Source organism: Solwaraspora sp. WMMD1047 (genome assembly GCF_029626155.1).
Lineage (GTDB): Bacteria > Actinomycetota > Actinomycetes > Mycobacteriales > Micromonosporaceae > WMMD1047.
In genome coordinates this window covers 8,075,758-8,131,555 of sequence record NZ_JARUBL010000001.1, presented here as the reverse complement: position 1 = coordinate 8,131,555, position 55,798 = coordinate 8,075,758, and the positions used below count along the sequence as shown (strand labels likewise).

Sequence of the window (55,798 nt, the reverse complement as noted above, 5' to 3'; positions counted from 1 at the left end):
CGAGGGCTGCGGTGTCGTTGAGGTCGGGCGCGTCCTCCCCACGGCCGTGGGGGTGGTCCTGGCGTCGGGCGCCAGCCCGACCGGGGTGTTGTGTCCTCCCCACGGCCGTGGGGGTGGTCCGGATCGCAAGACCAGCCGGGAGGCGATCCGTCGGTCCTCCCCACGGCCGTGGGGGTGGTCCATGCCACCGCCACCGCGGCCAGCTCGCCCACAAGTCCTCCCCACGGGCGTGGGGGTGCTCCGTCCGCGAGGGACTCCAAGTGCGCGGGCAACCGGTCCTCCCCCCACGGGCGTGGGGGTGGTCCGGAGGGGATTCCCTGGGCGCACTCACCTGTTGCGTCCTCCCCACGGGCGTGGGGGTGGTCCGAAGGGGGTCGAATACGCTCGGGGACTTTGAGCGGTCCTCCCCACGGGCGTGGGGGTGGTCCGGCCCGCAACGCCGCCAGTAGCCGGCTGCCGGCGTCCTCCCCACAGGCGTGGGGGTGGTCCGCTGGCGATCAAGGACGGTCCGACGTGGCCGGATGGGAAGCCTTCCACTACCTCGTCCTCCAACGGGCGAGCGTTCCCAGGATGAGAGGAGGCTTGGCGTGACGCCGGTCCCGCCGCCGGGCGCGTCGATCCTGGCGAAGCTCAGATGGTTGCGATCAGGGATGTAAAGCGCGCGGCGCAGCCTTGGGTCGGCGAGGCTCGGGTAGGTAGCGTCCGCCGCGAGCGTGGATCCCGGTTTGGATGGTACGCCGATGACGTACATACCGGCTGCGCGCGCGGCGGCAACCCCGGTCGGAGAGTCCTCGATCGCTACAGCGTCTTCGGGCGCGACAGCGAGGCGGGCGCAGACGGCTAGGTAGATGTGCGGTGCGGGCTTGGGCGCGTCTACTTCGTCGCAGCCGATGATGGTGTCGAAGGCTCGGGGGAGGCCGATTTTGGTGAGGTAGCGTTTGACGATCGCTGCCGGGGAGTTGGATGCGACCGCGAGGGGGCGTCTGGTGGCGTTGAGTGCTAGGACGAGGTCGACCGCGCCGGGTAGGGGCACGATGGGGTCTCCGAGGTTATTGGCGACCAGGTCGTAAACTTCTTCGCCAAGTTCGGTACCGTTTTCGGGGCGGCCGAGTATCTGGCCGAGTGCGTGTCCGAGGGCTTCCTTGCCGAGGCCGACGAGGCTGTCGCGTTCTGCAGAGGAGAGGGTGCGCCCGTAGCGATTAGCAATCGTGGAGTAGGCCCTGCGCCATGTTTTGTCGGTACGGATGAGGGTGTTGTCGCAGTCGAGAATTACGGCAGCCTGTCGGGGTGGCCGTGGGTGCATGGCGGTTCTCCTGCCGTTAGAGGCATGGCGATGCCATTCAGGGGCGCCGTGGGTTCAACTTGACCCCGGCGCATGGCTGTGATCACGTACTTGCGCTGCGGTGACCTAACCGCATCTCTGCTGGATAGCCCAACTTCATGATGCAGGGTCGTGCATTCAGGAACCAGAGGGGTCGTTGGCAGGTTGGTGCTACGAAGAGGGTGGCAATCTGCTACATGTAGTCGTCGTCTTGTGTGAGCAGACGTTGGACCGCGAGATGGTACGAGGCCTGCGCTGCCGGGATCGAGGCAACCACGACCCGCTCGTCCGCGCCGTGCAGACCTTCATAGTCTGGCCCGAAGCCAGCGGTCGCGGGGATACCCAGTCCTGATAGGTAGTTCCCGATATTGGAAGGGCCCGCGACCTTCGTCACGGGTCGCGCGCCGACCGCGTGGGCGGCTTGGAGTAGAGCAGCGGCTGGCTGCTGGGTACCGGTCAGTCGGTACGGCGGCCACATCGTGACCTCCTCGATGGCGGTCGGCTCCGGTGAAGGGTGCCTGGCGTCGATGGACATGACTGTGTCCTGGATGAGTCGCGCCGCGCCCGCCGCGTCCAGCGTCGGCGTGAGCCGAACATCTACGGCGATCTCGCATGTGTCAGGTACGACGGTGAATCCGGAACCGCCGTTGACGGACGTCACGGTGAGCTTCGGCGCGGCTCGGAACCCTTGACCCGGGTCCGATGGGAGCGGAGCGGCGTCGAGCGCGGCTATCAGTGCTGCGGCCTTGACGAGGGCGTTGCAGGCTGTCGGGCGGCTAGCGCCGGAGTGTGCCGCTACGCCCCGGACTTTGAGTTTGACCCGGAAAACCCCACGTCCGCCGACGACGACATGGTCTGAGCCGGGATAGCCGATCATCACGCCTGCTGCCTGCCGTCCCGGCCCGGCGAAGAAGGCTCGCGCGCCACCGAAGCCGCCGCTGTGTTCGTCCACGTCGAATAGGAGCGCGAGGCTGCCGACCAGGTGATGAGGTCCCGTGGTGATTGGGCGTGCGAGTCGTTGGGCGATGTGACAGAAGATGGCGGCGCCGGTCTTGGAGTCGGCCGCGCCACGGCCCCTGAGCCAGCCATCGACGATGTCCCCTGCCAGTGGTGGAAAGGACCAGGTGGTCTCGTCTCCAATGGGCGCGGTGTCCGCGCAGGCGTCCAGTACCCACATTGGTCCTGCCCTGCCAGTGTCCAGGATGCAGGTCATCCCCACTAGTGCGCCGTGGGCGTCGTGTAGTCGTCGGCTGTCCAGACCTCGTTCGGTTAGCCACTCTTCCAAGATCTTCAACACCGGCTCGTAGGCGTCGTGATCAGAACAGCTTGGAGTGCGTATCAGCGTCTGGGCTAGGTCCAGCACTGAGGACAGGTCTTCGTAGGCGGCCGTTTTGGCCTCTGCGACAGCCTCGGCGTGCACCCGCGCCTCCCTAGCCACCCGCGTTCAGTATCGGCAGCGCTCGCACGGCGTCGATGGTTTCCACGCGTCGGGCGCCGGCGTATGCCTCTCGGACATGGTGCACCAGTCCGACCGCTGCGTCTGCACCGAGGAGGAGCCCCGTGTCGAAGGCCTCTGCTGTGGTTAACGACGGTACTGGGAGCACGGCGGCGTTATCCGAGCTGACGATGAATCGTTCGGGGGCGGCGACCGGGTCGACCAGGCCGATGTGCAGGGTCTTGACCCCGTTGGTCCGCTCCGCGGGATCCCGTAGCTCTAGGAGTCGCAGAAGGTGGTCATGCGTGGCCCGGTGGTGGGGCGGGCCGTAGAGGACACGGTAGTGGACCAGGTCGGGGTGTTCGGCGAGCGCCGCCTCTACCGCCTGCAGGTAGGGGCCGCCGCGGGAGCGTGAGCCGGTGATCGCGAGGCAGTGTCGTGCGCCGCGCACGACGTGGATCATCGCGCCGAGAAGTTCGCCATGCGTGCGGAGCACCCGGGGAGCGGGGATCCCCACTCCTGTCGGATTCGGACTCGGCTGATCTTGATGGGCGAACAGCACCTCTGGCGGCAGTTCGTAGAGGTCGCAGAGCAACTGCCGGTACCGCAGGGACGTCTTGATCTTTCCGCGTTCCCAGGACGAGAGGAGGCTTGGCGTGACGCCGGTCCCGCCGCCTGGAGCACGCGCGTCGATCCTGGCGACGACGTCCTCAAGGGTCCAGTTGTGATGCCTGCGGGCGCTGCGCAGCGGCGACTCTTGCTGGAGATTCCGCGATGTGACCACAAGCAGATCCTCACTATCCGCATGCCTGGCGTTACTCTTTGTATTAGGATGTCTGGATGGGTTCGGCATCGCAAGAGTGGTTCGAGTTTCTGCCGCTGGCTGGTGCCTGGTCTGCTCTCAATGCGCAGGTCGCTGCGAGTCTTGGTCGCGTCCGGTGGAACTTCGGCTTCCCAGTCTGCGGTACGCGAAATCGGTTGACGGTCACGACCCGGTCGCGGGAGCGGCGGTGCGCGTGTCGATCTTTGCGCCCCGCTATCCTGCGGCGATGCCTGAGACCGTCGCCCCTGGCACGCCCGCACATCCTGATCTGAACGGCGATTTGTCACATCTCGCTGCCGCGTTCGGTATTGGCGACATCCATGGCCAGGAATATCTTCCTGCGGGGCTGATGAACCGCAACTGGCGCGTCACCGCCAGCGGCGGAGATTACGCCCTGAAACAGATCATCGACGTACCGTTGGCGACCGCCCGCCGCAACCTCCGAGTCGTGACGGCTCTCGTCGGCGAGGGCGTGCCGACGTGTCCACCGGTCCTCGGCGCAGCCGGGGATCCGGTGGTCGAGGTGGGCAATCGCGGCTACTGCCTGTTGCCCTGGTTGGAGGGCGACCACCTAGCGGGCCCCGACCTGACGCTCGACCAAGCGCGCCAGTTCGGGCAGGTGCTCGGGCAGGTCCACGACCGGCTCGACCGGATAGGTCGGCGTGTAGGGCTTCCCGCGGCACCGGCGAAGCTGAGTGGTCGGACCATCGAGCCGGCTGCTGCCCTGCTCGAGCTGGATCGCTTCCAGGCCGCTGCCCGGAGCGGGGGCACGTCGTTCGACGAGGCGGTTGTCGAACTGCTCGACCGGCGCAGGGTCCTCATTGACAAGTACGCGGAGCTGCGGCCGGCGAGCGCGCTCGTCCAGGGTCGGATCGGGTGGACCCATGGGGATATGCAACATCGCAACGTGATCTGGCTGAACGGCATTATCCGCGCGGTGATCGACTGGGACCGGATCCGGGTCCGCCCGCTGGCTGAGGAGGTAGCGCGCACAGTGACGATTGTGTTCGGCGCCGAACAGGGTCGACTGGACCTGGCGCGCGCCTCCGCATTTGTGAGCGGCTACCGCGCTGTCGTCCCACTCCCGGTGGATGACCTCGCGGACGGTGTACGACGGTTGTGGTGGAAGAGGATGTCCGACTTCTGGCACCTGGACTTCCACTACGACCGTGGCGATCACAGTTGCGACCCGCTGTTCCTGACCAGCGAAGCGTTCTTGGGCTGGTGGACTGAGCACCGCGCCGAGGTTGAGGACGCGTTCTCGGCACAGCCGTAGCCGCCGGAGTCCCAGACGTCAAGGTGCCGCTCCGGTGGGACATGCGTCGCCGCGGGCAGGGAACGTCCGTTTGTCGTCTATCGACCCCGGCCCAACCTTTGTAGGTGAGCTAGAAGGCAAGTACTGCCCGGACGCCGTGGTGGGAGCGGGCGTCCGCGAGAGCGGCGTTCACCTCTGGCAGTGGTCGGCGGGAGGTGACGAGGTCGTCGGTGCGTAGCGTGCCCCGCACGGCGAGGTCGGCGTAGCGGGGGATGTCGGCGGGGGTGCGTACCGATCCCATGATGGTGCCACCGATGGATCGGCCTTGCCGGAGCAATCGGCCGGGTAGGGCGATGTCCGTTCCTGGTGGCATCATGCCGAGCACCGTGGCGTGCCCGCCGGGGAGCAGTACGGAGAATGCTTGGGCGGCGGTGGTGGGCAGACCGACGGCTTCGACGGCGCGGTCGACCCCGCCGCCGCTCGCCTCGATCACGGCGGTGATCGTGTCGTCCTGGTCGGGGTCGATGGTATCGGTGGCGCCGAGCCTGGTCGCGAGGTCGCGGCGGTGTTGCTGCGGGTCGATGGCGATGATCTGCGCCGCGCCTGCGATCCGGGCGGCTTGAACGGCGCCGAGGCCGACTCCGCCACACCCGATTATCGCGATGCGGCTGCCGGGGGCAGGGCGGGCGACGTTGAACACGGCGGCGAGGCCCGTGGTGAGGCAGCATGAGAGCAGCGCCGCGGCGTCGAAGGACAGGGCGTCGGGCATGGGGAGGAGGTTGTGCGCGTCGACGAGCATCAGCTCGGCGAACGAGGAGACGCCCAGGTATTGGCGCATCGGTTGGTCGTCGAGGGCCAGTCGTCTACGCTGCCGTTGCTTGGCCCCGCGGTCGGCGCAGTAGACCATCTGGCCGCTGAGGCAGGACGGGCAGTGGCCGCAGAAGGTCTGGTCGCAGACGATGACTCGTGTGCCGACGGTGATGCCATGGTCTCCGTCTCCGACCGCTTCGACGGTTCCGGCGGCTTCATGGCCAAGGACCGTGGGCAGTGGGTACGGGAGCATGCCGTCGGCGAAGTGCACGTCGGTGCCGCAGATGCCGGTGCTGACCGTGCGGACCAGGACCTCCCCGGGGCCCGGGTCGGTGAGGGTGATGTCTCGTATCCGTAGCGGCTGACCTGCGGTTTCGAGGACGGCCGCGCGGGTGGTGAAGGGCATCCGACGTTTCCTTCCGGCGAGGGGATCGGTCAGTGGCTGGTGGTGACCCTGGCCAGTCCGTTGCCGACCTGTTCCATGTATTCGGGTGCGGAGACGGTGGGGACTTTGATCAGCAGGGTTTGCCGCCGGGCAAGGTGGTAGTTCGGGAACGCGTCCGGGTCCGGCGGGTTGTAGGGGCTGTGACGTAGATGCGGCCAGAAGTCCAGCAAGAGCGCGCGGTCGTGCAGGAGTGGGCTGCGTAGCCAGTCGGGGTAGTGTGGGCGGACCGGGATCCGCTCGGTTCGGCACGCGGCGAACAGCGCGGCCGGGTCGGCGACCGGATGGGCCACGGTCAGCGGCACCCGGTACCAGCCACGCGTCGAGCCGGATCCCAGGCCGGATACCGCGACCGGGGCGCCCAGGCGTGCCAGGACCTGACGAAGGACGGCCAGGTTCGTTTCGGCGGCTGCCGTACGCGCGGGGAGGGTGGATAGCTGTTCGTGGGCGATCACGGCGGACAGGGCCGGCATGCGAAGTTTGTAGGCCGCGCCCGTTGCTGCCAGCGGCAGCAGTTCGGGAAGGGTGAGTTCCGCGTCCAGCCGGTGGGGGTGGTGGCCGAGGGTCAGGGCACGTTCGTAGACGGCCCGGTCGTTGGTTGTGAGGATGCCGCCTTCGCCGCCGGAGACGTCCTTGTCGCCCTGCAAGCTGAAGCATCCAGCGGCGGACCAAGAGCCGACCGGGCGGCCGGCGTACCGGGCGCCGTGGGCGTGGGAGGCGTCCTCGACGATCGGTCTGGTGGTGGCCGCGCCGAGGGCGTCCATCCGGGCCGGTATCCCGAACGCGTGCGTGACCAGGACCGCCGAGTAGTTCGTGGCGGTGGTGACGGCGGCTGGATCCAGGTTGGGCGAGGTGGACTCGATGTCGCCGAAGATGGGGTAGCTGCCGGCGTGGAACGCCGCGAGGATCGCGGAGATCCAGTTCATCGGGGACATCAGCACGCCCGTGTCGGGAGTCACCCTGACGCCGTGGAGCGCGGCCATCAGTGATCCGGTGCCGGACCCGAAGGACAACACGTGCGTGGTGCGGGTGAACTTGGCGAAGGCGTCTTCCAGTTCGCCGATCGCGGCGCCTCGGCCGGTATCCGATAGCCGTCCGCTGCGTAGCAGCGCGAGAACCGCCCGTTCCGTGGCTGGCCCGTACCTCGGGCCCTTGGGGAACGGGATCGTCACCGTGGGCGTGCTGGCCGCGCGTCGGGTGCTACTCACCTGCGGCCCGCCGGGATGCCACGGGTACGAGGTGCTTGACGGCGAGGTCCGGGGTGCGGTGCAGGTGCGCTCCGGTAGATCCTGGCGGCAGCCCGACGGACACCCAGAAGACCCGCAGCTCATCGGCAACGTCGAGGATGTCGTGCTCCAGGCCGGGGGCGGTCCGGATGATGTCCCCGGCCGCTACCCGGTGGGTCGTGTCCCCGACCAGGACGGTGGCGCTGCCCGAGGCGATGAGCCAGAACTCCTCGAATTCGTGGTAGTGCCGGTCGAAGCGTCCGGTGCCGTCGGCGTGGATGAGGAACTGTCCGGCGGAGAAGACAGCGCAGCCATCGGGCCGGTTGGCGGCGGTCAAACGTTCGCGTTGGGACGTACGGATGAGGGTCATCGGTCACCCTTCACTGGTGATGCTGGCGGCATCAGTGTTGGAGCGTGGGCCGTCGCACGCGGTGTGGTCCGAGGGCGCCCAGCGGTCAGGTCGTGGAGGTCGGCGCGTAGTTGCCGCACCCGGAGTTGGGCGTTAGCGGTGTCCTGGTGGTCGAGGTGGTAGCGCAGGAGCGCAGCGGCGATGCGCAGCCGCAGCAGCGTCAGCGTGACTGCGGTGGCGGTGTCCCAATCTGGGCTGGCGTATCCGTGGATCAGGGCATCGGTCAGGGCAGGATGCTCGCGCAACGACCACCCGGCCACGTCGGCGAGAGGATGCCCGCCGCGAGCGCTTTCGAGGTCCACGACTCCAGTGATCTCGCCGTCAGCGGCGATGATGTGGGCTGCCTTCCAGTCCCCGTGCAGGAGTCGCGTCGGGGCGCCGCTGAGGCTGGCGGCGTGGTGCCGGATGACCTGGTGGACCCTGGTCAGCAACACCGTGAGGTCGTTGTCTGTTGCGTGGCCAATGCGGTGCGCGACGAGCCAGTCGTGCGGGGTTCCGCCATGCCCGTGCCCGGTCAGGTCGAGTTTGCCGAACCCGATCACCGGCACCGTGTGGATGCGACGCAGGAGACGGCCGGCTTCAACGGCCACCTCCACGTCCTTGCCTGCCGGGCGTGCGGTCGTGCTTCGTGCCGAAGCCAGCGGCCCACCTGGACAGCGGGTTTCGACAGCTACTCCCTCGGTGACGCCGAGGACGCGGGCGACCGGTACACGCGCGTTGCTGAGCGTCCGGCTGGCCCAGGCCGCGACCGCGTACCGGTCGGTGAGGCCACGACGGACCCTGACGACAAGGTCTTGATCGGCCACGGTGGTCACGTAAAGGGTGTTGTCCTCCCCTTGGTCCAGCTTCGACAGCAGCGGGTGGGGTTCGTTGATGCCCGCTGCCGCTAGAAGCCGGGCGACGGTCGGGCCGAGATCGGAAATCGCGGTAGGGGTGGTCATGGCTGGTCCGGGATCGCCGCAACGGGTACAACGTGACCAGCTACGGCCGAGGCGAGAGCGGCGTCGAGCATCGCGATCGAGCGCAGCGTGGTCGTCGGCCAGGCGGTCGGCTCGACCTGGTGCAAGGCGTCAACCAGGTGCGTTACGCCACGCCGGTGTGCGCTCGCACCCGAGATGGCCCGGCCCTGTGGCGGCTGTGGTTCCTCCCACCGGGCGGCGTAGGACGCCCCGTCGATCCGCCAGACGCCGTTGGCGGGGGTTCGTAGACCGGGGCCGAGGTAACCGCCTCGGTAACTGACCAGGGATCCATCGCCGAAGCCGATGGTGATGTTGGTGATCGCGGCGTGCGCGCCAAGCACCGGGATGGGCGTCTCGACGCAGTGCGCCCACGTCGCAGGAGCGGTGATGATCTCCTGTGTCTGATCGAACGCGTGGACGGCGAGATCAGTGGTGACGGGAAGCCGTTGAGTGGCGCGGAATCCGGGATTGCGCAGCTCCACGCAGACGTCCACGGCTATCACGAACGGCGGTCGACCTTCTGCCCGCACCAACTCGCAGAACCGGGCGAACCGTGGATCGTTCCCCCGGTTGCGCATCACCAGCAGTCGTCGGCCGGTCCGGTCGGCGAGTCGAACTAGGTCCCCGGCGTCGGTGAGACTGGTCGCCAGAGGTTTCTCGGTTAGAACGTGCAGCCCGGCTGTCAGCGCCGCGCGGGACACCGTGGCGTGCAGGTCGGGTGGGGTGAGGTTCACCGCCACCTCCACGCCTTCGACCAGGGCCTGATCGAGGGTAGGTACGACGGCCGCGTCGAGATCGTGCTGCTCGGCCAGGGCGCGGGCCCTGCCCGCGCCGGGGTCGACGAGCGCCGCGACGGTCAGGCGGGAGTCAGCGACGATGGCTCGCATCCAGCGGGGTGCGATGGCACCGCAGCCGACGACCACGACTCTCATCACGGCCTACCGGAGCCGCTGTGGCCGTTGAGGGTGGACGCTGCCGGTCTCGCTCCGCCGATGGCGGCCATCGCCTGCTCCGCGAGGTCGTCAAGTGGTGCTGTGGCATCGAGCGGCATGCACAGTGGTGCCATCGGGCTGTGGAAGTAGCCGTTGAAGTGTTCGGTGAACTCGGGGTGGTACAAGATCTGGGGCATGCCCCGGCGGCGGGCGGCGCGCTCGGCGAGCACGCCGGGACTCGCGCGCAGCAGGAGCGTCACATCGGGCACGACGATCGGGTGTTGGAGCACGAGCGCCCTGGCTGCGGTGTCACAGTCGAAGCCGCGGAGGCGGCCGATGGCGTGGGCGTGAGCGAGGAGGGTGTCAACGGTGCGGTCGAGGATCACGAGGTGCCCCTGACGCTGTGCGTTCAGGGCCCTGTCCCGCCGCACAGTTTCGAGTTGCAGGAGCATCAGGAGGTTGGACATCTGCTCGTAGGCGGTCGGGCTGTCCGGCCGTGGAAGGCGTCCCGGGTCCGGCGCGGTGTGGTAGTAGCAATCGACGACCGCCGTACCGGGACACCTGGCCGCAAGCGCTGTGGCCAGGGACGTCTTGCCGACGCAGCTGACCCCTTCCAATCCGACGATCATGATGTTGTCTCCTTCGGCGCGCTCCGGTGATGAGTCTTCGGGGCGAAGTCCGTGGGCAGACCGTGGGTCGCGGCGCGGACGAGGGCGGTGACCGGCCCAATGCTGGTGAGCAGATAGGCGGCCAGCAGGCCGGCGCTGTCGCGGGTCTGCTCGGCGATGCCCGGCGTGCGGCCCTCGGCGGCGGCCAGCATCCGCACCGGTGTCACGCAGCCCAGCCACAGCCCGGCGCCGGCCACGGCACGCACCACCGCCGGAGATCTGCCTGCCACGAGCACGGCACACGTCGCCGTGACCGGGCTGGCCATCAGCCACGCCGCACCCCGGTAAATACCCACTCCGAGGGCGGCGATCCGGTCGGCCGCGCCGCCGTGGCCGCCGTCCCGCGCCGCCCGCATGCAGGCCAGGTAGTCGAGGTAGCTGCCGAACCAGCGGGCCTGCGTGGCGACCAGATCGGTGATTCGATCCGGTGCGGCGGCCGTGGTGGTGAACGGCAAGACGTCGACAGGTACGCCCTCGACGGTGAGGCGGTAACCGAACGGCAGGTCGTCCAGCACGCTGAACTCCGGCAGCCCGCCGACCTCTCGATAAACATCCAGCCGGACCAGTAGCCCGTGACCGACGGTCTGCGCCAGCCCTCGGGCCAGCGCGTCCAGTGGCGCAAGCCCGGTCCGGTGGCGGGTGGCCCACCCGTAGCGGCGCAACGAGGGGATCTCCCGCCGTAAGGTCCACAGGGTCTGGAGCCGAGCGGCGCCTCGGCAGATCGAGCGCTGCCAACCGGCGCCTGGGTCTTCGCTGATCCAGAAGCGGGCCGACTGCTGCACCACAGCGGGTGGAGATCCGCCGGCTCGCGATCTCCGGTCGATCCATTCCACGGTCTGCCGCAGCAGCGTCACGGTCGGCCGGGAATCGACATCGTAAACAGCGACGTAGTCGCCGGCCGCGCCGTCGAGCTGGGCGACGGCATAGTTGACCTGAGCCGCTTTACGACCCTGCCCGGGATAGTGCACATGCCGAATCCTCAGGCCCTCGTACTGAGGTGCGGCCATCTGCGCGGCAACGACATCACAGGTCAGCCGTACCCGGCCGAGGATGCTCTCCACCTCTGGCCGGCGAAGCACCCCACCGGGTGCGCGTCTTCGGGCCGCGTTGAGTTCCCGCAGCGAGGTAGGCGACAGCTGAGGGAACTGTCGCGCGGAGATGGCGCCGGCATGTCGCCCCAGGAGCCGTTGGACGAGCAGGTCACGCTCACGCGCCTCCCGCTCGGTCGTCACGATCGTCAGCGTGGTTCCGGGTAGTTCCAGCAGCGAGGTGAACCACCGCACCGCCGAGGCGACATGCGCTTGCTCACGCAGCAACGGCACGACGATGTGAATCGTCGTTGCGGCCACAGCGTCAACCGCCGGAGCCGATCGTACGGCTGCGGTAGACGCGGGGAGGTCGACGAAACGCAACGACCGCCGAAGGTTCCACGCCCCGACAGCGTGGCGGGCAAGCAGGCCGGTGGCGATCCAGAACGCCGGACTCCTCGCGATCCTGCCACCCGGGCTCACCGCAGGACCCGTTCGCGAGCAGGGTCAAGGAACCTGCGGTACAGGTCACGCATCGGCCCCGCTGGATAGCCGCTCGACCACGGCTTGAGCGGACCGCCAAAATGCAGTACCGCAGCGTCGCGCTCGTCTCCGAGGAGCGTGGCGAGCGGCATCACCGGCTCGGCGTTGGCGTGCGTGAACCCAGGCAAACCGACCAGCGGCGAGATCACGAAGGTGTTCCAGCGTCGCTCCAACCGAGTCCATCGGTCGTCCGCGGCGACATTCAACGCGTCCTGATCCCACAGCCGAGCCTCACCGGGGTACGTGCGGAGGAATCGGGTCGCCGCCGGGAACAGACACTGACGTCGGCACAACTCCAGGTCGAGCAACAACACGCCGGAGTTGAAGTACTCGCGACCGCGAGGAACCCCAATCCGTTCCCATCCCGGCAGCGCGATTCCCACCCCGACGATCGGGTTCTGCGGGTCTCGAACAGCCCCCATTCCCAATCCTCCTAGTGGCTGCGACAGAAGAGGACGGATGTCGCGTAGGACCAGAACGTCTGCATCCAAGTAGAGGACTCTAGGCTCGTCGAGGATCGTGTCCGCGATGGCGAGGCGCAAGTACACGGCGTCGCTGATCCAGCCGGACACAGGGTATGCGGCATCGGCACCTGTGACCCGTCGGAACTCCAACGTCAACCCGACCTCGTCCGCCGTATAACCGATCATCTTCTGAGACGCCGAATCCAGACCACCATGCAGCACGATGATCCGCAAAGCTTCGGTAGTCTCGCTCTCGACTGCGGCCAGCGACCTCATCAACGCGGTTAATGGGAGTGCGTACCGATGGTCGACACCACAGACGATGGGTGGCAGGCTCCGGCTGGGACCAGGCACCCCCGAGGTGCCGGCTGTGGTACGCAAACTCGCGACTCGTCCGTCAGCGCGGGGTAACATGGCGAATTCACCTCCTGGCATCAATCCTGCTTACATTGCGAAGAGTTGCGCCCCTACGACTCCGGTAATGCAAGGGCGGAACCTTTAGCCGGATTTCGCAGAATCAATCCCCCGCCTTCCGCTCGCGCCTTGCCTGATTCCGGCTATGGTGAATGACACCTGATCAGGGCTTCAGGGGCCAGTCAGCCTTCTACCGGCCAGCTTCTGTCGACGGGTTGCCATACAGCTACCAATGTCCATGCCCGGTCAGGTGTTCTCTGACAGGCCGGGCCTGTCCCTGCAGCTCCAGATCGGCCCTCATTGTCAGGGAGTTGGCAGCGGTTTCGTATGCGGCGGGTATGAGCACCCTGCCTGGCGCAACTCAGATGGAACGACATCCGTGGTTTTCGAGGGCTCGGGTCCGTGAGGCAATGGGGCGTCAATCGGTTTTACGTGATCAGGTTGAACTCGCGGCGCGATCTCGACGGCCCGGGTGGTCGGGGTCGGCCGAGCGGTTGTCGATGTTCGCTTGCTGGTGTCCGTCGGACCGCGTCGGCGATCCAGATGATGGACACGGTGCTGTGGATGAGCAGGACGAGGAGGGTCGAGTGACCAGGGTTGATGAGACCGGGTATCGGGATCAGAAGGGCGGCGGCGAGCCACAGCAGCGTGACCACCGCCGTGCCGATGGCGCCGATGGGTGCCGGTGCCAGGTCGGTCGGCCCGGCGGCCAGTAGCGCGACGCCGGGCAGGCAGAACAGTGGGGGCACGAGCCCGCCGAGGATCAGGTTGGTGCGGGTGACGCGCGGCGAGGGTGTGCGGGTCATGGATCGTAGGTGTCCTGTCGGGTTAGGTGGTGCCGGCGCGATCGAGTGGGCACGGTGACGAAGGTCGTGTCTGCCGGTGCATTTCGCGGGGTTATCGGGTGCGTTCTCGGATGTCGTGGAGTCGGCTGAGGGCCTGGCGGTGGGTGAGGTCGGCGAAGGCGGTCCGGTAGTGGTTGACGGTGCGGGGGGTGTCGGTGAGCGCGTCGCCGGCGGCGGTGTTGTCGCGGTAGACGAGGTCGGGGTCTCGTGGGTCGTCGAACTCGACCAGTTCGAACGGGCCGGTTCGGCCGTGTCGGGGGTGGTCGGTTGGGATGAGGGTGAGGTCGATGCGGGCGGCGCGGATCAGGATGGTGAGGTGGTCGAGTTGTTGGCGGATGACGCGGGGGTGGTGGACGGCTGGCCGGAGTAGCGCCTGTTCGGTGACGGCTATGCGGAGCGGGCGGCCGGTGTCCAGGACTGTTCGTTGGCGCCGTTGCTGGGAGCGGACTCGGGCGTTGATGTCGTCGCGGCTGAGGTGGTGACCGGCGGTGGCTTGGATGATCGTCCGGGCGTACGCGTCGGTCTGCGCGAGGGCGGGCAGGTGGCGGGGGTGGTAGCACAGGATCCGTGTCGCGTCGGTCTCGTAGCTGAGCATCTCCCGGTATGGGCGGGGGTGGATGTGCCGGTAGGTGTCGGTCCAGTGCGGCGTTTGGGCCAGCCGGGCCAGGGCGGTGAGTTGGTCGACCTCGTCGCCGGTAGGGGCCTGGTAGCAGGTGAGCAGGCGCCCGAGCAGGTCGGGTAGTAGGCCACGCTCGCCCCGCTCGATGGCGGGCAGCAGGTCGGGCGGCAGCCCGAGGTCGCGGCTGACCGTCGTGGTGGACAGGCCACGGCGCAGGCGCAGGTCCCGCACGCTCGTGCGTAGCCGTCGGCGGGCGACCGCCCGACCGACCACCGCGATGCCCATTCCGCCGCTGCCGGAGATGCCGCCGACCGGCCCGGCTCTGGTGGTGCGGACGACGTTGTGGTTGCCGGGGCCGTTCATCGGCTCGCCCACGCTGGCGGTCGGTATCGGACGGCGTACAAGAGGTGGTCGGAAGCGGCGCGGGCGGTCCGGTTGTCATGCACACCGTGGTCTTCCAGCACCCCGACGGGGGCGGGGCCGGGCCGCAGGAGGATCCGGTCGATGCGGCGGTGGCCGTTGCGGTCCGACGGCCAGTGGCCGGTGGTCGCCTGAAGCCTCCCGCCGTTTTCGGGGATGGCGGTGTCGAGGAACCCGGCGGTCTCCAGGATCCGGCCCGGCCGCCGGTCGGTGTCGTCCGGCGGGTGCTCGCGGCCGGGTGTCGGCTGCGGGCCGTCGGACCGGCCGGCGTGATCGGAGGCGCCCCGAGGGTCGGCGCAGACGGCAGGGTTGTTGAAATCGCCGCCGAGCCAGATCTCGTGCCGCTGCCCTCGCGAGTGCCCGGTTAGGGCGTCGACGATGAACTCGGCCTCGGCGGGCCGCCGGTCGCGGCCAGCGGCGGGTGGGGCGTGGTAGCTGGCGGCGACCAGCCGGTGCCCACCGATGTCGAGGGTCACCACGGCCAGGGCGTGCCAGAGCGGGGTGCCGCTGACCGCGAGCCAGGAGGCGGGGACCGGGTTGATCCCGGGTTTCCACAGGATGCCCAGGCCGAGGCGGTCGTGCCCACCGGGCACCGCGGCCCACCGGCCGTCGTCGAGGTCGCCGCGCATCCCCGTCGCGGCGGCCAGCTGGGCCAGCCCGTCGGCGGCGTCGCGCCAGGTGCCGCCAGGGATCTCCTGCACCATCAGGATATGCGGCCCGACGTCGCGGATGACGTGCTCGACCTGTTCCCACCGGTGGTGATCCGTCTCGCCTGCGCGGCGGTAGTCCTTCACGTTGTAGGTGGCGATGGTGATCTGGTCGGTCACCGGGGGTGAGTCCTTCCTATTTGGCGCAGTGGGCGGTCGCTACCGCTCACGACGCACCCTTCGAATGCCGGTCGGATGGGTCCGGCCGGTTCCAGACGGCGAGGTGGGCGTCGGCGATGCCCAGCAACCGGTCGGCGACGGTGACGAGGTCGGTCGCCCGACCCGGATCGCGGCCGGGCAGGCCGCTATCGGTGTGGTCGAGGACGGCGGTGACATCGTCACGGGCGTCGGCGATGTGAGCGCGGACGATGGCGATGCCGGCTGCCAGGCCGGGCTCGACGACGGGTGCGGTATCGGCCGCCGGCCGTCGGCGGCGGCCCACCAGCGCGGCGGCTAGGAGTCCAGCGGCCACGGCTGGAGCGAGGATCATGATGATCGGATGGCCGGTCCAGGACGCGGCGACGATGGCGACGGCGGCGGTGTTGCCCACGATCCGGTCGGGCAGCAGATGCCGAAAACGTGGCCTGCGGTGGAGGAGGTGGGCGGCGTCGGTGAGGAGACCGGCCGCCCGATACAGGGCGTTGGCCAGCTCACCGCCGGGTACCGGATGGTGGTCCAGGATCCGGATCGTGTGCTGATAGGCGCGGTGTGCGGCGGTCGCGGCGGTGCCGGCATATTTGGCCGCCGTCCTGGTATCGCGCCGTCGACGCAGCGCGGCCGTCATCGGAGTCGACCTGTGTGCAGTGTTGCCTGTTGCCCGGGGCCACGGTGTCGCTGGGAGACGACCAGGATGTACTCGATCACCGTAGGTGGGCCGACGGGCAGGAACGGGTGCGCCCCCGTGAGCTGCTGCTCGGCGGTGAGCAGCCGTCCGGTGTCGGGGTGCAGGATCAGCCGGTGTCGAATCGGTGGCGCGTCCAGCACGACGCCGAGCCCGGACCGGCCGAGCCGGTCGGTGGCCCGGTGCTGGTAGGTCAACCCTTCGGTGTCGGCGAGGATGCGCAGCGCGGCGGCTGTGTCGGCGGGGCCGAGGTGTGCCCGAGTGTGCACGAAGACGAAGTCGTTCAACGGTTGGGCCGGGTCGGGACTGACCAAGTCCGGCCGCGGCGGTTCCGGGAGGCTGCCGGGGCAGGGCCACGGTTGGGTACAGCCGCCGGTGAGCGCGCCGGGAGGGAAGGTCGCCACCGTCCACGGTCTCCTGCCGAACTCCGCGTCGAGGCTGCGGTGGGTGGGGCGGGCGGAGGCAAGGGTGGGATCGGGATCGTTGTGGCGGCTCATGATCCACCCGGATCCGTCGGGTGCGGTCCACCGTTGCTCCTCGACGGCAACGCTGATCGGCTGGTCCGGGTGGGTCGATGGCCAGCCGGTGGTGGTCACCGACCAGCGGCGGAGAAGATGCACGCCGTACCCGCCGGCGATCACCTCGTCAGCTCCGGCCGCTTCCTCGCCGACAGGGTGGAGGCGGTCGGCGAGGGCAAGCAACGGGTCAGCCGGCGGGAGCCGCGACGGCGAGGTGGAGTCGGTGATGGTTGCGGTGAGGGCGGCCAGGACCAGTACGGCGGCGGTAACCTGCCGGCCCCTCGGGCATGGGCTGGTCATTGCTTTCGAGCCACCGCGGCGTAGAGGACTGGTCGCGTCGTAGAAAGGCCTGTGTGGAGTGGCAGGTGGGTGCGCGCGCTGGTCATGCAGAGGTAATGCTGGCGGGCGTCCCCGCCACCGACGATCAGCGGCGCGACGTCATGGTTCGACGGCTGGTCACCGGTGGCGGCAGGCGCGGGCGCCGCGCCGGTGAGGAGGACGAGCGTCGAGATCCTCGCGAGCGTGATCAGCTTGATGGTTCTGTTCAAGGGGTGGGTGATCCTTCCCGGTTTCCTGGGCGGCCTGCCCGGGGCAACGTCCCGCCGTTGGTCGCGGCGGGGTCAGGGTGGGGGTCGCTGGCGTCGGCCGGCGTGGACGGGGTGCGGGCGTGGCGTCCGTAGCTGGCTCGGCCGGTCAGGAATCCGCCGGCCGGTAGCACCGTTCGGGATTGGCGAGGCGATCCCGCCGGTTGAGGCGGTGGGGATGCTTGCTGACACGCCGATGAATTGCGGGAGCGGGCGTGGTGTTCGCCGCTGGCAGGAGCGGCGGCTGCGGGTGGGCGTCGCTGGGTTGGCCCGGGGTTGTCGGGGTGCTGCTGGCCGGTCATGGTGGTCACCAGGCTTCGGAACTGGCTCGGTCTTGATCGCGTCTCCAGCCGCAATCCGGTGGATAGGGGGCCGGAGGTTGGTAGGCGGGAACCATCAGGCGCCCCGGATCTCGGCCAGTCGGACGACCGCCTGCTGACCGCTGATGCCGTGTGCGCGCAGGTCGATGAACGCCGTCTGGTACTTCTCGACGATGTTCGGGAGGTCGCTGAGCGCGCTGTCGTGGGGGGCGTCGTCGCGGTAGACGAGGTCGGGATCCTGTACGGAGTGGAATCGCAGGGCGACGAACGGGCCGAGTCCGGTGTACAGGTCGCAGGCGGCGGGGATGAGGGTGAGGTCGACCCGGGACCGCTCGGCGACGCTGGCCAGGTGATCGAGTTGCGTTGTCAGGATGGTGTGGTCGTCGCTGACCGGACGCAGCAGCGCCAGCTCGGTGAGCACGATCTGGATGACCTGGATGGGCCGGTCGGCACCCAGGATGGCGTGTTGGCGGCGCATCCGCGCTCTCACCCGGGCCTCGACTTCGCGGTGGGTCATCGAGTGCGGGGCGGTGGCCTGGATGAGGGCTCGGGCGTACGCCTCGGTCTGCAGAAGACCCGGCACGACCCGAGGGTGGAAGCAGCGCAGGCTCGTGGCGTCGTCTTCGTAGCTGAGGAAGTCGCGGAACGACCGCGAGTAGAACTGCCAGTAGGCGTCGGACCAATGCCGCTTGCGGGCGAGCCGCTGCAGCTCGACAAGCCGTTCGACCTGGTCGTCGTCAACGATGTGGTAGTGGGCGAGCAGGCTCCGCAGGGCGCCGAGCCCGATACCGAACTCGCCCTGCTCGATACCAGGCAGCCGCGGTGCCGGCCAGCCCAGAGCTTGCCCCACCACGTCGGCGGACAGGCCCTGGTCGAGACGGATGTCCCGCAGCGCGGTGCGCAGGCGTCGGCGCGCGGTCGCGGGACCAGGCCCGGTCACCGTGCCTCCCCGGTTCCGTGAGCGGTCCCGCCTACCGTGCGGGGACGGTGTGCCTGTATCGACTCGGCCCAACCGCGTCTGGGGCACGGGTACGGGCTGCTTCTGCCCTCGGCACGGCATTGCGCGCACGCGCCGTCGCCAGTCGAGGTGTGCAAGGCCAGAACGGCGGCAGCGCTGGCCGCAAGGCAGGCCGGCGACTCCACCACCACCGGCGCGCAGGCCGGTAGTGCGCGTAACAGGACAGCGGTCCTCACGGGGTACTCCCTTCTTGTGGCGTGCTGCGGTGCCGTCTTGTCAGGTCGTGGGGGGGTGCCCGCCCGCCGGCCGTGCCCGGGGGACGCAATCCCGGTGTGGCCGGCGGGCGGGCGGGGCGGCAGCGCTGCAACGCCCCCGCCCCTCGGTGGTCCCCGCCGAACCCTCAACGGCCGGCACCACCGGGCTTGTCCCACACCGACGCCGACGCGGGTCGTGAACCGCTTCCCGCAACGGCCATTCGGCGAGGCCGCGGGCCCTCATCGGGCGTCGCCGCCGCAGGTAGCTGTTGCCTGTTGCCTGAATGGCTGGCTTCGACCATCAGGGACGGGCGGAGGTGCTCCACCGTCGGGTCCGCCGGCCGGTACGGGTGTGGCGAGGTACCGCTGCAGGTACCGGCGGACCAGCACCTTGGCCTCGGCCAAGACTTCGGGGTCGCCGTCGGAGTTGTGCCGGAACGCCAACATGATCAGGGAATCGGACGCCACCACCGCGATCCGCAACGCGAACCGCACACGTTCGTCGTCGATCCCGTACTGCTCCACAATCACCCGACTGACCTGGTCACCAAGGTGGTCCCGTTCCTCGGTGAGCAGGTCCACGTCGTCCACGTCAGCGCGCAGCAGTGCCCGGCACCCCGGTGTGTCTCGGTGCATGGCGATGTACTCGTCGAGGGCGGCTTCGGCCCCGTCCCACCAGTGGGCGGGCGCCGACGCGAAGAACCGGTCGTTGAGCCGTTCCAGGTACCTCTGGCTGTTGCGGCGGCGCGCCGCCCGCACGACCGCCCGCACGTCGCTGAAGAACCGGTAGACCGCGCCGACGGAGAACCTGGCCCGGTGGGCGATCACGGTGGTGTTCAGCCCGTCGTAGCCGACCTCGTCGACCAGCGCGACGCAGGCGTCGAGAATCCTGTGCATGCTGTGGAAACTGCGGTCCTGGGTCGGCGTGCGCCGCAGCGGGCCGCTGGCTGGGGTTGAGGAACGCGATCGGCTCATGGAGGGGCAGTCACTTCCAGCGTGATGGGGTTGGTGGGATGCGGGTCCGTCCCCGAAGGACGGCGCCGGTCGCCCACGGCGAGTAGGTGATCACCATGTCGTTGCCTGCTGCCAGGCGACGGTGGCCGGCCGCCGGCCGCCGCCGGCGCAGAACTCGTTCAGGGCACGGCGAATGTGCGCGAGGGGTACGGCAGCGTCAGCCGGATACCGGCTCGCGCTGTCGATGTCCCGGTACAGCACCACCCCAGGCGGCACCGGGCCGACTGCCCGGGTGACCCATGGCCCCGGGCAGCCGTCGGCGGGATCACCGAAGTAGGACATGGCGCCAACCCCGCAGCTGGGACGCAGGTCGAGTTTGAGGCCATGGTCGGGGATGCCGGCCGGGCCGATCCGGGGCCGCTCCCGGATAAAGACGGTGGGATTGTGCAGCAGCGGCGCCGCGGCCAGGAGACGTGCGAAGGCGGCATCGACCTCCGCCGCGCTACGCGCGAGGATCGGCCCGCGGTCGTTGCCGGCCTGCAACCCGAACTCGACGCTCCTCACCGCTGCTCCCGGCATAGACGGAGGTGATCGATGGCCGGGTCGGCTTCGACGTCGGCAGGTGTTCCGCTGGCCTGGCGTCGGCCGTCGCGCAGAATCGTGACCCAGTCGACGACGCCGAGCAGCCGGGTGTCGTGACCGGTCAGCAGCACGGCCGTGCTCGTCGGCAAACCGTCCAGCAACCTGCCGAGACAGCGCAGGTCGCGGTCGGTCAGACCGGCCGCCGGGTCATCGAGCAACAACAGATCCGGACGGCCGGCCACCGCGACCGCGACATCGAGCAGCCGCTGCTGCCCCAACCCCAGCCAGCCGGCGGGCTCGTCCGCGTGCCCGGCGAGGCCGATCTGGTCGAGCAGCCGTAGCCCCGAGGCGAGCTGACCGACGGCCGGGTCCTGCTCGCCGAGCAGGACGTTGTCCAGACAGCTCCACGAACGGACGAGAGACAGCTTGTGGTGGGTGCGGCCAAGCCACCGGGCACGCCGGGTTACCGGCTGGTCGGTGACGTCTTCACCGGCCCAGCAGATCCGCCCACCCGTCGGGTGTCTCGTACCGTGAACCAGGTCGAGCAGCAACGTCGTGCCCGCCCCCGCCGGACCGAGAACGGCGTGCCGCTCGCCTGGCGGCACACACAACGCGTGCACAACCAACTCCGGACCCCGCCGGCGGGCGACCGTCAGGTTGATGACAGCCAACCCCTGAGGCAGCGCAGCCAGCAACCGCGCCGGATCCTGCGGCGGTATCTGCGGTCCGGGCCGCTGGCTGGCCACAGCGCCCGTCACGTCCCGGGTTCGTGGTCGCGTGCCACATTGCCGACCAGACCGGCACCGGAGCCTCTTGCATGCGTCTGCGCCAGGATTGTCTTCAGGGCGTTGGCCATCAACTCGGCCTGAGCGAGACGCACGTAGTACGACTGGCGACCGTCCGAGTCACCCAACTCCAACCGGACGAAGTCGTTCGGATGCGGGTCCTCAACGAACCGAACGACCTGGACAACCGCCTCGGTCACATTCGGGCCGGGCGTCGGGCTGCAGGAGTATCGACGCCCCCGATGAGTCGGCGGCGCAGACGCAGGGTGGTACTCGACCGGACCGGTGGCAGTGCACTCGGCCAGATCACACCACGGCGGATGGCCCAGGCTGCCGCCTGATGCCGCTGGGGGTGTGCCCACGGGTTAGCCCTCCTGAGCGGGTCGACTGGCTGCAACGGAATCGGTGTGCGGCGGCTGGGTGTTGCGCAGGCGGACAGGCAGGGACGGGTCGGCGACCGCGCGGTCGAGGTCCTCGTCGCGCTCGGTGCGGGGCATCACGTGACGCGGAAGCAGTGAGTCGACGCCCGTCCCACCGCCCGGCCAGCGGAAGGTCACCAGCACCGCGAGGTTCGAGCCGGCGTCCACAACACCCGGCCGCCACTGTCGGTCGAATGGCGCCCACGCCCACACCGGATCGTCTCGGTGGTACGTAGCTGCGTTCGCGATCTCGTCAGGATGGCGTTGATTCGGTTCGATGGCAGGAACTCGGGCGGGCATCATCCCTCCTCGCGCTGTGTTGCTAGGTAATCGAAGTAGTGTCGCGGTGTTGTCCGTCCGCTTGGGTGCGCTGGAGCTGGTCACCGATAGGTGCGGTCGTTGGTGCCGGCATGGGTGGTCGATTGCCGCCATCGGCCTGTGCGATGTCGGAGTGTTGGCTGCTGTGACCCCATCCGTCGTCGGCCTCCTGTTCTGGGGCTCGGGACATCGATCTGCAGGCCATGCAACAGTGAGTGAGTGGTGAGTCACAGGGCGACTTGCCTTGTTGACTCGACATATTGCTTGGCGGGACGGCATAGGGGCAGCACAATGGCCCTACGAACCAAGTCCAGTACCGTCACCTTCATGTTGACGAAACGTTCAGGACGGACCGAGCGGGCTGATGGGAAGCCAACGTTACCGAGAGTGTCAGGGATGCCGTGGGCGTCTCAGTGTCTACAACAACTCGAACACGTGTGCGACGTGCGAAAAGATCGGTCCGTCTGCCTTGATTCCTCCCGCCATCTGGCAACGCCCTCAAATGCGAGAGGCGCTCAGGGAGCACGACTTTGGCACGGTGTCCCGGCTACTGCAAGAGTGGACGTCACTGACTCAGAGGCAGATCGCTGGGATGGTTGGCCTGGACCAGCCAGCGCTGAGCAGAATAGAGCACCGAAAGCAGACGGTCAGGTTCATTGGAGTCTTTTTTCGCTTCGTGGAGGGCCTCGGGATACCGCTGGGACTTGTCGTTCCGGACAGCCTTCGAGTCGACGGAGAGTCCGGTGATCAAGTGAAGCGCCGACAGATTCTTGCTGGCACCATTGGCGCTGCGACTCAAGCGATGTCAACTCTCGGACAGGAGCCGGCCGAGCGAGTTGCAGGTCTACTCGACCGCATCGAGGGCCAGGATGCTGCACACCGACCTCGAATCGGGGTGAGTGATGTAGCCGACCTTCGCGCGATAATAGATGACCTGTACAGCCTTGACGCCCGCCTTGGCGGTGATCGTCTTTGGCGTTTTGCTGATGCCCAGCTTCGTATGATTGAGAAGATGGTCGAGGGCGGCGTCTACGGCGACTCCATCGGCCAGGATCTTCAACGAATGATGGGTGAACTTAAGACGTCAATTGGCTGGTACTCCTTTGACGCTAGTTTGCCGAGGCAAGCACACCGCCATCTGACCGAAGCGCTAAACCTCGCGTACATGACCGAGGACCATGGCCTGATTTCTCGCACTCTCGCAAATATGTCACGACAGGCTGTTCAACAACGAAGGTACCGCGAGGCCGTCCTGCTAGCTCAAAGAGGACGCGAGAACACTGGCCGCTGGGTCAGTCCAAGGGTACGGGCGCTACTGGCGATTCGCGAGGCTCATGGATGGGCTGGGCTCGGTGAAGTACAGTCGTGCGAGCGTGCGATCGATCGGGCGCGGACAGAGTTCGAGAAGGGGGTTAGCGGTGACGACCCTGTATGGATCTCGTTCTTCAACAAAGCTGAGCTGTCATGTCTCGACGGAATGTGCCGATCTGACCTCGGTCAGCATCAAAGGGCGGACGAGCTACTCCGATTGTCTGCAAGACTGCATACCGAGGGGTTTCGGCGGAACATGGGGATCGGACTCGTCAGCCTATCTAGAAACTCACTGCGCCGTAAAGACCTACGTCAGTGCGCCGAGGATGTCACCCAGGCGGTGAAGGTTGCCGGTGAAATCACATCCTCCCGGGTTCGAAACGAGTTGAAGTCGCTACGGCGTGAACTGGACCCACTCGTTGCCTCCGTCGCGATTCGCCGCGCCGTCGAACAAATCGATGCGATCTGAATCATGCCGTACAACCGACGCGCAGAAGAAGCGCTCGCGCGCTGGGACAGCTCAGCGGCCCGCAAACATCGCGACGCCCTGTTGGACCTGTACGCTGACGTGTACTCGGTCGCACCCTACGCTGACGACCCGTTTTTCTCGTTAACGGCATATGGTCGTCGCCTCGACGGCGCTATGGCCATGCCTGGTTTCGAAATTGTGGCATCCGTTGTAGGACAAACAGTGTTAGGCTCATGTCATGGCGTGACCCTCGACCCGGCGATTCCCTGGTGGCAAGAGATTGTTCCGTCGTTGTCAGCCGATCATGCGAAGGCAGCCGATTCGGGAAGTGTGTTCTGGCTCCGTGAGCTGATGGTTCGACAACCCCTCAGGGGACGCGGACTTGGACACGAGCTACATGACGAACTCTGCCGACTTCGCACTGAGGAATACGTCGCACTTACTGTCATCGTGGACAACGAGCCTGCTCAGAGCGCCTATCTGCAATGGGGATATCGAATCGTAGGTACCATCCGGCATGCGCCAACAAGCCCCGTCTACTACGCGATGATACGAAACAGAATCCATAACGCGGCCGAATAGACGCCTCGGGTCCGTTGATCTACAGGGTCAGTCCGGCGCTTGGTTGACGTACACGCCGCGTCCTTGGTGTCCTTGTAGGACGCCGCGTTCCTGCAACCTGGCGAGTGCCTGCCGAACGGTGGGGGCTGAGCACTGGTACTGCTCGACGAGCTGCGCTGTGGAGGGAACACGGTCTCCGGGCTTCAGTTCGCCGCTGGCGATGTCGGCTTCGATGGCGCGCATGATCCGGCGGTAGACGGGTTCGGCCGGCTGGGACGGTGTCGACATGAAGGGCTCCTTGCGTAGGCGTGCCCATCGCACCACGCCCTGACCTGCGTTGACAAGTATGCATAGCAACGGATGTTGACTTGGCTTACTTAGCAATCTAGGTTCTGGTGCTAGTCGAGGCACCGCCTTGCGTAGGAACGAGCCCGGCGCCTCGGCCGCAGCCCGCCTCCCTCCGCACCTTCGGCGTCCCCCGTCGCCGAACCGCTCGGCCCCGGGGGGAGGCGGGTGCGCAGACGCAACCGTGTCCCGCAGTAGCCCTCAGCTTGTATTTCTAAGTTTTCTAAGTGAGGTGTGTGATGACGATGGTGATCAGCCGCAGACGGCTGCTGGCCGGCGGGGCGGCGGCCCTGGTGGGAACGGTGTCCGCGGCGGCTTGCGCCGGTGGTGAGCGGAGTCGCCCCGGTTCGGCGGTGGAAAAGGTCACCGTGCTGACGGGGGCCGGGATTCAGGGTCGGGAGGCGCCGATCTTCGTCGCGCAGGCGGAAGGCTGGTTCCGGGACGAGGGGATCGACGTGCAGGTGCTGCCGGGTAAGGGCAGTACGGAGAACCTGCGGCTGTTGGCCGGCGGAGAGGTGGTCTTCGCGACGGTGGATGTCAACGCCGCGATGATCGAGTACAGCAAGCCCGGCGGTATCTCGGACGTCGTCCTGACGTCGGTGCTGCATCAGCGCAACCTCGCCTGCTTCGTTGCGTTGCGCAGCAGCGGCATCAATCGGCCCAGTGATCTGGCGGGCCGGCGGCTCAGCTACGTCCCCGGTGGCATCAACCACGTGCTGTTCCCGACGTACGCCCGGCTGGCCGGTTTCGACCACTCGACGATCGAGTGGGTCAGCAACCCGGTCCCGGCGCAACACGCGGCGCTGCTCGCCGCCGGCAAGGTGGACGCGGCCAGCCAGTTCGTGCCGGCAGTTGACTCGGTGCGGCAGCTCGCCGGACAGGAGATCACCGTCCTGCCGTTCGCAGACTGGATCGGTGACCTCCACGGCTCCGCGATCGCGGTGACCACCACCACCGCCCGGGAGAAGCCGGACCTGGTACGGCGGTTCAACCGGGCGCTGCTGCGCGGGCTGCGTCACGCGGTGGACCAGCCCGACCTGGCGGGGCAGATCTACGCCGCCCAGGATGAGACCCAGGGCCAGCAGGCCGCCACGGCGACCTCGGAGCTGCAGGGCCTGCGCGGCTACGTCGAGCCGCTCGGCGACTACCCGTTCGGGCATTTCGACGAGGGTCGGGTCGCCCGCAACATCGCCATCCTCCAGGGCGCGGGTGCGATCCGGCCGGGGCTGATGCCGCAGGACATCGTCGCTTTCGACCTGGCCGAATAGGCGGCCGGCGCCCGATGTTTGGTCTCACCCCTGACACCCCTGGTCGAGCGCGGGCCGCAATGTCGGCCTCGGCGGCGCCGATCCTCGGGGCGGCCGGTCTGGTCGCCGCCTGGTGGGTTGCCGTCGAGGCACTCGACGTCGCGCCGTACCTCGCGCCGTCGCCACCCGCGGTCGTCGAAGCCCTCGCCGGCCAGCCCGGCTACCTGCTGCGCAACGCCGCCGACACCCTCGCCACCGCGACGGCCGGCTACGCACTGGCAGTCGCCACGGCCGTGGCGGTCGGGATCGTCCTGGCGATCTCCCACCGTCTGGAACGCGCCATGACGCCGCTGCTGCTCGTGCTCGGCACGATCCCGAAACCCGCCGTGGTGCCGCTCCTGATCGTCACCCTGGGGTTCGGGTCAGGGCCGAAGATCGTCCTGGTCTGGATGATGTGCTTCTTCCCGATCGCCCTGGCCACGAAGAGCGGGCTCAGGTCCACACCGGCGGAGCTGGTCGAGCTGGCGTGTTCGCTGACCGCCTCCCGCTGGCAACTGTTCCTCAAGATCCGGGTGCCGGCGGCGTTGCCGCAGATCTTCGCCGGGCTGCGGATCGCGCTCCCGCTGGCCCTCATCGGAGCCGTCGTCGCGGAGTTGTTCGGCGGAATCAGCGGCCTCGGCGTCGTCATCCAGACCGCCGGCACCCGCGCGGACCTCGCCTGGGCGGCCGTTGTCCTCCTCGCCGGCGCGAGCACCGTCCTGTACTACCTCCTCACCGCCGGCTGCCACGCCGCAGCTCCCTGGATTCGCCACACCACCGCCTAAGCCCATTCCCCACCTCGGACCTCGGAGAAGGCACCCGTGTCGATGACCTACCTGTTCCACGACGCCGACCAGACCGAACGCGAGCGCACCCTGATGATGCGCGCCCTCGCCGGCATGTACGACCCGTTCAGCCGCCAACAACTACGCAGCCTCGCCCTCCCCGCCAACGCCCGATGCCTGGTCGTCGCCGTCGGCGCCAGCACCATCGCGTCCACCCTTGCCGAAATGGCCCCCGCCGGGGAGGTCATCGCGACCGACATCGACCTGGACCCGTGCCACACCGACCGCCGGGTCCAGCTGATCCACCACAACATCGTCACCGACCCGCTACCCGGCGGCGGCCCCTACCACCTCGTCCACGTCCGGCTCCTGCTCGGGCACCTTCCCCAACGCCACGACGTCCTCGCGACCCTGGCCGACGCCCTCGCCCCCGGCGGTGTCCTGATCATCGAGGAATTCGAGCCGACGTGGCGTACCAGCGTGCTGACCGCACCGGACCTCGACGAAGCCGACCGGCTGTTCACCGCCTACCACGACGCCTTCCACTCCGCCCTGACCGCATCGCGCAACGACCCCACCTGGGGCCGCCGCGTCCACCACGCCATGCGCAACCTCGGCCTCGACACCACGACCACCGGTCACACCGCCACCTGGACCGGCGGCAGTCACGGCTGCCTCCTACCCCACGCCGCCGCCGCCGTTCTCCGCCGCAAACTCATCAACGCCGGCATGCCGCCCGCCGACATCGACGCCTTCCGCGACCTGCTCACCAACCCCGAACTAGCCGTCAAAGGCAACCTCGCGCTGTCCACCATCGGCCGGCGCCCCCACTGAACTTCGCCCCCCACCCACCGACGTCCCGGCCACCCCTCAACCCGGGGCGGGCCGAACCGTTACCTGACATGCCAACGAGGAGTACGGGCAGTTGAGATTCAAGATCGTCTGCGAGGGAACGTCGCCGCTACTGATGCACAACGCCCGGCTGGTCGACCCCATGGACACCGTGGTCAAACAGATCCGACAGGTGACCGGGAAGACGAGGAAGACCGACGACGATCACGCCGAAATCGCGCACCTGGAATGGCTGGGAGGCATGTACTACACACCCGAGGTCGGGCCGTTCGTCCCCGCGACCAACCTGCAGAAATGCCTGGTGGAAGGGGCACGTCTGAGCAAAGGCGGAAAGAAGATCGAACGCGGCGTGATCATCGAGACCATGACGATGCCGGTCGAGTACGACGGGCCGCGTGACCTGCAGGCGATGTACGCCGACGGCCGGTGGGTGCACCGCGCACCGGTCAAGGTCGGCATGAACCGTGTGATGCGTACCCGGCCGATCTTCCCGAACTGGCGGCTCCAGGCGACCGGCATGCTTGACGGCACCGTGATCGACGTGGACGACCTGCGCAGCGCCGCGAACGTTGCCGGTTCGATGATCGGACTGGGCGATTACCGGCCCACCTACGGACGGTTCACCGCCACCCTGGACGTGACCGACCAATGACGAGCACCGGAGAGGCAGTCGCGGTCCGCCACCCCGGCCAGGACACCCCGGCGCGGCCCCGCTGGCGTGTGTTCCACGACCAGATGGCCGACCTCAAACCCGGCGACCTGATCCGCTACGAGGAACTCGGCGAACTGGTCGGCCTGGACTTCCTCGACCCAAGACACAAACAGGCGATCCTCGCCGCCGCCCGCAGAGCGGCAGCGGAACTGCTCGGCCAGCGGAAGGTGTTCAGCATCGTGCGCGGGCACGGCTACCAGCTCGCCGAACCAGACCAGGTCATCGAGCTAGCCCGCCAGCATCAGAGCCGGGCCGTGGCCGAGGTGGAAGCCGGCCGCGGCAAGGTCGAGACCATCGACCTCAGACAACTCGACGTCACCACCGCACGGCTGGTCGAGGCGACGGCGATGGCATTCAACCGGCAAGCCCTGCTCATGCGTCACCTCGACGTACGCCAGGATCGGCTGGAGAAGACGATGGCCGCGATCGGCGTCACCGTCCAAGCCGTGATCGGCCAAGTCGAGCAGACCAGCGGCCGGGTGGACACCACCGAAGCCGAGATCGCCCAACTCCGCCGACGACTCACCGAGCTGGAATCCCCGCAGCGCGGACAACCACAACCCACAAACTCCCTACCTCCTGGGAACGGACAGTAGGGAGGCCATGGTCCAGCGTGGCAAGGCACGCCATCGCTGGGCATGGCCGGCCTAGGCTCGCCCTGCCTCGCCACACCAGGATTCGGCATGGCGCGCCTCGGCAGGCCAAGGCCATTCAGGGAACCCGGGGCGCGATGTGAAACCGCATCGCGCTCCGGCGCCTGACGGTCAGAGAGCTGGCGGAGTTGATCAGCCTCGGCGGCGCGGGCCGCAGTCACCGAAGCTCCGGCGGGGGGCGTGGCGTGCGTATGGAGACGGCCACCGCGTTGATCATCGATGGTTTGTGTGGGCAACCGAACATCGTGCGGTGGCCGTGTGCCGCAGCATAGGTCTTGATCGGTGGCGGGTGTCTTAGCTCTGACTTTCCCGTCACGAACCCTGGCTCCGCTTGGCAACAGGCCCATCGCAACCCCCCCTCGGCGACGTCGTGGACCACCTCCTCGGTCTCCAGCTACGAGTAATCCCTGAGGCATGCCGACGACTACCGGCTGCTGACTTCGCCCAGGCTGGCCACACCCGAACCCGCCACACCCGAACCCGCCACAGCCGGCCCCCCGCCCGGCGTCCCCAGCCGAGGCATCCGCGTCCGTCGCTGAACTCTGCCGCGACCTCTCCGACGACTGACCGAGCAAGATCCGAGACAACATCGCGACCTGCTCAGCCACTCCGCCACCCGAGCCTCAGCCCCAGCGCACCTGCCACGACACCACGTCAGCGGCAGCGGCATCCAGGACCGTGACAGACACACCACGAAGCAGACACCACAACCGTCATCGATGCACTACCACCCAGGCCCTGCCCAAGACGATCAGGACACCGAACACACCACCCACGGGCTCACTGAACCCTTACGGCTCATCAAGCGTCAGATTGCCGACTCGGCCAGATTGACGACGAGAGCTAGAATGCAGGACCAAGCACAACCGCCGGCCAAGCGCGTTCTACACAGGGAGAATGAAGGGTGGATCCGATTTCCATCGGAGTGGCAGTTGTTGCCCTACTTGGTGCGAAAGCAGCCGAAGGCTTCGCAACCCAAGCAGGCTCGCAGGCATGGCAGGCAGTGCAACGGCTAGGCGCTCTAGTGCGAGGCCCCGTCTCTCCGATTGCTGCTGACGCCTTAGAGCGACTGCAGAACGGCGCACACGATGAAGAAATGGAATCGCTCCTGGTCGGCGAGTTGGCTGCTTCATTCCAACGGGAACCCGCGCTCAAGGCCAGCGTGGAGGCGATCCTTGATGAAGTGAAAGAAAGTCCTGCGTTGGCGACTATAATGGCAGTTGCGCGAGATTCCGCGAAGCAAGTAAACATTGGCGGGAATAACACGGGCTCGATTTCTCTCTAACGACTGGATAGGACATGGCCACCAGCGAACCCGCAATGATTGCAACTGCAGGCGGGCAAGCAAGGCAGGTCAACATCGCAGGCGACAACTTCGGGCCCCTCTACCTTGCAAGCGAACACAGCCTCCGCGCGGTACATCAATTGCCGTACTCCGCCGCAGACTTCATCGGAAGAGCTAATCTATATGATGCGCTCCTCAAGCGACTCTTGCTAGACAATGAGCAGGAGATTCTGAATATTTACGGCATCCCAGGCGTTGGTAAGTCTGCCCTCGCGATTCGCCTCTCGAACGAGCTAGCCGAAACGCATTATCCGGACTGTCAGTTGTATTTCAATCTCCGCGAATCAGACGGGAGTCCGGTAACTAGTCACGACTTGCTCGGCGGCGCACTCGTATCCTTAGGCGTGCCCAGGGAGAATGTGCCGGCTAGCACGTCCGTTCGCGCCGCAATCTTTCGCTCGGCTATCGCAAGTCGCAGATCGGTAATCCTTATCGACAATGCGACAACGTCCGCTGACGTCTCTCTACTCCTGCCAGGAAAGGGCCGCGCCGCAGTCTTAGTCACTAGCTGGGCGCCAATCGCTGAGCTGCCGGGCGTCTATTCAATAGCATTGCAGACTCTGACCGATGGTGAGTCGCTACAAATGCTTCGGCGAGTAGGCGGTGGAGAGTCGACACCCACAGACCTTGCTGAGATGCGAGAAATTGCCCGGCTAGCCGGCAATTTGCCTCTGGCGTTGCGCATTATTGGCGGCTTGCGGCGGACACGTACCCACTTGTCCTGGTCAGACCTTAGGTACAGGCTCACATCGGCGGACGGGGCAGGTAGACTCGATCGTCTGGTAGCCGGCGAACTCGCGGTCGAGAAGGTTTTCGATCTCGCTTACAGAAATCTCGATCCGGACGTTGCCCGCGGTTACCGGCTCCTCGGCTTAGCGCCCTCGGCGCAGGTGACGCAAACGCTAGCGCACGCACTCGTCAGTTCTGACGCCGAAGTTGCCCAAGAGGTCATTGATGAGCTGCTGAGTAGGCAACTGATTCAGATTGAGACCCGGCGCACATATCGTATGCACGATCTCGTGTGGCAACGAGCGCGCTCCCTAGCTAGTAATGAGAGCGATTCCGTCCGGCGGGCAGCCACAGAGCGGATGATCGACTGGGCGCTTGACCAGATTGGCTCCTCGTATTTATCGAGGTTTAGATCAAATCTAAGTTTGGCTGCACCTTTCAATGTGGCAGTCGAGGAACAAGAAATTGAAATTTCCTACGTGGATAGCCCAATAGAGGATTTCCATTCGGGCCAGTCGTCGTTCATCGGCGACATGTTTCCTTCCACCCATCGACTCCTTCTCGTCGGCGAAGGCGGCTCGGGCAAGACCACCATGATTGACCGCCTGAGCCAAGTGTCGGCCGAGCGGCGAGTACACGACGCCGATGGGCCAATTCCGATGGTTGCGCTATTTCGCGACATTGCCGAAAGTTCAGATTGCGACGTAACCGCACTACTCCTGCAGACTATGCGTTTAAGATACGGTGTCGATGTCACCCTTGACGCCCTAATGATTGCACTGCGGCAGTCCAGAATTTTCGTGGTACTAGATGGTCTAGACGAGTTGCTCGATCGAAGACTGCGTTCGGCTACGTTGTCATCCATTAAAAAGTTTACACTACGATATCCCTCGGTCCCACTGTTGATCACGACGAGACCCTATGCCGAAGTGGGCGAAGACTTCCCTGGCTTTCGGCATGCGATGATCTCGCCCTGGACCCGAGATCTCTGTGCTCAGTACACAAGAAATCTCCTTCCCGCCAATCGCGAGAAAATTCGTGCTAACACGCAAGAAATTGTCGAAGCTATCAGGGCCAGCGTCCCTGCGGATTTCTTTGCACGACCACTTGGCGTACAGATGGCGCTGTCGGTATATAGTGATCTGGGGAAGATTCCGCCTACCCGCACAGCCGTTACAGAAGCATTTATCCAGAGATTCGGTATTGAGCGTGAACGCGAGCGCGGCTTACTCGGCGAAGAGGCACATGTCGTTCGTCATATTTTGGAGCGTGTCGCGTTTTCTATGCAGAGCAACGAAGAAAACAGAGTGTCGATCGGCTTCTCGGACCTCCGGCAGATTGCAAGGAAGACGCTCCACGAGGTGGACAACGGATCAGATCATTACGGCCGTTCATCTTATGTTATGATGCAAATCACAGAAAGGTCTGGCATATTTCAAGAAACTGGTTGGCGTAAAGAGTCGTCATATGCGTTCAGGCATACGGCTTTCCGCGAGCATCTGGCGGCCTCCTACCTGGCTCGCAAGCAACCGCCTGATTTCGCGCTCGAATTTGCGGGACGAGCCCACGATGCATCGTGGCTGGCTGTCCTTAGAGCTGCTCTGGAGATTGCATCAGAAAGACAAGGGGACGTATTCGTTGAGCAGCTGGCTCGGGTGGTTAAGGGCGCTGGGAGTGCGCATCTCCTAAAGACCGTTAGCGACTGGCAGCGTCGGCGCTAACTTCATTCAAAGCTAGTATCGCGGCCCCGACTTGGCTCATTTAGTGTGTCCTGTTGATGGCGTCGAGGGCGGTGGAGTTCGGGGGTCTGTCACACGAACGACCCTGTCGCGCATTTGGTGGTGACGGAGGGTCGTACGACTCGTTGACCCCGGCGTGACGGACGCGAAGAAACTTGCACAGACGATGTATTCGGGTCTTGCCCCGCTGGTCATCGAGGATCTAGTGCCTCGTCATGCAGCCTTGAACGGGGGTGATCCGGGTAGTAGATCTTGGAGCCGGCGCCGAATGAGGTTTCGGCTTCGCGCGTTGGTTGCACCGTCGGACGTAGGCGCTGATCGCGGCGTCCCGCTCGGCGCGGCTGCGGTGGTCGCTGCCGTTGAGGGCGAAGTACCGCACGGCGGCGAACTCGGCTTCGACCCAGTTCAGCCGTTGTTCTTGCAGACCCGGCATCGACGACATCGTACGGCGACGGCGAGGCGAGAGGTGCACTGAAAGATGGCGCGAGCACCAGGTGGAGACCGCTTGCCAGGACAGCCCCGGGAGTAGAGGCAGTGTCGCCTATACTCCCGGGGGGCTATGCAACTATTTGTCGGCGGGTGGGCTTTCGTCCTCACTGCGCTGTGCGCGTGTGGTGCCGAGGATGCGTACCGTAGTGCTGGCTTTTATCGGTGCGTCCTGCGGCCCTTTCAGGAATGGGTCGATGGCGATTTCTTTGCGGAGGCTGCGGCCGGGGCCGTATGCCTGGTTGCGCGTGTGGGCGCCGACCCAGTAGCGGTGATCGGGTTTGGCTCTGCCTCCCGGGGTGTGCGTCGTTGCCGGCCCGGTGCGTCGGGGTGGGGAGCTTGCCGGTTTGATGCCGACGAGCCGGACCTCGGGCAGCTCCCTGTGGGCGCGTGCGTACGCCTTGCGGATGGAGGAATCAACTCGGGTTGCCTCGCCCTGTGTGAGCTGTTGGGCGATGGTCAGCCATGTGGCGATGAGCCCCGCGAGTGGATCGTCGCCATTGACCACGGCCTCGCGTGAGAGGTGGGTGGCGTGGACGGGGACGAGCCAGCCGACCTCGCGACGGACCGTCTCCATGGCGGTAGATGGCAGGTCGAGACCCAGACTGCGGTAGCAGACCACGTGCCACCCGGTCGGTTGCGGAGCCCAGGAAACGGCGGCAATGCGGTGGCGTCGGTCGATCGGGTTCGACCACGTGAGCAAGCCGCTCCCCGCAGGTACGATCCGATCGGTGACGGCGGTGTTCGGCAGGTCGGCCAGTACCTCGGCGACCAGCGACGTGAACTCCGCGTCGATCCAGTAGAGGCGGGCTTGGTCGAGCCCGCCAGCCAGGAGCCCGCGCGTTTCCCTGTTGTCCAGGGGCGTGGGCAGCTCTACCGGTCCGCGGAACAGCCCGGCGAGGCGATCCCGGACTTTCGGCAGGGTCGCTGCCTTCAGGTTCGCCGGTTCCCACTCACCGACGGTGAGTAGGACTCTGCCGGGCTCCCGGGTGCGGACGATGGTCCGGTGGATGCCGGCGAGGATCTGCGCTTCGAGGTCGGTCGGGCGCCAGCCCATCGCGGCGCTGCTGCGCCGGGTGAGCGTGACGTCGTCGTCCTGTTCGATGAGCTGGGCGCAGCGAGCGCAGGCATTCCACCGCGTGCTGTATGTCTGGGTGACCGGAAACGTGCCGCCGACGGACACGGCGTCGATCTCTGGCGTGCGATACACCCAGAGGGGTTCGTCGGTGCTGCACATGTGGCACCGGCGGTAGAGGTCATCGTGCTGGTACGCCGGTATCGGTTGCGGGTCGTGGCCGTCCTTGCGCGGCGTGACGGGGTGCTCGAAGGTGACCCGGCCGTCGTGGTCGATGGCGTTGAGTGCGTACCCGCAGACCGCGCACGCCATGTCGCGCTCGATCATGCGGTCACCTCGCCGCCGAGCTGCCCGCCGCTGCCAGGGTGCTCGTCGCGTCGGCGTGGGCCGTGTCGTCGGGTGTTGCGGGGCATGCGCATCTCGGAGCTGTAGGTGCGGTGCGTGCCTCGTTGTTGTTTGGCGTGGTACAGGGCGATGTCGGCGTGGTGCAGCATCGTGTCGAACGTGCCGAAGGTGCCGTCGTAGACGGCGATGCCGGCGCTGGCCTGCGGGTGCACCGTGACCTCGCCGTCGTCGGTGGACACGGTGACCGGCTCGGCGAGCTGGTCGAGGATCGCCGCGACCGGGATGCTGTGGTCGTCGCCCGGGTCGGCGGGTAGCAGCAGGAGGAACTCGTCACCGGCGAGACGGGCCGCGGTCGCGCCGGCCGCCTTCGCGGCGTAGGCGAGGCGTTCGGCGATCGTGCGCAGCAGGTCGTCGCCGACGTGGTGGCCGTAGGTGTCATTGATGCGCTTGAACCGGTCGAGGTCGATCAGTGCGACGACGGTGGGACGGCCGAGCGTCTCGCGGACCAGGAACACCTTCGCGGCCGACGACCGGTTCGGCAGGCCGGTGAGCCGGTCGTGACCGGCGATGTGGTTGGCGATGCGGAGCAGGCCGTCGAGCGTGTCGATCTGTTCGCGCAGGCCGGTGTTCTCGGTGCGTAGGTGACGGATTCTGGGTCGGGTGCTGAGCCGGCCCGCGATGAAGGCGAGCGCCGCGCTGGCGGCGAGGGCAGCGAGGATGGACACTGGAGTCCTCTCTTTGCGGAGAGAACCCGGGACGCCGACGTTTCGTAGGCGACTGGCGTCCCGGGTCCAACAATGACGAAGGCCCGCCGGTTGGCGGGCCGCTTTCTGTGTTTGTGCCGCTCCGGTGGGCGGCGTGCATGGCGTTCGGATGTGCGGTGGGGCCGCGCTACGTCGGCGGGTGGCGGAGCGGCTCGGGTCCGGTCTCGACCAGGCGCCCGTCGGCGTAGTCGAATCGGGTGGCCGACATCCACGCGGCCGGGAGGAACATCAGGGCCAGTGGTTCGCCGATGAGCGCGACGTCGTACGCCCAGGTGACGGCGAGGATGACTGGCTGGGCCTTCTCCATGTCGGCGAACCCGGGCGCGGCGGTCATCTCGGTCAGCCCGCGCCGTTGATGCCGCTCCAGCCTCAGGTACGGGCACAGATCCAGAGCTGCGCGAGCGCAGTCGACGTGTCCCGGCGGATCGGTATACATCCGGTGGTGGAACCCGCCCGGCCCGCCGACGAAGGCGACGAGGAACTCCTGGCGTTGACCGCACAGCCCGCACAGCCGGTCGCGGACGCACTCCAGAACCCGGGCACCGTTGACCATCGCGAAGTTGACGCTGCCGTCGTCGTGCTCGTTGACGTACGGGATGGGCAGACCTCGGCGCGGGTCGACGGGCCGGGCCGCGAGCCGCGCCGGGATCGTCGGGCGCTGCGGGCCGGTCACCGGGGATCTCCCGGCTGTAGGTCGACGCGCCGCCACCCGCTGTTCTCGCACGCCCACATTTGGCCACGCACGGTGACCGTGTCCCCGACGGACAGGCTCCGCAGCGGTCCGGTCACCTGCTCGGCGAGGGCGAGCTGGATGGCCCTGGTCGGCCCGGCAGGCGCCTCGCCGAGGTGGTTCGATGCGACGAACGCCGCCTCCGCCCACTGCTCGGCGTCGTACTGCGACCCGTCGCCTTCCAACGTGATGGTGACGAGCTGCTGCGGCGCCCCGTGCCGGTAACCGTCGGAGAAGCTGACGTAGTCGGCGTCGCGATCGGACTCGGTGAGCCCGAGGGTGATGATCACCGGGTCACCTCGCCGGGGGCTGGTGGAGTGCACAGGGGTACGCCGTTGGAGCCGAGCCAGTCGTTGTCGGGTTCGGATTCCCAGATCAGGGCCGGTTGGGGGGCCGAGCCGGCGAGGGCCTGCGCGCGGGTGATCCTGCGCTCAGGTGCGTCGAGAGCGTGCTCTGCCAGCGGTAGTACGTCCTCCAGGTGCCAACACAGGCGGGTGGGACGTGTGGTCATGCCGGAACTCCTTCAGCGAATGGTCGGGTTGTGCCGGGTTGCCGGCGGCGCCGGCGTTCCGTGTACGGCGATCGGGCGCACACGGAGGATCTGGTCGGGCAGCAGCAGGGCCGCCGGAAGGTGGGTGGTGGGGTCGGTGATGACCGTGTAGTCGCGTGCCCAGACGGCGTTCCACGGCTCGGCGGCCTGACCGCCACGCTGGCCGGCGGGGTCGCCGAGGATGGTGCCGATGCCGGCGAACAACTCGGCCTGACCGCTCGTGCGGTAGTGGTCCATCCGACCGGCGAGCATCGGGCAGGCGGTGATCGAGTAGCGGGAGCACTCGGGGTGCATCGCGGCCTCGGGGGCGATGCTGCGGTCGAGGTCGCGGTCGCGCATGGCGAACACGAATCGGTCCTCCAGTTGCTGTCCGCAGATTTGGCACCAGCGGCGGTGCAGGGCCTTCGCGGCGCGGTCGGCGTCGACCGTGCCGAAGCGGGGGCGGCCGTCCAGGGTTCGGGCGGTGATCCATGGCACGACCAGCCCGGCGATCAGCGGCCGGTGACGCAGCCTGACCAGGATCGGTGCAACGCCGGATTGAGTCATGGCTGGACCCGTTCCCACACGAGGCTTCCGGCGCCGATGGCGTAGAGGCCGTCGTCGTCGGGTTCGTGCCGGGTCGGCCGGACCGTCGAGTGCTCGCCGCGCGACACGGTGAGCACGGCGCCGGTGAAGGTGAGCGTGATGCGTTGCCCGCGCTGGCCGGAGAGGTCGTCACTGATGCGTTCGGCGGTCTTGCGGGTGAACCGCGGCGGCACGTCCGGCCGCTTCGTGTCGGCCAAGGCCGGATACACCTTCGGGCCGATGTCGCGGTCACGGACACAGACCGGCGTCCAGTTGGTGTTGACCCCGGTGGGCAGGCTGGCGAAGCCGACCTTGTGCGCGTCGGCGGCGAACGCGGTGATGGCCTGCCAGGCGAGGTCGCGGGCGGCGGCCAGCAACCGCACCGACGTGTCGATCATTCCTTGCCCGTTGCTGGTGAGCTGCGCGGCGAGGGCGATGCTGGTGAGGTCCAGGGCGGTGGTGAACCCGGCCGCGTGGGCGGCGGCCAGCATCGCGGTGGTGGAGACGTAGATGTCGAAGTCGTATCGGTCGGTGTGCAGGGTGAGCCCATACCAGTCCTGCACCCATCGTTCGATGGTGGTCGTCATGATTCCTTCCGATCGTGTTTCCGGGGATGTGCCGGTAGCCCGCCACCCGGATGGGTGGCGGGCTACCGGTTCGGGACAGGGGTGCGCCAGGTGGTGGGGTCAGCCGCGTTCGGCACGGCGGTGCTGGTCGGCGCCGTACGCGTCGGCGGCCGTGGCCAGATCCGGGTGCGTGCGCCGCAGCGTGGACCACACCTCATCCAGCAGCCGGTAGGTCTGCGGGTTCGCCGGGGTCGGGCAGCGACCGTCCAGGTATCGGCCGAGGGTGAACGGGCCGGCGTCCAGCCGCCATCTGCCGTGCAGCCATTCGGTGGGCACCTGTTCGCCGGTGGACAGCGTCCGGGTGGCCGGGCGGTGGCAGTTCGGGTGGGGGCAGTCGTCCGGGATGGCCGGGACGCCGCAGGGCCGGTACGTCTGGTACCACTGCGCGCCCGTTGCGGGCGAGCGCCGCCGGGGGCGGCCGGATGCGAGGCCGGCGTCGATGGTGCCGCCGTCGGTCCACAGCGCCACCGGCTGCCGACACCAGGAGCAGCGCAGGCCGGGCCATACGAACCGCACCTGCGTGATGGCGGCGGTGTGGCCGGTGATGGTCAGCACGGGTTCCGGGGCGGTGGCCACCCACGGGCTCAGGCCATCGATCAGCCGTGATTCGTTGGCGGTCACTGCGACTCCCGGTCGTCGTCTGCTTCATCGCCGTCGGCCTGTCGGGCGAGGTCGAGCAGCCGCTCCAGGCGCTTGCCGTAGTCCATGACGCGGGTCAGCTCGGCGCCGGCGAGGCGGGCGACGCCCCGGTATCCGCTCGGGGTCGGCTCGATGTTGACGAACCCGGGCGATGTTGTGGTATCCCGCTGTGGTTGCGCGGCGCCAGCGGTCGCCGTGTCGATGGCTTCCCACCAGCGTCGTTCCAGGTTGGTCAGACAGTGGCGGAGAAACTCGACGTCATCGACGGTGAACCCGGACATGATCCGGTCGTCGTGCGCGAGCCCGCGTACCGTGAGGTGCCAGGTGAGGTCGGCCAGCCGTTGCCCGAACTCCGCGATCAGGCTGGCCACCGGTTTGGTGGCGGCCAGCTCCTCGATCGTGGTGGGCAGGTTGTTGACGTCGACCTCGGCGCGGACACCGAGGTCGACGGTGTGGCCGTTGATCTCACCGACGATCGTGATGGCCACGTACTCGGGTCGCCCGAGGGCGGCGACGAAGGCCAACCCGGTCGCGGTCGTCTGTCGGGGACCGACGTGCAGGTTGACCAACAGCGGGAACTTCGTCGTGGCGCCAGGCATGGGCACAACGCCGAGGTGTGTTGTGTGTTCCACGGGTGTCGTCCTCCAAGGACACAAAGGCCCGCCCGAGATCGGGCGGGCCGGGCGGTTTGATAGGGGCGGGTCAGTCGCGGTCGGGTTCGAGCCGGTGGTCGATGTGCTCGCCGAGGTACACGGTGGTGAGCCGGACGCCGGCGATGTCCGGCACCTGCTCGGTCAGGACGCTGAGTTGGAGCCGCACGGCGTGTTCGGCCAGCAGGGGCGAGTGGGTGGCGCGCAGACTGACCAGGTAGGTCTCGTGCCAGGTGACTCGGTAGCCGCCTGCGTCGGCCGCGACGATGTCCGGGTCGCGGAATGTGGAGCTGACGGTGAGGGGCAGCCCGTCTTGCGGGCAGGTGGCCGAGGCGTCGTTCAGCATCCGGTAGGCGTCGAGCCGGGCAGCGGCCGGGGTGTCGGCGGTCACGGGGACCGGGATGGCGGTGGTGATCTCGTACAGGTGGGCGTGCGGCAGCCCCGGCAGGCCGAGGTCGCGCAGCAGGTCGTCGACCAGTCCGTACGGTGCGTTCCTACCGGGCTGGTCGTCGATGTCACCGGCCAGGAGCACCTCGATCAGCTCTGCCCGGATCTGCCGGACCAGGTACTGCCACGAATCGACCGCGAGTCGCCGCGCGGTGCGCGCCTCGATGATGCTGATGGGGCCATGGCCCGGCGGCGGGGTGTACGGCTGGTGCGGGGCGTCGGTGTCCACGTTCAACTCGACCGGCGTGTCCGGGTCGGCTTCGATGTGTACCCCTGTCGCGCTGTCGAGGTCGGCCTTGGCGGCAGGCAGGTCGGCGAGCGCGGCGAGTAGCGTGTCGACCGCCTCCGTCCGGGCCTGGTAGCCGGCCTCGGCGCGCACGGCGGCGGTGACCGCCGGCTGGCCCCAGACGTCGTAGCTACGGTTGCCGGACTCGTCGCGTCCGCTGGCGGCGAGCGCCTGCGGCGGCTGATGGAACGTGACGGTCGTGGCGGGGCCGAGCGTCTGGCGCACCGCCTGGTCGAGGTCGTCGCGGAACGCGGCGACCGCCCGGTCCAGGCTGGTGGAGGTGACCCGGCGGCGGAGGTTCACGGCGAGTTGCACGGTCCACATCTGCGGCAGCGGCGGAAGGCCGGCCGCTTTCAGGACGCGGCAGGCGACGTCGAGGTCGAACAGCCGGGCGCGTACGAGAGGGATCAGTCGGCGACGCAGCTCGACGCCGAGGGCGTGGGTCACGTGCCGCCAGGCGGCGGCCTCGTCGCGCACGACGTCGGCCGCGGCGGGACTGGTATGGGAGGTCATCTGCGCTCTCCTAGTCTCCTGGTTTCCTGGTGGGAGGCGATGGGTGTGCGGGCAGCGGGGCGAGCCGTGACGGCTCGCCCCGCTGTGGTGGGCTCGTACGGTGCTGCGTCCCGGGTCAGTCGGCCTTGATCCGCATGAGCTTGTAGGCGAGCCATTCCCGGGCGCTGGGTAGGGCGATGACGTAGGACGCGCTGATCCGGGCGGCGTGGCTGAAGGTTCGCGGGCCGGCGACGTCGAGGGCGGCCACGACGACGAAGCCGCCGCAGGAGATCGGTTTGCGGACGCGGCCGACGAGGTCCGCGCCGAGGATGACGATCGGGCGGCGACCGGTGTTGCGGCGACCGTCCGGGACGGACGCGGTGAACTCGAACTCGCATCCGGCGTGTAGTTCCACCTGGTGCAGCTCCTGGCGGATCCAGTGGCTGGAGGTGATGGCGACGGTCGCCTTCCACGCAGGTTTGGCAGCCATCGTCATGCCCGAGGTTCGATGTCGGACAGCGACCCGTGGCCGATGTCGGCCAGTGCCCGTTCGACATCGGCCGGGCTGATTCCCGCCTGTGCCCCGTGCAGGATCAGACGGGCGAGTTCGTGCGACGGGTCGATGTGCAGGGCACGCTGGGTGGCCAGGGTGGCGATCATGCCGTCGCCGAGTTGCCACGCGGTGAGCGCGAGCAGGGTGGCCGGCGCCGGTATGAGGGGGTCCGGTGCTCGGCGGGTGACCTCGTTCCAGAACGCGAGGTGCTGTTCGTCCGGTTCGGCGTGGCCGGCGGCGAGGTTCCACACCGAAGGCCGGGCCAGGAGGACGAGGAGCCAGGCCACCTCGTCGTCGCCGAGCGCCGTGCCGATGGCGTGCCGGCTCAGGGCCTGGGCGATGGCCGCAGCTGCGGCCTCGTCCACGGCGGCCTCGTCGTGGATCAGTGGTTGCATGCGGGCTGTTGCCCGGGTGACGGCCTGCCGCATCGCTTCGCCGGAGGCGGTATCGGCCGGGCCGAGCAGTGCAGCCTTGGCTGCCCGGTTCGGCAGGGCCACCATGCCCGCGTACGTCGCTTCGGCCGCGACCGGCGACGACATGGGATCGAAGGGCGTGCCGTCGGGTGAACAGCCCGCGTGGTCGCAGTCCAGGTGGACGACGCGGCTGTCGGTCACCCGCAACCGCTGACGCACGGACAGTCCGCCGGTGGTCAACAGGACGGCGACCGTGCGCAGCGCCGGATCGACGTGACCGGCGGTGCCATAGCCGACGAGGAGGACTGTGGCGTTCGGGTGGGCTCGCCGGGTGACGTCGGTGAGGTGGTGACCCAGGTCGAGTAGGGCGTCGCCGGAGGTGTCCGGGCCGGGCAGGTCCGTGCGGGCGGCGAACACAACGCGGTTGTCGGCGAAGGCGAGCACGACGATGCTGCCGTCGTCGGGCCGGAATCCGAGCAGGTAAGGCACGACGGTGACGAGGTCGACGTCGGTACGGATCCGCAGCTTGGATACAGGAGAGGACATGAGGATCTCCTTCGAACTATTGGATTTGAGAGAGGTGAGTGCCGGGTGGTCGACGGACCGGGGCTGTGCTGCCGGGCGGTCCAGGCTCCGCCGTGGTGGGCTCGACGGTGGCGGGCGCAGACCTTGACCGTCTGCGCCCGCTACCGGCGTGGAGCGTGATCGGTCAGGCGGCCAGTACCAGGTCGAAGGCCCGCTTCTTGGTGGCGGTCACCGTGCCGTCGGCGAGGACCTTGTTGGCGCGGTGGTAGTCGCTGCGGGCGGGCTGCTTGTGGTCCAGCCACTCGGTAATGGCCTGGTAGCCGGCCCACGCGGTGCCGCGGATGTTGGCCTGGGTGTCCGCTTCCTCGAACAGGTACTTCAGGTCCCGGTCGCGGCCCAGCTTGCGCAGGAACGCCACCTCTTTGTCGTCCTCGTCCAGCGGCCACAGCTCGTCGGAAATGCGCTGGAGCTGGTCCCATTCGAGCTGCTTGTCGATCATCTTCTCGGCCTCGGCCTGGAACTGGTCCAGGTACACCGGCACCAGCTTCAGCGCGTCGCGGACCTCGGTCAGCTTGCCCTCGATGTCACCGGAGTGGCTGAACGCGTATTCGCCGACGTTGTCAGCGAAGGCGGCGGCCTGGGTGTTGGCGCACACGATGCGGACCGGGGTGATCAGCACCCGGGCCAGCCGGGAGCCGTCGTGTGAGGTGCACATGGCCAGATAAAGGTCCATGGCGTCAATGCCGGCGACCATCATCGAGTCGGGCAGCTTCATCGTCACGAACACTTCCCGTCCGCCGCGCAGGCTGCCGGCGGTCTCGAAGTGGGCGCCGGTCTCATCTACGATGAAGTTCAGCAGGCTGGCGGCCTGTTCGTTCTGCACGACCTGATAGGACTTGCCGACCATGCCGAGCACCTCACGCCGGCCGCTCTTGGGGTGGATGCGGGTGGTGGCCCACCGGTTCGGCACGGCCGCGCCGGACGGCACGGTCTGCAGGGCTTCCTTACGCACGTCCCAGCCGCCGAGGTAGGCGACGTCCATCACCTGCTGGGCGGTGAGGCAGTCGGTGGTGACGGTGCCGAGCCGGTGCCAGGCGTCGGTCCTGGCGGTGAAGAACGCCGCGGTTCCGTCGGTGAACTGTTCGATCTCGTGCGCCACGGTGGCGCTCCCTTCGCTAGTCGGGAAACAGAGACAGACGCCAGCCCGGTCGGGCGGCGCCTGCGTGGTGCCAAGCGGTGATGGGTTGCCCGGCTGCCAGCGGCGGCCGGTGGTCGTTGGGTCAGTCGGTGTCCGGGGCCAGCAGTTCGTCGATGCCATAGCCCTCGACGGCGCACGTGAGGACCGTGTGGTGCTCGACTCCGGCCAGTGCCCGGTCCAGTTCGCCCCGGATCAGGGCCTCGGCGGCCGTGGCGGCGGTGGCGCGGTCGGGTTGGTCGCGTAGCCGCACGTCGTAGGCGTGTCGCCAGAAGACACGCCACGAGCCGCCGACCTCGCCAATATCAGCCGTGCCCCTGCCGTGCGCGCTCCAGGGCCGCCCTTCGCCGGGTCCGCCGGTGGACTGCATGAGGTCGCGGACCCGGCCGTATGCCTCGCCAGCGGTGGCCGCAGGAACCCGCAGCGTCACCTCCACGGTCACCGTGATGGAGTAGGCCCGCGGCAGCCGGTCTAGCCCGAGGTCGAGCAGGAACCGCTCGACCCGCTCAGCGGTCTCCTCGTACTCGCCGCCGATCTCCTCGTAGGCCAGGGCGGTGACCGCCCGGTGGCGGATCTTGCGACGCAGATCGGCGAGCGCCCCGGTGGCCGCGTCGCGCGCTGCGGTCACGGCGGCGAGGTTGTCGCTGGCACGGGTCAGGCTGACGGCCGCCGGTCGCGGCTCGGCGTCGGCGGTGTTGATCAGGTCGTCGGGTCCGTCGTAGACCTGCCAGGTCAACCCGGTGAGCGTGACGTCGGCGTCGGCCAGCTTGGGCAGCCGGGCGTTCACCATAGCTTCCGCGCTGGTGATCGCGGCGGCCTGCGAGGTGGCGGTGACCCGCACACGGAGGTGGACCTGAACCGTGATCTGGTACGGGTGTACCTCTGGGTAGTCGTCCTCGCCGGGTATGAGGGCCACCTCGACCACCTGCGTGGGCCAGGCATCCGCCTCGGGCAGCAGCCGGTACAGCTCGTCCGGCACATGGTGCCCGGCCTCCTGGCGGGCCTCGTCTTCGTCGGTGTGCATCCGCGCGTAGGACATCCGCCCGTCGGCGGACATCGTCAACTCGCCGGGTGGCGGCTCCAGTCCCCAGGCGGTGAGGGCTTCCGCGCAGCCGGTCCTGCAGATCAGGTTCGTTTCCCACGCGGCGATGAGCGCGCGGCGGGCCTCGGCGGCGAGCAGGTCGCGCTGTTCGACCGCGGCGATCGTCTCGGCCCGTAGGTCCCTGATCCGCGCCCACGCGTCGGCGGTCATCGCCGCACCGCCGGACGGCTGGTGCGGCCGGTGGCGAGGTGGGCCTCCTTGACCAGCCCGGCGGCTTCCTCCAGCCGGCAGCTGGCGGTGGCCAACGCGGTGGTCAGCTCGGCACGGTTGCTCTCGGGCAGGGTGGACAGGTCGGCTCCGGCGCCGGTGTCGATCTGGTGAGCCAGTCGGCCGCTGAGCTGCGCCAGGTAGGCCAGCAGCAGGTTCACGCCGTTGAGCAGCCGGGCGAGCCGGTCGCCGTCGGCCACCGCGTGCCAGCCGTGTGGGACGGCGTCGGACAGGTGCTCGGCCATGCGCAGCATGACCTCGACCGCCGTCGCGGAGTGTGCCGGGCTGGCACCGGCTTCGGTGCGGAACAGTGCGTCCAGGGTGAGCATCAGGTCGGGTGCCTGCGGCAGGCGCGGGACGTCGGTCAGGCCGGCGAAGAAGTCGGCGTGGGTGATCAGGTACCAGGCGTTCTTGAGCATGCTGCGTCCTTTCGGTTGGTCACGACGAGGAGGGCGGCCACCGGTGGTGGCCGCCCTCGCGGGAACAGGGATGTGACGGGTCGCCACGCGCGCCGGTCAGGCGTGCGAGGTCGACACCGTGTAGGGATGGTTTGCTGGAGCTGTCAGCCCGAACGTCGGACGGCCGACCCCGAAGGGTGGGCTGATGCCGGCGTACGGCAGGGCTGTCAGGTCAGCGGAGAGTTGGTACGAAATGGGTGTGCGCCGAGGTTAACTCGACGACCTGTCAGCCCAGCCCAACCAGGCGTTGCGGTGGCGCTGACCGGACCTGTCAGCGCCGCCGGGGTGACCTGACAGCCCAGGTCAGCGGGGTGTGGGTAGGCTTTGTCTGGCGGCGCCGGACCGGGTACGGTGGCGAACCGGAGCAGGCAGTAGCGGCCGGCGGAGCACATACACATCCTCATGCGCGACGAGCGCGACGGGGATGCCGTCGGCCCGTGCCTTGCGTACGGCCATGAGCCCGAACATGTTCGCGCGGTGGACGAGCTGTCCGTCGCGGACGGCGGCGAGCATGGCCACGCACCGCTCCACCGGTTCCAGGCCCACGGACAGCGCTGCCGTGAACAGCTCGCCCGGCAGGTCGAACAGGTCGTCGGGGGTGCGCCGCACCGGCCGGCCGGTGAACACGAAGGTGCCGCCAGGGCGAAGCATCTCGACGCAGCCAGCCACGATCTGCCGCCACCCGGCCAGGAGCCGATCCCAGCCCACGTAGGCCAGATTGCCGGCGCCCCGGTCGCCGTAAAGGTGGTCGCGTTTGTGGACCCGCTCGCCGGGTTTGGTGCGGACCAGACCGTGCGTCTTCCGCCCGTACGGCGGTGAGGTGACCACGAGGGACACCTTGCCGTGGGAGCTGGCCGGCAGCAACGCGGCCACGTTCCTGGCATCACCGCAGGCGACCTGCCCCCACGAGGTATGCCCGTGCTCGGCGGCCAGGGCGAGGTTCGCCTGAGCCAGGGCGACGAACGTCGCTTCGATGTCCACCCCGATGCCGTCCCGGCCGGACCGCACCGCCTCGACCAGCGTGGTACCCGACCCGCACATCGGATCCAAGACGAGGTCACCCGGCGCCGTGTACGCGTTGATGGCATGCGCCGCCAGGTCGGGCAGCATCTTCGCCGGATGGCGGGAGGTTTCCTCCACGTACCGGCCGCGACGCTGGTCGCGGGCCGGTCGCTGGCAGGTCAGCCAGACCGAGGTGACGGGGAGTTGGTCAGCCATCGGCAGACCCCCGCAACGCGTCCAACGAACTGTTGAAGACAAGGACGTCGCTGTGCGCGGAAAGGTGGGTGCCGCCGTCGCCGAGTTGCCCGCGCCGTCCGGTGAGGTCGTGCGCGGCCACGATGTGCTGCAAGTAGGTCAGCCCCGCCTTGCGGGCGGCGGCGATGAGGACCTGATTGACGGTGAGCTCAGCGGCACTGAGCACCACCGCGACGCAGCCGCCGACCATCACCCGCTGCGCGCAGTCGAGCATGAACGGCACCGGCTCGGTGCGCTCTAGGGGCCAGCCGGTCACGACGAGGGACGCCCGCCGGTTGTCGCCGGCAAGATCCTGCGGGGTGTGCCGTGCGTGGCGGCGCCGGGCCGCGCGAACGGCCCGAACGAGCTGCTCACCGGTGGTGAGGTCGAGGACCAGCCGACGGCCGTGGGTGAAGTTGCGCACGAGGCGGTCGGCGAGGGCGATGGACATGGTGTCGCCTGTGTGCGGGGCGGGCACGTGCCACACGGTGATCGGCACCGGCGGCTCGCCGGCAACGATGTCACCGACGGCATCCGGTGCGGGGATACGAACGGGTTCGGCCATGGGTGTGGTGGCCCCCGGGACCAGGTTGGGCGTACTGACACTGCCCAGACGCGACCGGTCAGGCGAAACGAACTCCCGGCCGACCGGTCAGGACCTGTCCGGACGGGACCTGACAGCCCGCGAACCCGACCCGACCTAACCGGGTCTGTCAGAACCTGACAGCGGCCTGTGGTGACAGGTGCGGGTGTGCCAATGAGGGTCTTCGCCCCACACCCGGTGGGGCTGTTCTCCTTCAGGAGCCGCTATGCCCCGCACCGCTCTGACCGTCGCCGAGGACGCCTTCCGGCTGCTGGTCTGTCAACCAGCACCTCTGGCCTTCGACGGCCGCCCGATCGACGGTCTACCCGACCGGCACCTCCCCTTGGACGAACTCCGCACCCTGCTACGAAGCCCGACGATGGGCCCCGACACCTCCGACGCCACTTGGCGTCAACTAGCCCACCAGGCCCGAGACTGGGGGCCCGCGTGGACGGTCGGCGCGGTCGGCGTCGCCCTACCCGGCCTGACGCACCTCGCCGCACGCCTGTCCAAGGGCCACACGAAACTTGCCGACGACATCGACTCCGAACTGCTCACCGCGTTCCTGCACACGCTGCGCACCGACGACCTTCAGACACCGCGGATCTGGCTGCGGCTGTGCTGGGCGGCGTGGCGGGCCGGACTCAAAGCCCGCCGCAACGACGACCTACTCGAACTACCACCGGACGTGCCGGTCGGATCCCGCACCCCATACCGGCCCTACGGCCACCCCGACCTCCTCCTCGGCCGAGCCGTCGCCGCCGGCATCATCACCGACAGCCAAGCCGAACTGATCTCCTCCACCCGACTCGGCGACGTGCTCATTGAGCAGATCGCCGCCGAGCACCGCCAGACCGGCGCGGTCATGCGCATGAGGCGCAAGCGCGCCGAACGCAAGCTTGTGGCCGCCCTGGTGCAGGGGCAAATGAGCGGATTCGTACTGAAGGAAACATTCGTCCGGGACAGAGCTACGGAAGCGCGCCGGAACGGCGTTGCCAGCTTGTCACCGAGGCGGGCGCAGGCGGCGCGACCCGTCGGTTGACCTTCGGCGATGACGTCGTCGTGTCGTCTGGTGAAGGTTGTTGCGTCTGATGTGACATGCTTTGTGAGGCGCCGTTGGCTGAGGCGTTGGCGGGTTTTGCCTGATGGATGCTGGGGTCCGGGGGGAAATCTGGATCCGGAGTCGGTGTTCGAGGCAATGCTGGCTAGATGGACCCGCGCCGCCGCGCCACCGGGCTAGAATCTTTCCCTAGTGACTACGACGCTTGACGATGGACGCAACGATGCGCCCGACATGCTCCAGTGCCCCGTGACCGAGACAAGCCTGTACCCGACACTCGTCCTTGCCGTGCGCGACATGCGCACCGCCAACGGCCGGAACGAGACCACCGGCGAGGGCACCGGGAACGAGTCCTGGATCGGGCTCAGCATCGCGATGACCGTGCTCGACACGCTCACCAGCGGGACGGAGAAAGTCGGCCAGCGATGGTCCAACCTGCTGACGAGCCACGATGTGACGGAGGCAGACGCGAAGCTGATCTATGCGCTTCGCTGCTCGTTGTTGCACGGCTATGGCCCGCCCAAGGCGAGTGCCGGCACGGCCAACCGCCACATGCTCCTGACGGCCGACCCGCACGCCTATGCCGTCGACACCTCGCGTGCCGGCGTGGCCCTAGTGAGCGTGCCGGTCTTCTGCGGCCGGCTGGTCGAGCGCATCGTCTTCGCCGCGTGGGAGGACTGGGACCAGGAGTTGGTCAATACCGACATCTTCAACGCAGCCACGCCGGCTGCGGGCGGCTGAGCTGAGGCTCACTGCGCCTCGATCCGCGGCCGGGCCGATCCCCCGCGGGGCCAGGATCAGTGCGTCGATCTCGGCGGGCAGAGTGCTGCTGGTGCCGGTCGGCCGGTCGACGTGTTCGACCCGCATTCTTGCCGCTGGCCTGGTCAGCCGGATGCGTAGTTGCCGTTCGGGGTCGCTGGCAGCAGGGCCGCGCGGCGGCGCACGCCGGGTGGCGATCGTTTGGCGGCGACTTCGGCAATGGCCCGGCCGGCCAGTTGCACGATGTGGAGGTGGTTGACGATCAGCATTGCATGGGGCAGGGCCCGGCGGACGGCTGCCTTGGACACGGTGCACATGTCAATAGCGACGGCCTAGACCTGGTCGCGCCAGGCGGTGGGACGCGCAGTGAGTCAGTCGGTTACCGCGGCGCTGGTACGGCCTTCGACCTGGGAAAGTGGACCCTTCTCGCTTCCGAGGCCGCAGAACCCGACGTGTCAGCGGTCGACGGTAGTGGTCCAAGGAGGTGGTGACATGCGTGCCTTCGCATGGCAGAGTCGGCTGAATACCCGAACCCTATCGACGTCTCCCGAAAGTACCGTGAACCCGTTCAGCCGATTGTGCTCAATCCGACGATCGAGCACCCGGCCTGATCTGACGCTTGAACGGGTGGCCCAGGATGTGTCGGGTCGGACGGTGCGGTTGGGGCCTGCGAGCACTGGAAGGATCGTTGATGGGGTCTCTGGAGGAGGAAATCCGTCGACAGGCGGAGCGCGAGGCACAGGCAAGGCTTGAATCAGAACGTGAAGATCAAGAACGTGAACGTCTGATCGCCGACTTCTTGAATATAATGGCGAAAGCGGGTAATCCCGGCCTGCGGCGCTGGACGATTCGACGACTTGGCGGGATCAAGCGAACAGGCGGGCTTTTCAGCCGAAGGTTCGAGGATGAGGTACTCGATACCTATATCATTGAGGGGTGGCTACTCCAATCCGAGATTATCATCACCTTGGACGGGCGGTTCCACCGCTTTTTTGAGTACTTCGGCGAGAACGATGCGAATTGGAGTAAGGCCGACACAGTCACGGAAAAGTATGTTAAGTTCGACTGCTCCGCTGGCGACAACACAACTTTACGTGCCGCCATGGCGAGACTCTTTCGTGCGCCAGACGCAAACTAAGAACAGGATCGGTCGGCTTCTTCGCCGACGCTGCTACATCCGCCCACGGTCAACCCGGGATCACGCGAGTCAGCGAGAGCGCCGAGGCGAAGCAAGAGGATGCCCCTATCAGCAGCAGACATTCGGCTGACCGAGCCGCGTCATTCCCGCCCGACGGCGCATCCGCAAGACCGGTAACCACGCGCCGCGATGTCTGCTGATCGAGAAGGCTGATCCTTGCCGTGGCGACGGGGATCAACGCGGCCTGGTCTCGCCGCCGCCCGAGCCGCTCCAGATCTCAAACGCTCGAGAGGGCGTGCGCAGGCACGCCGATCGCAGCAGTTGGCGCGGGGTTCGGATGGTCCAACACCGCCCGCGGCAGCCTCCCGCCGAGGGTGTCACCTTCGCCTAACACGGCTCTCGACCGGTCGTCTCGCGCACAGGAACTGGCCATCGGCAGCGTAGTCGACCGTTCGTCAGAACGGTGTGCGGCCAGCTGAGCCTGACATGCGTTCGCGGCGGAGGTGCCCGGACCTGTCAACGGCGAATCAGCGGTATCCGGCTTGACCGCCGGGACCGTCTTCTACCTGTGTCGTTAGGTCTGGTCAGGTCGGGTCCGGTGGGGCGCGAGTTCGTGCCGGCTGACAATGCAGGTCTGGGTGGTGCATGCCGCTGATGGCGTGCCCGCCTCGGTGGGGCTACCGCCCCGGGCGGCTGGCCGCAATCCGGTACGGCGTACTGACCCCCGACCTTCGCGATCGACGTAGGGAGGAGCGCCCCCACCGGCCAGCACCGCGCGAGGTTCCCACCGAGGCGGTCCCACGAACTCGTTGTGGAGACCGCCCATGCACGCGTACACCCTCGTCTCCGCTGCCGGAGACCTGATCGCAGCAGCACCCGCCCCGAATGTCGTGGCGGCGAAGAGCATCCCCGAGGTCATTCAGAGCCTCGAACTGTGGATCATGAGGATCTTGGCGGCCGTGGCCACCTTGTTCCTCGTCATCGGTGGACTGCGGTACATGACCGCCGGCGGTGACCCGGCCCAGGCGGAACAGGCCAAGGGGAACTTCAAAGCGGCCCTGGCCGGCTACGCCCTGGCAGTCCTCGCACCGGTGATCCTGCAAGTCCTGCAGGGCATCCTCGGCGGCTGAAGCCGCCATGACCGAGTGGCTGTACAACGGCCTGATCGAGTGGCTCGCCGAGCGTGTCCAGGGCATGCTCGGCGGGCTCGTCTCGCTCCTGACCGCCACGTTCTTCACCTCACCCGACGTCACGGTCTTCCCGCAGGTCCAACTGCTGGTTGGCCGGTCCGTCGTGGTCGTCAACGCCGCCTTCGTGTTGGCGATCATCGTCGCCGGCGCCACGGCGATGACACATGGCACCTTCCAGATCCGATACCAGGCCAAAGACCTGCTGCCCCGACTGGTGTTCGGGTTCGTGGCGTCGAACTTCGGCGTCGAGCTGTGCCGGATGCTCATCGAGACGGCCAACGCGTTGACGGTCGCGATGGTCGGCCAGACCGCGTCCGGTCCGCAGGTCATCGAGTTCGTCACGGCCCGCATCGTCGGCGCCTTGACCAGCCCGCCGTCAGCCGTGCTCGCGGTAGTGATCGGGCTGATCATCGTCGTGCTGTTCTACATGCTGCTGGTCGGTTGGTTCGCCAGGATCGCCACGCTGATCGTGCTCGCCGGTATCGCCCCGGTCGCGCTGGCGTGTTACGCCCTGCCGCACACCCAGGCCGCCGCCGGGCTGTGGTGGCGCTCGCTGCTGGGTTGTCTGGCCACGCCGCTGCTGCAGGCCATCTTCTTCACCACCGGCGTGGATCTGCTGCTCGACCCGGAGCACAACGTGCCGATCCTGTTGGGCCTTCCCGGCGGCGCGAGCACCGACGTGTTCAACCTGTTCATGGCCGCCTTCCTGCTCATGGTGACCGTGCGCATCCCGAAACTGGTCGGCCGCTACGTCACCCGAGGGGGCCAGGTGTCCACCGCCGGAGTCGTGCTGCGCGCCGTGGTCCTCCAGTCGATCACCCGCCGTATGCCCGTCCTCGGACGCCGCTAGCCCTTTCGTCTCTCGCAAAGGAGTTCTGCCATGGACGACGACATCCCCCGGGCCTGCGTGCCGACGGGCGCTTCATACTGCATCTCCGATTTCTGTTGGGTCGGTGGGCGCGGGTCACGTCCTGATCGTCATCTCGCGCCGACGTCGGCGGGGTAATCCGGGATGCCGCCGACGAGCCGCGCGAAGCTGACCCGCGTCCTTCAGCGATCGAGTCGCGGCAGCCGCCCGCTCCAACCGTCCGCGATGACGGTTGGAGCCACGGCGCGTAACGGATAGCCCGGGTTACTGAGAATGGTCACGTACGGGCAAATATGAATATGCAGGTCGTGCGAGTCAAAGGGGTCGATCAGCGATCTGAGTTGACCGCTGAGCGATCCACAAACGGACACTTCAGCTCCGGTCCGGCGGCGGGTTGAGAAGGGTGCGGATCTCGTCTGCCTCTGCCGTGCGATCGAGGGCTTGCAGGATGTCGGCCTGGGTTGCGAGGGCGGCACGCAGGAGGCCGATGAACGCTTCTGGTTCGTGCTCCACCAACGCTACGAAGAGGCTCACCGCTTCGGCGATCAGAGCCAGCCCGTTGTCCAGGTCGGCGTTCAGGGCGTGGCGTACCCACGCGGCCACCCACAGCCCGCGGGCCAGGTCGGGTAGGTAGGCGTCGCGGTTGGCTTCGGCCAGCTCCCGGCGCAGGGTGACCGCTTCCTGGGAGAACGTCAGGGCTTCCGGCCGCCGCCCGGCCTCGGCCAGCCTGTTCGCGTGGTTGTTCACCGACATGGCCAGGTTGGGCAGGTAGGCGTCGCGGTTGGCTTCGGCCAGCTCCCGGTAGACGGTGACCGCTTCCTGGGAGAACGTCAGGGCTTCCGACCGCCGCCCGGCCTCGGCCAGCCTGTTCGCGTGGTTGTTCACCGACATGGCCAGGTTGGGCAGGTAGGCGTCGCGGTTGGCTTCGGCCAGCTCCCGGTAGACGGTGACCGCTTCCTGGGAGAACGTCAGGGCTTCCGACCGCCGCCCGGCCTCGGCCAGCCTGTTCGCGTGGTTGTTCACCGACGCGGCCAGGTCGGGCAGGTAGGCGTCGCGGTTGGCTTCGGCCAGCTCCCGGTAGACGGTGACCGCTTCCTGGGAGAACGTCAGGGCTTCCGACCGCCGCCCGGCCTCGGCCAGCCGCAGCGCGTGATTGTTCACCGACACGGCCAGGTCGGGCAGGTAGGCGTCGCGGTTGGCTTCGGCCAGCTCCCGGCGCAGGGTGACCGCTTCCTGGGAGAACGTCAGGGCTTCCGACCGCCGCCCGGCCTCGGCCAGCCGCAGCGCGTGGTTGTTCACCGACATGGCCAGGTCAGGCAGGGTGTGTTCATCGTCGGTCAACTCGCGCAGGACGGTGACGTGTAGTGCGGTGATCTGGGTGATGTAGCCGGCGAGGCTGACGGAGTAGCGGGGTAACCGGGCCGCGACCAGGTTCAGCGTGGCCACCAGGCCGGGGAGGTCACGCTGGCCGTACCGGTGCAGCCCGGCGAGCAGGCCCGCGGGGTGTGTGACGGCCACGGCGGCGTACTGTGCCGCTGGCGCGTAGCGAGCCGGATGAGCGTCGATGAGCGATGCGATCTGTTCGGTGAGCTGCTGGTGGTGGTCGGGGCGTTCGGCTGCCCTACTCACCACGGTCAGGGCGTTGACGATCGCCGGTTGCTGGTCCAGAAGCACGCTCGCGGCGGGCAGGACGTCGGGCTGCTCCATCAGGGTCTGTGCGAGCATGCGCTCGGCCAGGCGGTCCGGTTGCACCAGCCCGATGGCCGTGGGTGAGCCGACTGTGGGTGGGTAGAGGGAACCCAGCCATGCCAGCACGTCGTGGACCGGTCCGCCGGCGAGGCCGGCGACCGCGGCCGCCGTCGGGTTGTCGCAGGCGCCGAGCAGGATGGCGCCGGCGACAGCCCGGTCGAGTAGGCCGGTGGCGTCGCGGCGGCGTTCGTCGACGTCGTGGCGGCTACTGAGGACGCCGGGGTTGAACAGGCCGCGGCGGGCTGCGATACGCCGCTGGTAGCGGCGTTCGTGGGCCACGAGTTCACGTTCGGGGTCGCCGACCTGCGCCGGGTCGTCGCCTGCCGCCGCGCGCAGCAGCGCGACGAGGGCGGCCATGTGCAGCGTGAGCACGTTGCCATACCGGTCGTCGGTCAGGTCCGGGCGCCGGTCACGCAGCCGGGCGGCGATGGTCGGCCAGTCGACGGTGGCCGCGTCGGGCAGGGCGGGCAGGGCAGTGGGGCTGGTGAACGCCGCTATCGCCTCGTCGAACCACCCCGCCCGCTCGGCTGGTTCGGCGGCCAGCGGCGAAAGCGGCGCCAGCAGCGGATCCTCGGACACGACGTGGGGCAGTTCCGTGCGTAAGCCCTCCCACCACGCGCCCTTGTGCCGGGTCAGCAACAGCAGCCGCACCGGATGTCGCGGCGGCTGTGACACCAGGTCCGCGATGAGGCGGGCCATCCGGTCGGGGCGGGTCTCGGCGTAGTCGGCCACCAGGACCACCGGCGCTGAACTCGACCGCAACCGGTCGATGTACCTGCCGTCGATGTGATCGGCATCGTCGGTGTCCGGCCCGGCCGTGCGGGGCAGGAACCCGCCCACGAAGCCGGCAGGGGTCTCACGCAGGAACTGGCGCGCCAGCCGGGTCTGCCCTGCCCGCCCGCCCCGGACACCACAGTCACCGACACCGCGCCCGGCTGATCCCGCCAACCCGCCAACACGTTTAAGGCGTCACGGCGGCCGTGGAACGCCACCACCTCACCATCCGCGGCCAGCAACGACCCTGGCGTGCCCACCAGCGCGGCCATCACCACCGACAGGGCACCGTGCAGTTGCACCGACTCCACCCACGGCACCGCCGCCCCATCAGCGACCATCTGCGCGACAAAGCCGGGCTCCCGGCACAACGCCGCGACCGGATGGGCATACAGCCGGCGGCCGGCGAACACTGCTGAGTCCCGCACACACACCCCGACCAGAAGCTGCCCACCCCCCGGCGGATCCTGAGAGCGGGGATCACAGAACACCGCCGCGCCCGACAACCCCGCCCACGGATGTCCACGCCCGACATCGGCACGGGTATCAGGAAAGGCATCCTGTTCGACCGCGAACCCGCCACCCGGCCCCATCGACAGAGGATTCACCACACCCGAAAGCTGGGTCACCGCCCGCTGCCCGGACTCGAACTCCGCAAACGCCGGATACCCCGCTCCGGTGTAGCCGAACTGCTGCACACCGGTCGACCGGCCCCACCGCACCACACCGGACATCGGCGGCAGATCACCGCTCACCCGCACCAGAGCCACATCGGCCCCGGCCGGATCCACCCACACCTCCACAGCACCGAATGGCCCCACCACCCCGTGCATCGGATGCCCCAGCCAGATCTCGACCCGAGGTAGCAGCACACCGTGCCTGTCACGCAGGTTGTGGGCGGCGGTCAGGACCAGCGACCGGCTGATCCGGTATCCGGAACCCGTCTTGACGACCCCGTCTGCGTCACCACACCGAAGATCGGCGAGCAGCCGCTCGTCCAACGCTCACCACGCCCGCTTGCGGTCGTCGGCAACCTCAGCAGGACCTCCGGTCGCCCGATCCGTTACCGCCAGCTGCAACGTGACCCGATGCGTGCGCGACCTGCCGAACGTGGCGTCCGCGCCCGCCTCGACACCACCGAACCCCACCACATCGATCTTGACCTTACCGCCCGGGGCCGTTTCCCGCGACACCTCGACCAGAAGCTCCACCTCGGCACCCTCGATCCGCAAACCCAGGCTGCTACCGGCACCGTCAGCTTGCGCTTTCTCCAAATCCTCACGAAGACGACCCAGCACTTCCGCCAACCCAAACGTTTCAGCCATCGCCTGCCGCCCCTCTCCACCCCGAACTGCGCGACAGCCCATCATCGACCAAGCACCCACCCCGGACTCCGTGTCAGTCACCCACCCGACTCACGCCCAACCGCTCCACGACACCATTCACACCCGACGCACCAGCGACCACCGAGCCCAGCACACCAGACCCACCAGGTCGGCGTCGACGACGATGATCTGCTCGGCCAGCCACCCGAGCTCGGCCGCGGTCGTCGCCAGCCCGTACTGCCGAGCAGTTGACTCGGTGTTCTGCCGCACCTGCGCCATCGACGACTGCCGCAGGTACACGATCGCCAGCCTCGACAGATGACTCGACGTGATCTTCGAGCTGGGCGCCATCACGCTTTCTCCCTGAAG

62 protein-coding genes and 1 CRISPR repeat array (2 of these 63 running past the window's edge) are annotated in these 55,798 nt (G+C 67.9%); of the genes, 15 read left to right on the top strand and 47 right to left on the bottom strand.

Going from position 1 to position 55,798, the window contains the following annotated elements; all coding sequences use genetic code 11:
* A CRISPR array of direct repeats spans positions 1-490; the repeat unit is 28 nt; unit sequence GTCCTCCCCACGGCCGTGGGGGTGGTCC (it extends 152 nt beyond the left edge of the window).
* A 1,024-nt stretch (positions 491-1,514) separates the two neighbouring features.
* Positions 1,515-2,741 carry a M20/M25/M40 family metallo-hydrolase gene (locus O7627_RS37030; protein ID WP_278098089.1) on the bottom strand — a complete coding sequence of 409 codons (1,227 nt, stop codon included), beginning with the start codon at positions 2,739-2,741 and terminating at the stop codon, positions 1,515-1,517.
* A gap of 10 nt (positions 2,742-2,751) precedes the next feature.
* Positions 2,752-3,540, bottom strand: coding sequence for a helix-turn-helix transcriptional regulator (locus O7627_RS37025; protein WP_278098088.1), 789 nt, complete (start codon positions 3,538-3,540; stop codon positions 2,752-2,754).
* Between the two features lie 265 nt (positions 3,541-3,805).
* Between O7627_RS37025 and O7627_RS37020 the strand changes: the two genes are divergently transcribed.
* Positions 3,806-4,855 (top strand): phosphotransferase, encoded by a 1,050-nt coding sequence (locus O7627_RS37020; RefSeq protein WP_278098087.1) that lies wholly within the window; start codon positions 3,806-3,808, stop codon positions 4,853-4,855.
* Between the two features lie 109 nt (positions 4,856-4,964).
* Here O7627_RS37020 and O7627_RS37015 read toward each other — a convergent pair whose 3' ends face one another.
* The 21 genes from O7627_RS37015 to O7627_RS36910 form a co-directional block, all read right to left on the bottom strand.
* Positions 4,965-6,050 carry a zinc-binding dehydrogenase gene (locus O7627_RS37015; protein ID WP_278098086.1) on the bottom strand — a complete coding sequence of 362 codons (1,086 nt, stop codon included), beginning with the start codon at positions 6,048-6,050 and terminating at the stop codon, positions 4,965-4,967.
* Between the two features lie 29 nt (positions 6,051-6,079).
* Positions 6,080-7,294, bottom strand: a complete 1,215-nt coding sequence (locus tag O7627_RS37010; RefSeq protein WP_278098085.1) for a DegT/DnrJ/EryC1/StrS family aminotransferase — start codon at positions 7,292-7,294, stop codon at positions 6,080-6,082.
* Entirely contained in the window at positions 7,287-7,682 is a 396-nt protein-coding gene (locus O7627_RS37005; protein ID WP_278098084.1) for a cupin domain-containing protein, read from the bottom strand. Before O7627_RS37005 ends, O7627_RS37010 begins: the two co-directional genes overlap by 8 nt.
* Positions 7,679-8,662 (bottom strand): aminoglycoside phosphotransferase family protein, encoded by a 984-nt coding sequence (locus O7627_RS37000; RefSeq protein WP_278098083.1) that lies wholly within the window; start codon positions 8,660-8,662, stop codon positions 7,679-7,681. Before O7627_RS37000 ends, O7627_RS37005 begins: the two co-directional genes overlap by 4 nt.
* The gene (locus O7627_RS36995) at positions 8,659-9,612 is read right to left on the bottom strand and encodes a Gfo/Idh/MocA family oxidoreductase (RefSeq protein WP_278098082.1); all 954 of its coding nucleotides are present in this window, start codon (positions 9,610-9,612) and stop codon (positions 8,659-8,661) included. The genes O7627_RS37000 and O7627_RS36995 overlap by 4 nt, the downstream gene beginning before the upstream one ends.
* Positions 9,612-10,241, bottom strand: coding sequence for a hypothetical protein (locus O7627_RS36990; RefSeq protein WP_278098081.1), 630 nt, complete (start codon positions 10,239-10,241; stop codon positions 9,612-9,614). Before O7627_RS36990 ends, O7627_RS36995 begins: the two co-directional genes overlap by 1 nt.
* On the bottom strand, positions 10,238-11,596 hold the full coding sequence (locus tag O7627_RS36985; RefSeq protein WP_278098080.1) for a glycosyltransferase family 2 protein: 1,359 nt from the start codon (positions 11,594-11,596) through the stop codon (positions 10,238-10,240). The genes O7627_RS36990 and O7627_RS36985 overlap by 4 nt, the downstream gene beginning before the upstream one ends.
* A gap of 191 nt (positions 11,597-11,787) precedes the next feature.
* Entirely contained in the window at positions 11,788-12,729 is a 942-nt protein-coding gene (locus tag O7627_RS36980; RefSeq protein WP_278098562.1) for a glycosyltransferase family 8 protein, read from the bottom strand.
* Between the two features lie 428 nt (positions 12,730-13,157).
* Positions 13,158-13,535, bottom strand: a complete 378-nt coding sequence (locus O7627_RS36975; RefSeq protein ID WP_278098079.1) for a hypothetical protein — start codon at positions 13,533-13,535, stop codon at positions 13,158-13,160.
* A gap of 91 nt (positions 13,536-13,626) precedes the next feature.
* Positions 13,627-14,568 carry a Scr1 family TA system antitoxin-like transcriptional regulator gene (locus O7627_RS36970; RefSeq protein WP_278098078.1) on the bottom strand — a complete coding sequence of 314 codons (942 nt, stop codon included), beginning with the start codon at positions 14,566-14,568 and terminating at the stop codon, positions 13,627-13,629.
* Positions 14,553-15,440, bottom strand: coding sequence for an endonuclease/exonuclease/phosphatase family protein (locus O7627_RS36965; RefSeq protein WP_278098077.1), 888 nt, complete (start codon positions 15,438-15,440; stop codon positions 14,553-14,555). The genes O7627_RS36970 and O7627_RS36965 overlap by 16 nt, the downstream gene beginning before the upstream one ends.
* 46 nt (positions 15,441-15,486) lie before the next feature.
* Positions 15,487-16,104 (bottom strand): hypothetical protein, encoded by a 618-nt coding sequence (locus tag O7627_RS36960; RefSeq protein WP_278098076.1) that lies wholly within the window; start codon positions 16,102-16,104, stop codon positions 15,487-15,489.
* The gene (locus O7627_RS36955) at positions 16,101-16,979 is read right to left on the bottom strand and encodes a hypothetical protein (RefSeq protein WP_278098075.1); all 879 of its coding nucleotides are present in this window, start codon (positions 16,977-16,979) and stop codon (positions 16,101-16,103) included. The genes O7627_RS36960 and O7627_RS36955 overlap by 4 nt, the downstream gene beginning before the upstream one ends.
* Complete coding sequence (locus tag O7627_RS36950) at positions 16,976-17,227, bottom strand: hypothetical protein (RefSeq protein ID WP_278098074.1); 252 nt, start codon at positions 17,225-17,227, stop codon at positions 16,976-16,978. Before O7627_RS36950 ends, O7627_RS36955 begins: the two co-directional genes overlap by 4 nt.
* A gap of 432 nt (positions 17,228-17,659) precedes the next feature.
* The gene (locus tag O7627_RS36945) at positions 17,660-18,523 is read right to left on the bottom strand and encodes a DUF5753 domain-containing protein (protein ID WP_278098073.1); all 864 of its coding nucleotides are present in this window, start codon (positions 18,521-18,523) and stop codon (positions 17,660-17,662) included.
* A gap of 512 nt (positions 18,524-19,035) precedes the next feature.
* Positions 19,036-19,683, bottom strand: coding sequence for a TetR family transcriptional regulator (locus O7627_RS36935; RefSeq protein ID WP_347404731.1), 648 nt, complete (start codon positions 19,681-19,683; stop codon positions 19,036-19,038).
* Positions 19,684-19,860: 177 nt separating this feature from the next.
* Positions 19,861-20,313: an Imm1 family immunity protein gene (locus tag O7627_RS36930; protein WP_278098071.1), complete on the bottom strand. Its 453-nt coding sequence runs from the start codon at positions 20,311-20,313 to the stop codon at positions 19,861-19,863.
* Positions 20,310-21,089, bottom strand: coding sequence for an ATP-binding cassette domain-containing protein (locus tag O7627_RS36925; RefSeq protein WP_278098070.1), 780 nt, complete (start codon positions 21,087-21,089; stop codon positions 20,310-20,312). Before O7627_RS36925 ends, O7627_RS36930 begins: the two co-directional genes overlap by 4 nt.
* A 392-nt stretch (positions 21,090-21,481) precedes the next feature.
* A complete protein-coding gene (locus O7627_RS36920; protein WP_278098069.1) occupies positions 21,482-21,835 on the bottom strand; it encodes a hypothetical protein in 354 nt (117 codons plus the stop codon).
* A 583-nt stretch (positions 21,836-22,418) separates the two neighbouring features.
* Complete coding sequence (locus tag O7627_RS36915; protein ID WP_278098068.1) at positions 22,419-22,652, bottom strand: hypothetical protein; 234 nt, start codon at positions 22,650-22,652, stop codon at positions 22,419-22,421.
* A 45-nt stretch (positions 22,653-22,697) separates the two neighbouring features.
* A complete protein-coding gene (locus tag O7627_RS36910) occupies positions 22,698-22,913 on the bottom strand; it encodes a hypothetical protein (RefSeq protein ID WP_278098067.1) in 216 nt (71 codons plus the stop codon).
* A 507-nt stretch (positions 22,914-23,420) separates the two neighbouring features.
* Here O7627_RS36910 and O7627_RS36905 point away from each other — a divergent pair.
* Both O7627_RS36905 and O7627_RS36900 read left to right on the top strand, forming a co-directional pair.
* The gene (locus tag O7627_RS36905) at positions 23,421-23,633 is read left to right on the top strand and encodes a hypothetical protein (RefSeq protein WP_278098066.1); all 213 of its coding nucleotides are present in this window, start codon (positions 23,421-23,423) and stop codon (positions 23,631-23,633) included.
* A gap of 3 nt (positions 23,634-23,636) precedes the next feature.
* The gene (locus O7627_RS36900; protein ID WP_278098065.1) at positions 23,637-24,215 is read left to right on the top strand and encodes a GNAT family N-acetyltransferase; all 579 of its coding nucleotides are present in this window, start codon (positions 23,637-23,639) and stop codon (positions 24,213-24,215) included.
* 27 nt (positions 24,216-24,242) lie between these two features.
* Here the strand turns inward: O7627_RS36900 and O7627_RS36895 are convergent, their stop codons facing one another.
* Complete coding sequence (locus O7627_RS36895) at positions 24,243-24,482, bottom strand: winged helix-turn-helix domain-containing protein (protein ID WP_278098064.1); 240 nt, start codon at positions 24,480-24,482, stop codon at positions 24,243-24,245.
* A 296-nt stretch (positions 24,483-24,778) separates the two neighbouring features.
* Here O7627_RS36895 and O7627_RS36890 point away from each other — a divergent pair, with 296 nt between their 5' ends.
* The 7 genes from O7627_RS36890 (at position 24,779) to O7627_RS36860 (ending at position 32,622) form a co-directional block, all read left to right on the top strand.
* Positions 24,779-25,807 carry an ABC transporter substrate-binding protein gene (locus O7627_RS36890; RefSeq protein ID WP_278098063.1) on the top strand — a complete coding sequence of 343 codons (1,029 nt, stop codon included), beginning with the start codon at positions 24,779-24,781 and terminating at the stop codon, positions 25,805-25,807.
* 59 nt (positions 25,808-25,866) lie between these two features.
* On the top strand, positions 25,867-26,610 hold the full coding sequence (locus O7627_RS36885; protein ID WP_278098062.1) for an ABC transporter permease: 744 nt from the start codon (positions 25,867-25,869) through the stop codon (positions 26,608-26,610).
* 42 nt (positions 26,611-26,652) lie between these two features.
* Entirely contained in the window at positions 26,653-27,444 is a 792-nt protein-coding gene (locus O7627_RS36880) for a class I SAM-dependent methyltransferase (protein WP_278098560.1), read from the top strand.
* A gap of 91 nt (positions 27,445-27,535) precedes the next feature.
* Complete coding sequence (locus tag O7627_RS36875; RefSeq protein ID WP_278098061.1) at positions 27,536-28,114, top strand: hypothetical protein; 579 nt, start codon at positions 27,536-27,538, stop codon at positions 28,112-28,114.
* Positions 28,111-28,770, top strand: coding sequence for a hypothetical protein (locus tag O7627_RS36870; RefSeq protein WP_278098060.1), 660 nt, complete (start codon positions 28,111-28,113; stop codon positions 28,768-28,770). Before O7627_RS36875 ends, O7627_RS36870 begins: the two co-directional genes overlap by 4 nt.
* A 961-nt stretch (positions 28,771-29,731) precedes the next feature.
* Complete coding sequence (locus tag O7627_RS36865) at positions 29,732-30,112, top strand: hypothetical protein (protein ID WP_278098059.1); 381 nt, start codon at positions 29,732-29,734, stop codon at positions 30,110-30,112.
* Positions 30,113-30,126: 14 nt separating this feature from the next.
* On the top strand, positions 30,127-32,622 hold the full coding sequence (locus O7627_RS36860) for an NACHT domain-containing protein (RefSeq protein ID WP_278098058.1): 2,496 nt from the start codon (positions 30,127-30,129) through the stop codon (positions 32,620-32,622).
* Positions 32,623-32,842: 220 nt separating this feature from the next.
* Here the strand turns inward: O7627_RS36860 and O7627_RS36855 are convergent, their stop codons facing one another.
* The 18 genes from O7627_RS36855 to O7627_RS36770 form a co-directional block, all read right to left on the bottom strand.
* Positions 32,843-33,073, bottom strand: a complete 231-nt coding sequence (locus tag O7627_RS36855; protein ID WP_278098057.1) for a hypothetical protein — start codon at positions 33,071-33,073, stop codon at positions 32,843-32,845.
* Between the two features lie 132 nt (positions 33,074-33,205).
* Positions 33,206-34,528 (bottom strand): hypothetical protein, encoded by a 1,323-nt coding sequence (locus O7627_RS36850; RefSeq protein WP_278098056.1) that lies wholly within the window; start codon positions 34,526-34,528, stop codon positions 33,206-33,208.
* The gene (locus tag O7627_RS36845; RefSeq protein ID WP_278098055.1) at positions 34,525-35,271 is read right to left on the bottom strand and encodes a GGDEF domain-containing protein; all 747 of its coding nucleotides are present in this window, start codon (positions 35,269-35,271) and stop codon (positions 34,525-34,527) included. Before O7627_RS36845 ends, O7627_RS36850 begins: the two co-directional genes overlap by 4 nt.
* Before the next feature lie 166 nt (positions 35,272-35,437).
* Positions 35,438-35,983 carry a hypothetical protein gene (locus O7627_RS36840; RefSeq protein WP_278098054.1) on the bottom strand — a complete coding sequence of 182 codons (546 nt, stop codon included), beginning with the start codon at positions 35,981-35,983 and terminating at the stop codon, positions 35,438-35,440.
* Positions 35,980-36,330, bottom strand: coding sequence for a hypothetical protein (locus O7627_RS36835; protein WP_278098053.1), 351 nt, complete (start codon positions 36,328-36,330; stop codon positions 35,980-35,982). Before O7627_RS36835 ends, O7627_RS36840 begins: the two co-directional genes overlap by 4 nt.
* Complete coding sequence (locus O7627_RS36830; RefSeq protein ID WP_278098052.1) at positions 36,327-36,551, bottom strand: hypothetical protein; 225 nt, start codon at positions 36,549-36,551, stop codon at positions 36,327-36,329. Before O7627_RS36830 ends, O7627_RS36835 begins: the two co-directional genes overlap by 4 nt.
* A 12-nt stretch (positions 36,552-36,563) precedes the next feature.
* Positions 36,564-37,136 carry a hypothetical protein gene (locus tag O7627_RS36825; RefSeq protein WP_278098051.1) on the bottom strand — a complete coding sequence of 191 codons (573 nt, stop codon included), beginning with the start codon at positions 37,134-37,136 and terminating at the stop codon, positions 36,564-36,566.
* On the bottom strand, positions 37,133-37,741 hold the full coding sequence (locus O7627_RS36820; protein ID WP_278098050.1) for a hypothetical protein: 609 nt from the start codon (positions 37,739-37,741) through the stop codon (positions 37,133-37,135). The genes O7627_RS36825 and O7627_RS36820 overlap by 4 nt, the downstream gene beginning before the upstream one ends.
* A 99-nt stretch (positions 37,742-37,840) precedes the next feature.
* Positions 37,841-38,401, bottom strand: a complete 561-nt coding sequence (locus tag O7627_RS36815) for a hypothetical protein (RefSeq protein ID WP_278098049.1) — start codon at positions 38,399-38,401, stop codon at positions 37,841-37,843.
* Positions 38,398-39,018, bottom strand: a complete 621-nt coding sequence (locus O7627_RS36810) for a hypothetical protein (RefSeq protein ID WP_278098048.1) — start codon at positions 39,016-39,018, stop codon at positions 38,398-38,400. The genes O7627_RS36815 and O7627_RS36810 overlap by 4 nt, the downstream gene beginning before the upstream one ends.
* A gap of 103 nt (positions 39,019-39,121) precedes the next feature.
* Positions 39,122-40,315, bottom strand: a complete 1,194-nt coding sequence (locus tag O7627_RS36805; protein ID WP_278098047.1) for a hypothetical protein — start codon at positions 40,313-40,315, stop codon at positions 39,122-39,124.
* A 115-nt stretch (positions 40,316-40,430) separates the two neighbouring features.
* Complete coding sequence (locus O7627_RS36800; RefSeq protein WP_278098046.1) at positions 40,431-40,784, bottom strand: hypothetical protein; 354 nt, start codon at positions 40,782-40,784, stop codon at positions 40,431-40,433.
* Positions 40,785-40,786: 2 nt separating this feature from the next.
* Positions 40,787-41,806 carry a DUF4192 domain-containing protein gene (locus O7627_RS36795; RefSeq protein ID WP_278098045.1) on the bottom strand — a complete coding sequence of 340 codons (1,020 nt, stop codon included), beginning with the start codon at positions 41,804-41,806 and terminating at the stop codon, positions 40,787-40,789.
* Between the two features lie 163 nt (positions 41,807-41,969).
* Positions 41,970-42,944: a DUF932 domain-containing protein gene (locus tag O7627_RS36790; RefSeq protein ID WP_278098044.1), complete on the bottom strand. Its 975-nt coding sequence runs from the start codon at positions 42,942-42,944 to the stop codon at positions 41,970-41,972.
* Between the two features lie 121 nt (positions 42,945-43,065).
* On the bottom strand, positions 43,066-44,232 hold the full coding sequence (locus O7627_RS36785) for a hypothetical protein (RefSeq protein ID WP_278098043.1): 1,167 nt from the start codon (positions 44,230-44,232) through the stop codon (positions 43,066-43,068).
* The gene (locus O7627_RS36780) at positions 44,229-44,708 is read right to left on the bottom strand and encodes a hypothetical protein (RefSeq protein ID WP_278098042.1); all 480 of its coding nucleotides are present in this window, start codon (positions 44,706-44,708) and stop codon (positions 44,229-44,231) included. Before O7627_RS36780 ends, O7627_RS36785 begins: the two co-directional genes overlap by 4 nt.
* A gap of 342 nt (positions 44,709-45,050) precedes the next feature.
* The gene (locus O7627_RS36775) at positions 45,051-45,965 is read right to left on the bottom strand and encodes a DNA methyltransferase (protein WP_278098041.1); all 915 of its coding nucleotides are present in this window, start codon (positions 45,963-45,965) and stop codon (positions 45,051-45,053) included.
* Entirely contained in the window at positions 45,958-46,548 is a 591-nt protein-coding gene (locus O7627_RS36770; RefSeq protein WP_278098040.1) for a hypothetical protein, read from the bottom strand. Before O7627_RS36770 ends, O7627_RS36775 begins: the two co-directional genes overlap by 8 nt.
* A 244-nt stretch (positions 46,549-46,792) precedes the next feature.
* Here O7627_RS36770 and O7627_RS36765 point away from each other — a divergent pair, with 244 nt between their 5' ends.
* Entirely contained in the window at positions 46,793-47,608 is an 816-nt protein-coding gene (locus O7627_RS36765) for a hypothetical protein (RefSeq protein ID WP_278098039.1), read from the top strand.
* 267 nt (positions 47,609-47,875) lie between these two features.
* On the top strand, positions 47,876-48,367 hold the full coding sequence (locus O7627_RS36760; protein WP_278098038.1) for a hypothetical protein: 492 nt from the start codon (positions 47,876-47,878) through the stop codon (positions 48,365-48,367).
* A gap of 143 nt (positions 48,368-48,510) precedes the next feature.
* Here the strand turns inward: O7627_RS36760 and O7627_RS36755 are convergent, their stop codons facing one another.
* Positions 48,511-48,693 carry a hypothetical protein gene (locus tag O7627_RS36755; RefSeq protein ID WP_278098037.1) on the bottom strand — a complete coding sequence of 61 codons (183 nt, stop codon included), beginning with the start codon at positions 48,691-48,693 and terminating at the stop codon, positions 48,511-48,513.
* Between the two features lie 383 nt (positions 48,694-49,076).
* Here O7627_RS36755 and O7627_RS36750 point away from each other — a divergent pair, with 383 nt between their 5' ends.
* From O7627_RS36750 to O7627_RS36740, 3 genes are all read left to right on the top strand, one after another.
* Positions 49,077-49,523, top strand: coding sequence for a hypothetical protein (locus O7627_RS36750; RefSeq protein WP_278098036.1), 447 nt, complete (start codon positions 49,077-49,079; stop codon positions 49,521-49,523).
* Positions 49,524-50,347: 824 nt separating this feature from the next.
* Complete coding sequence (locus O7627_RS36745; protein WP_278098035.1) at positions 50,348-50,653, top strand: pilin; 306 nt, start codon at positions 50,348-50,350, stop codon at positions 50,651-50,653.
* Between the two features lie 7 nt (positions 50,654-50,660).
* Positions 50,661-51,563 (top strand): conjugal transfer protein TrbL family protein, encoded by a 903-nt coding sequence (locus O7627_RS36740; RefSeq protein ID WP_278098034.1) that lies wholly within the window; start codon positions 50,661-50,663, stop codon positions 51,561-51,563.
* Between the two features lie 390 nt (positions 51,564-51,953).
* On the opposite strand, the gene O7627_RS36735 is transcribed toward O7627_RS36740, so the two are convergent.
* From O7627_RS36735 to O7627_RS36720, 4 genes are all read right to left on the bottom strand, one after another.
* Positions 51,954-54,062, bottom strand: a complete 2,109-nt coding sequence (locus O7627_RS36735) for a tetratricopeptide repeat protein (RefSeq protein ID WP_278098033.1) — start codon at positions 54,060-54,062, stop codon at positions 51,954-51,956.
* Positions 53,963-55,105, bottom strand: a complete 1,143-nt coding sequence (locus O7627_RS36730; protein ID WP_278098032.1) for a hypothetical protein — start codon at positions 55,103-55,105, stop codon at positions 53,963-53,965. The genes O7627_RS36735 and O7627_RS36730 overlap by 100 nt, the downstream gene beginning before the upstream one ends.
* A gap of 3 nt (positions 55,106-55,108) precedes the next feature.
* A complete protein-coding gene (locus O7627_RS36725; RefSeq protein WP_278098031.1) occupies positions 55,109-55,429 on the bottom strand; it encodes a trypco2 family protein in 321 nt (106 codons plus the stop codon).
* 117 nt (positions 55,430-55,546) lie between these two features.
* On the bottom strand, positions 55,547-55,798 hold the 3' portion of the coding sequence (locus tag O7627_RS36720) for a hypothetical protein (RefSeq protein WP_278098030.1). Its footprint extends 60 nt past the window's final position; 252 of the gene's 312 nt are visible here — the last part of the coding sequence; the start codon falls outside the window, past its right edge — the gene reads right to left on this strand; it ends in the stop codon at positions 55,547-55,549.

Excerpts from the sequence above, each read along its gene's own strand:
- O7627_RS36850 (WP_278098056.1), bottom strand. The coding sequence starts at position 34,528 with ATGATCGAGCGCGACATGGCGTGCGCGGTCTGCGGGTACGCACTCAAC.
- O7627_RS37005 (WP_278098084.1), bottom strand. The coding sequence starts at position 7,682 with ATGACCCTCATCCGTACGTCCCAACGCGAACGTTTGACCGCCGCCAAC.
- O7627_RS37000 (WP_278098083.1), bottom strand. The coding sequence starts at position 8,662 with ATGACCACCCCTACCGCGATTTCCGATCTCGGCCCGACCGTCGCCCGG.
- O7627_RS36745 (WP_278098035.1), top strand. The coding sequence starts at position 50,348 with ATGCACGCGTACACCCTCGTCTCCGCTGCCGGAGACCTGATCGCAGCA.
- O7627_RS36725 (WP_278098031.1), bottom strand. The coding sequence starts at position 55,429 with ATGGCTGAAACGTTTGGGTTGGCGGAAGTGCTGGGTCGTCTTCGTGAG.
- O7627_RS36900 (WP_278098065.1), top strand. The coding sequence starts at position 23,637 with ATGCCGTACAACCGACGCGCAGAAGAAGCGCTCGCGCGCTGGGACAGC.
- O7627_RS36880 (WP_278098560.1), top strand. The coding sequence starts at position 26,653 with ATGACCTACCTGTTCCACGACGCCGACCAGACCGAACGCGAGCGCACC.
- O7627_RS36980 (WP_278098562.1), bottom strand. The coding sequence starts at position 12,729 with ATGTTACCCCGCGCTGACGGACGAGTCGCGAGTTTGCGTACCACAGCC.
- O7627_RS36890 (WP_278098063.1), top strand. The coding sequence starts at position 24,779 with ATGACGATGGTGATCAGCCGCAGACGGCTGCTGGCCGGCGGGGCGGCG.
- O7627_RS36780 (WP_278098042.1), bottom strand. The coding sequence starts at position 44,708 with ATGCTCAAGAACGCCTGGTACCTGATCACCCACGCCGACTTCTTCGCC.
- O7627_RS36820 (WP_278098050.1), bottom strand. The coding sequence starts at position 37,741 with ATGACGACCACCATCGAACGATGGGTGCAGGACTGGTATGGGCTCACC.
- O7627_RS36955 (WP_278098075.1), bottom strand. The coding sequence starts at position 16,979 with ATGACCAGCCCATGCCCGAGGGGCCGGCAGGTTACCGCCGCCGTACTG.
- O7627_RS36765 (WP_278098039.1), top strand. The coding sequence starts at position 46,793 with ATGCCCCGCACCGCTCTGACCGTCGCCGAGGACGCCTTCCGGCTGCTG.
- O7627_RS36870 (WP_278098060.1), top strand. The coding sequence starts at position 28,111 with ATGACGAGCACCGGAGAGGCAGTCGCGGTCCGCCACCCCGGCCAGGAC.
- O7627_RS36740 (WP_278098034.1), top strand. The coding sequence starts at position 50,661 with ATGACCGAGTGGCTGTACAACGGCCTGATCGAGTGGCTCGCCGAGCGT.
- O7627_RS36805 (WP_278098047.1), bottom strand. The coding sequence starts at position 40,315 with ATGACCTCCCATACCAGTCCCGCCGCGGCCGACGTCGTGCGCGACGAG.
- O7627_RS36770 (WP_278098040.1), bottom strand. The coding sequence starts at position 46,548 with ATGGCCGAACCCGTTCGTATCCCCGCACCGGATGCCGTCGGTGACATC.
- O7627_RS36895 (WP_278098064.1), bottom strand. The coding sequence starts at position 24,482 with ATGTCGACACCGTCCCAGCCGGCCGAACCCGTCTACCGCCGGATCATG.
- O7627_RS37015 (WP_278098086.1), bottom strand. The coding sequence starts at position 6,050 with ATGCCCTTCACCACCCGCGCGGCCGTCCTCGAAACCGCAGGTCAGCCG.
- O7627_RS36990 (WP_278098081.1), bottom strand. The coding sequence starts at position 10,241 with ATGATCGTCGGATTGGAAGGGGTCAGCTGCGTCGGCAAGACGTCCCTG.
- O7627_RS36995 (WP_278098082.1), bottom strand. The coding sequence starts at position 9,612 with ATGAGAGTCGTGGTCGTCGGCTGCGGTGCCATCGCACCCCGCTGGATG.
- O7627_RS36860 (WP_278098058.1), top strand. The coding sequence starts at position 30,127 with ATGGCCACCAGCGAACCCGCAATGATTGCAACTGCAGGCGGGCAAGCA.
- O7627_RS36825 (WP_278098051.1), bottom strand. The coding sequence starts at position 37,136 with ATGACTCAATCCGGCGTTGCACCGATCCTGGTCAGGCTGCGTCACCGG.
- O7627_RS36920 (WP_278098069.1), bottom strand. The coding sequence starts at position 21,835 with ATGCCCGCCCGAGTTCCTGCCATCGAACCGAATCAACGCCATCCTGAC.
- O7627_RS36810 (WP_278098048.1), bottom strand. The coding sequence starts at position 39,018 with ATGCCTGGCGCCACGACGAAGTTCCCGCTGTTGGTCAACCTGCACGTC.
- O7627_RS36795 (WP_278098045.1), bottom strand. The coding sequence starts at position 41,806 with ATGTCCTCTCCTGTATCCAAGCTGCGGATCCGTACCGACGTCGACCTC.
- O7627_RS36905 (WP_278098066.1), top strand. The coding sequence starts at position 23,421 with ATGGGGATCGGACTCGTCAGCCTATCTAGAAACTCACTGCGCCGTAAA.
- O7627_RS36785 (WP_278098043.1), bottom strand. The coding sequence starts at position 44,232 with ATGACCGCCGACGCGTGGGCGCGGATCAGGGACCTACGGGCCGAGACG.
- O7627_RS36975 (WP_278098079.1), bottom strand. The coding sequence starts at position 13,535 with ATGACCCGCACACCCTCGCCGCGCGTCACCCGCACCAACCTGATCCTC.
- O7627_RS36885 (WP_278098062.1), top strand. The coding sequence starts at position 25,867 with ATGTCGGCCTCGGCGGCGCCGATCCTCGGGGCGGCCGGTCTGGTCGCC.
- O7627_RS36830 (WP_278098052.1), bottom strand. The coding sequence starts at position 36,551 with ATGACCACACGTCCCACCCGCCTGTGTTGGCACCTGGAGGACGTACTA.
- O7627_RS36800 (WP_278098046.1), bottom strand. The coding sequence starts at position 40,784 with ATGGCTGCCAAACCTGCGTGGAAGGCGACCGTCGCCATCACCTCCAGC.
- O7627_RS36960 (WP_278098076.1), bottom strand. The coding sequence starts at position 16,104 with ATGACGGCCGCGCTGCGTCGACGGCGCGATACCAGGACGGCGGCCAAA.
- O7627_RS36855 (WP_278098057.1), bottom strand. The coding sequence starts at position 33,073 with ATGCCGGGTCTGCAAGAACAACGGCTGAACTGGGTCGAAGCCGAGTTC.
- O7627_RS36775 (WP_278098041.1), bottom strand. The coding sequence starts at position 45,965 with ATGGCTGACCAACTCCCCGTCACCTCGGTCTGGCTGACCTGCCAGCGA.
- O7627_RS36750 (WP_278098036.1), top strand. The coding sequence starts at position 49,077 with ATGGGGTCTCTGGAGGAGGAAATCCGTCGACAGGCGGAGCGCGAGGCA.
- O7627_RS37020 (WP_278098087.1), top strand. The coding sequence starts at position 3,806 with ATGCCTGAGACCGTCGCCCCTGGCACGCCCGCACATCCTGATCTGAAC.